Below are 53,971 nucleotides of genomic sequence, written 5' to 3' on the forward strand. Positions count from 1 at the left end.
CAGTGCGAACCAGTCCCAGCTTGGTGAAGATCAGCGCAACCACGGCGGTGGCGAACACCTCGAAGAATCCCTCCACCCACAGGTGGACCAACCACCAGCGCCAGTACTCGACCATCGAATAATGCGTGTTCTGGCCCCAGGTCAGCGACGTTGCATAGAAGCCGCCTATGCAGGTGGCCGACAGGAACACCATGGCGATCAGGCCGCGGGTTTCCGAAGGTTTCTTCAGCGCCGGCCAGAGGGCGCGGCCGAGGAGCAACACCCAGAACAGCAGGCCCACGAACAGCAGGATTTGCCAGACACGGCCCATGCTGGTGAATTCCAGCCCCTGGTTGCCGATCCAGAAACTGAAGTCCACGCCGCGGTGCTGCAGCGTGCCCAGCCAGCCTGTCACGGTGGAACCGACCACGATGGCAATCAGCGCCCAGAACAGAACGTCGACGCCGAGCTTTTGCAGCTTGGGTTCCTGCCCGGACAGCAGGGGGGCGATGTAGAGGCCGGTGGCCAGCCACGCGGTGGCGATCCAGAAGATGCCAACCTGGGTGTGCACCGTGCGGCTCACCACATAAGGCAACACCTCGGCCAGCGGCAGACCGAAGAAGGACTGGCCTTCGACGGCGTAGTGCGCCGTGACCACACCCATGGCGATCTGCAGCAGCATGAGACCGACCACGGCAAAGAAGTACTTGCGTGTGGCCTTCATCGAAGGCGTGGCGACCGCGCCCAGCAAAGGGTCGGTCTTGGGCGGCAGGGCCTCGGGCTCATGGCGCTGGCTGCCGTGCAGCCACAACATGGCGGCGATGGCACCGAGCAGCAGGACGATGCTGACCATTGACCAGATCGCGGCCGAGTCGGTCATCTTGTTGCCCACCAGGGGCTCATGCGGCCAGTTGCTGGTGTAAGACAGGTTTTCCTCACCTGGCCGGTCAGTGGTCGCGGCCCAGGACGTCCAGAAGAAGAAGGCTGCGAGGGCCTGGCGATCCGCCGCATCCGGCAGCAGGTTGCCCGTCATCGCGTACTGGTCACGCAGCTTGTCCAGCTGCACATCGCTGCCGAACAGGGCGCTGTAGTGACTCGCCACTTCGCGGATCGCCTGTGCACGGTCGCGTGACACCGTGACAGTTTCGCTGGTGGGGTCATAGGTGTTGCGCCGCATTTCCTCCTTCAGCGCAGCATCGACCGCGCCGCGGTCGGATGCTGTAATGGCCGAGGGATCCTTGCGCAACGCCTGCGTATGGATGGTCTGGAGCGCCGTTGCTTCCCGGTGCAGCCAGTCGGCCGACCAGTCCGGCGCCAGATAGGCGCCATGGCCCCAGACGCTGCCTTGCTGCTGGCCACCGCTGGCCAGCCAGACCTGCTGGCCTTTCTGCACCTGCTCGCCGGTGAAAAGAACCTCACCCGACGTGGTGACGACGGCCTTGGGGATGGGAGGGGCTGTCAGGTAGATCTGCACGCCGAGGTAACCCAGTGCTCCGAACGACAGGACAAAGATGAAGCCGAGCCAGCGCCACAGCATGTTGTTGTTTTTCATCGCATATTCCTTCTGGTTTCTTTAAAGGGGATCAGGCGCCGCCGCAAGAGCCGCAGCATTGGCCGTCGCTGTGCGCAGGCGCCAGCCGGGTGATGGCCACGCGCCAGGTGGCAGGCCCCTGTTCCAGGTAGGACCAGCTGAACTTGCCTGGCCATTCGGCCTGGAACTGGTGATGCAGCGGCTGGGGGTCATGGTCGTTGATCAGTTCCATGGCCTGGCCGGCGCTGAGCTGGCTGAAGGTCGAGAAGATCAGGGGATGGCGCTCGCGGGGGGCGAGGGTGCGGATGTCGAGCGCGGCAGGGGCAGAGGTATGGCTCATGGAGACTCCATTCAATAACAAGAAAAGACAATGACGATTTATAAGGTGCATAGATAATACATCTATAAGAACGACCCATGGCAATTCCCTTATTGATTCAGGTCAAATGAACGGCTGGTGAACTCACCCCTTGCCTGGCGACAGGCTTTGTCCGGACGTGCGGCGCTGCTTCCCGCCTTCAGAGCCTTGAGCCCGTTTCTTGACGGGGATCAGAAAGTATCTGGAAGGATCGGCGTATGGTCGTGCGCTGTGACGGCTCCGTTCGGGGCCCGACGTCCGAACGCCACCCGCATGACCACCTCTACACCTCTTGCCGAACCTGCCCTGTACCCTTTAGCCCCTCCGGAACTGGTCTGCCCCGCCGGCAGCCTGCCGGCCCTGAAGGCCGCAGTGGACAACGGCGCCAGTTGTGTCTATCTCGGCCTGCGCGACGCGACCAATGCGCGCAATTTCGCCGGCCTCAATTTCGACGAGGCCGCCATTGCCGCGGGCATCCGGTATGCCCACGAGCGCGGCTGCAAGGTCTTCATGGCGCTCAACACCTATCCGCAGGCAGCCAACCCCGGCCCCTGGCGCGCGGCGCTGGACCAGGCCGTGGATCTGGGGGTGGATGCGGTGATCCTCGCCGACCCCGGGCTCATGCAATATGCCGCCTCGCGTTATCCGGCGCTGCGCCTGCACCTGTCGGTGCAGGGTTCGGCCACAAATTACGAGGCCATCAACTTTTACCGCGAGCAGTTCGGCGTCGTTCGCGCGGTGTTGCCCCGCGTGTTGTCGCTGGAGCAGGTGCGGCAGGTCATTGACAAGACACCGGTGGAAATCGAGGTATTTGGTTTTGGCAGCCTGTGTGTGATGGTGGAGGGGCGCTGCGCGCTGTCGTCCTATGTGACGGGCGAGTCGCCCAACACGCACGGCGTATGTTCGCCGGCCAGGTCCGTACGCTGGCAGGAAACGCCACAGGGCCTGGAGTCGCGTCTGGGCGGTGTGCTGATCGACCGTTATGCCAGTGGTGAGAATGCCGGTTATCCCACACTGTGCAAGGGACGCTTCGACGTGGGTGATGACGAGAGTTATTACGCCATCGAGGAGCCCGCCAGCCTGAACACGCTCGAACTGCTGCCCCAGCTCATGAAGATGGGCGTGCGCGCCATCAAGATCGAAGGCCGCCAGCGCAGCCTTGCTTATGTGGCGCAGGTGACGCGGGTCTGGCGCGAGGCCATCGACCATTGCGTTGCCAACCCGCATCGCTATGCACCGAAAACCAGCTGGATGGCGAGCCTCGACCAGGTCGCCGAAGGGCAGCAACACACGCTGGGTGCTTACCACCGGCCCTGGAAATAATGAAAGCCGCCACCATGAAAATCTCCCTGGGCCCGTTGCTGTATTACTGGCAGCGGGAGGCTGTCTTCAATTTCTACGACGCCATCGCTGGGACACCGGTGGATGTGGTCTACCTCGGTGAAACTGTGTGTTCGCGGCGCCATGAGTTGCGCCTGGCCGACTGGCTGGACATCGCGGCCCGCCTGCGCGCTGCCGGCAAGGAGGTGGTGCTCTCGACCCAGGTGCTGCTGGAGTCGGGCAGCGATGTGAGCACCATGCACAGGATCACGGCCAATGGCGATTTCCGGGTCGAGGCCAATGACATGGGCGCCGTCCACCGCTTGGACGGCAAGCTGCCGTTTGTGGCCGGCCCGCACCTCAACCTGTACAACCAGGCTTCGCTGCAATGGATGGCGTCGCTGGGGGCCAGCCGCTGGGTCATGCCGCTGGAGATGAAACAGGGTGATCTTGTGCTGCTGCAGCAGGACCGCCCGTCCGGTCTGGAAACCGAGGTGTTTGCCTATGGCCGCATGCCGCTGGCCTACTCGGCGCGCTGCTTTACCGCGCGGCAGCGCAACCTGCCCAAGGACGACTGCCGCTTCAGTTGCCTCGACCACCCGGACGGCCTGATGCTCAGGACCCGCGAGAGCGAGGAGTTCCTGGTGCTCAATGGCACGCAGACCCAGTCGGCCCGCGTCTACAACCTGGTCGATGCGCTGGAGGACATGCGGGCCGCCGGCGTGGATGTGATCCGCCTGAGTCCGCAGGCGCAGCACACGGCAGAGGTGATTGCCCTGTTCGATGCAGCACGCAAGCAGGTGCTGACGCCGCAGGAGGCGCTGGCGCGCATGCAGCCCCTCATGCCGGAAAAGGGCTGCAATGGCTACTGGCACGGCCGACCCGGCCTGGAGCAAGTGGCCTCCGCGGCAGCTGCCTGAGGGCTGACAACGATGTACCACGGTGAACGTTTCAACAGCATCAGCCACCTCGTCGGCGCCGGGCTGGCGGTCGCGGGTTCGGCCGCACTGATCGTGCCCGCCGGCTTCGTTGGTGATCCCTGGAAAATTGTGAGCTTCAGCATCTACGGTGCCATGCTCGTCGCGCTGTACGTTTTTTCCACGCTCTATCACAGCGTACGCGGCCGTGCCAAAAACGTACTGCGCAAGTTTGACCACTGTTCGATTTACCTGCTGATCGCAGGCAGCTACACGCCGTTCGCGCTGGTGTCCCTGCGCGGCGCCTGGGGCTGGTCCTTGCTGGGCGTGGTGTGGAGCCTGGCGCTGCTGGGCATCGTGCAGGAAATCTGGCTGGCCAAAGGGGCGCGAGTGCTGTCACTGGTCATTTATGTGCTGATGGGCTGGTTGGCGCTGGTGGCGGTGTCGCCCTTGTGGACTGCCCTGACGCCCCCGGGCTTTGCCTGGCTGGCCGCGGGCGGCGCCTGCTACACCATAGGCATTGGTTTTTACGCCACCGACCACAAGCTGCGCCACGGCCACGGCTGGTGGCACCTGTTTGTGCTGGGCGGCAGCATCTGTCACTTCATCACCGTGCTGCTATATGTGGCCTGATTCTGCGGACCACCATGAAACCCCTTTCCTCATCTCCTCCCCTTGCATTGCCGCCGGCCCTCGGGTCGCTGCTGGAGCGCCTGCCGGCTTACCCTGGTTCGGTGCTGCTGGTGAGCGCGCTCAACCTGGGTCTGGCGCACCAGCTGCCGGCCGACGTGGGCCGCCTGTTGTTACACAAAAAGCTGCGCATCCACGTGCGTGACGCGCGCCTGACCTTTGACTTTTCCTGGATGGGGCAACGCTTCGCCGCCTGCCCCCGGCAGCAGGCCACCGACCTGGCCATCAGTGCCAGCGCCCACGATTTCATGCGCCTGGCGCAGCGCCAGGAAGATCCGGACACGCTCTTTTTCAGCCGCCGCCTCGCCATGGAGGGCGACACCGAACTGGGCCTGGTCGTCAAGAACGCGCTCGATGCCCTGGAGTTGCCGGTGCTCGACCTGCAGCAGTGGGCGCCGCTTCAGTTGCTGGCGCGCCTAGGTCCACGGCAGCGGTCGGCCGGTGTCGGCCCGCGTCAGCATGCAGGTAACCGCCATGACTGAGGATAGGCGCATTTTGCCGCTGGTGTATTCCTGTTCAGGATGCTCCAGCGCCGCGCAGCTGGCCAACCAGGTGGCGCTGCAGCTGGACCGGCGCGGCGTCGCCGAGATGTCATGTATCGCGGGGGTGGGCGGCGACGTGCCGCACCTGATGAAAATCGTGCGCTCCGGGCGGCCCGTCATCGCGCTCGACGGCTGCCCGCTGGCCTGCGTGAAAAGCGTGCTGGCGCGCCATGGCATCACGGCAGACCGGCATTACCCGCTCCAGCAATACGGCGTCAAAAAGCGGACGCATGAGGATTTCGATCCCGCGCAGGCGGCGCTGGTGCTCGAGCGTGTGACGGCCGACCTACTGGCGGTGCCGCTGCGTGCGTCCACTCCCGGTGGAGGGGTTGCCACCAGAGGAGCGGACGAACATGCTCCCCAGTGACAGCGCGCCACCCCGGCGCATCATTGTTGCGATCTCCGGGGCCAGCGGCGCGGTGTACGGCACACGCCTGTTGCAGGTGCTTCATGGCATGGCCGGGATCGAGACCCACCTGGTGGTGTCCGACGCGGGTTGGCGCAACCTCGGCCAGGAACAGGGCATGAGCCGCGCCGGCGTCGAAGCCCTGGCCGACCAGGTGCACGATGCGCACGATGTGGGCGCCTCCATTGCCAGCGGCTCATTTTTATGCAGTGCCATGGTGGTGGCGCCCTGTTCCATGCGTACGCTGGCCGCCGTGGCGCACGGGCTGGCGGACAAGCTCATCACGCGCGCTGCGGACGTGATGCTCAAGGAGCGCAGGCGACTGGTGCTGATGGTGCGCGAGTCGCCGCTGCACCTGGGTCACCTGCGCAACATGGTCAGCGCGACCGAAATGGGCGCCATCATCTGCCCGCCCATGCCGGCCTTCTATCAGCGCCCGCAGTCGGTGGCCGAGCTGGTGGACGGCAGCGTGGCGCGTGTGCTTGATCTGCTGGACCTGCCGCACGACCTGGCCCCGCGCTGGGACGGGCGGGCTCCCGCCACGGCCGGGGCCTGAGCCATGCGTTACCGCGACCTGCGCGATTTCATGGCTCAGCTCGAGCTGACCGGCGACCTGCGCCGCGTGGCCGAGCCGGTGTCGCCGCATCTGGAAATGACGGCGCTGTGTGATCGCGTGCTGCGTGCCGGTGGCCCGGCCCTCTTGTTCGAACACCCTACAGGACACAGCATGCCGGTGCTGGCCAACTTGTTCGGCACACCGGCACGTGTGGCGCGCGCGATGGGGGTGGCCGACCTGCGTGCGCTGCGTTCCTTTGGCGAGGTGCTTGCCGCCCTCAAGGAGCCTGAAGCGCCCAAGGGACTGAAAGACATGCTGGGTCTGGGCGGGCTGCTCAAAACCCTGTGGCACATGGCGCCGCGTGAATTGCGTTCGGCGCCCTGCCAGGAGGTGGTCTGGGAAGGAGCGGATGTCGATCTGGCGCGCCTGCCGGTGCAACACTGCTGGCCCGGCGACGTCGCGCCCCTGGTTACCTGGGGCCTGGTCATCACCCAGGGGCCGCACAAGCAACGGCAAAACCTGGGCATTTACCGCCAGCAGGTGCTCTCACGCAACCAGCTCATCATGCGCTGGCTGGCGCACCGCGGCGGCGCGCTCGATTTTCGCGACCATGCTGCGGCGAATCCGGGCCAACCCTATCCCGTGGCCGTCGCGCTGGGAGCCGATCCGGCCACCATCCTCGGCGCGGTCACGCCGGTGCCCGACAGCCTGTCCGAGTACCAGTTCGCCGGCCTGCTGCGTGGCGCGCGTACCGACGTCGTGCGCGCGCTGGGCAGCGGCCTGCGCGTGCCGGCCACCGCAGAGATCGTGCTCGAAGGCCACATTTATCCGGATGCCGGCCACCCCAGCGGTTACCAGCACGCGCTCGAAGGACCCTTCGGCGACCACACGGGGTATTACAACGAGCAGGCCTCGTTTCCGGTGTTCACGGTGGACCGCATCACCTTGCGGCGCGACCCGATTTACCACTCCACCTACACCGGCAAACCCCCGGACGAGCCTGCCGTGCTCGGCATGGCCCTGAACGAGCTGTTCATTCCCCTGTTGCAAAGGCAGTTTCCCGAGATCACCGACTTCTACCTGCCGCCGGAAGGCTGCAGCTACCGCATGGCCCTGGTGCGCATCAAGAAGGCCTACCCTGGTCACGCACGGCGCGTGATGATGGGCGTGTGGAGCCACCTGCGCCAGTTCATGTACACCAAGTTTGTGGTCGTGGTGGATGACGATGTGGACGTGCGCGACTGGCACGAGGTGATCTGGGCCCTGACCACCCGCATGGACCCGGCGCGCGACACCCTGCTGATCGAAAACACACCTATCGACTACCTGGACTTCGCCTCGCCGGTGAGCGGCCTGGGCAGCAAGATGGGACTGGATGCGACGAACAAATGGCCCGGCGAAACCCAGCGCGAATGGGGCCATCCCATCGTCATGGATGCGGCGGTGCAGGCGCGCATGGACGGCATCTTTCAGTCTCTGGGGCTGTGAAGGGCGCGGTGTCGCCTGCGTTCTGACAGCGTCTGGCCCGAATCGCACAATGCCTCATGGACTTCAATCACTCTCCCAGGGCGATGGCGCTGCGCCGGCAGCTCGAAGCCTTCATGCAGCAGTACCTGCTGCCCTACAACGCGGCCTGGCACCGTTCGGTGCAGGAGGGAATTTATCCGCCGCCTTTTCTCGAAGACCTCAAGACTCTGGCACGCGAGGCAGGCTTGTGGAATCTGTTTCTGCCCGCCCTGCAGGAGGACGAACCCGGCACGCGCCTGGGCCACCTTGACTACGCGTCGCTGGCCGAAACCATGGGCCGGCTGCCCTGGGCCGCGGAAGTGTTCAATTGCAGCGCCCCCGACACCGGCAACATGGAACTGCTGCACCGCTTTGCCACGCCCGATCAGCGCGTGTTGTGGCTGAGGCCCCTGCTGGAAGGCCGCATCCGGTCTGCCTTTGCGATGTCCGAGCCCGACGTGGCCTCGTCCGACCCGACCAACCTGCAAACCACCGTGCGGCGCGAGGGCGGGCAACTGGTGCTCAATGGCCGCAAGTGGTTCATCACGGGGGCGGCGCACCCGGCCTGCCGGCTGCTGATCGTGATGTGCCGCAATGACGAGGTGCCAGGCGAGGCTGACCCGGCCGGGGCGCACCACCGGCACAGCATGGTGCTGGTGCCCATGGCCACGCCGGGGCTGCAGGTGGTGCGCAATATTTCCGTGGTGCACCACCATGCGCCCGAAGGGCATTGCGAAATCCTGCTGCGCGACGTGCGCGTGCCACCGGACCACCTGCTGGGCGGCTGGGGCGAGGGTTTTGCCATGGCGCAGGCACGGCTCGGGCCGGGCCGGGTGCACCACTGCATGCGCACCATCGGCCAGTGCGAGCTGGCCCTGGAACTGGCCACGGAACGCACGCTGGAGCGCCAGGCCTTCGGCAAATACCTCTCGGATTTTTCCAATGTGCAGGAATGGATTGCCGAATCGCGCATCGAGATCGACCAGGCGCGTCTGCTGATTCTTCATGCCGCCTGGGCGCTTGACGAAGGCAAGGATGATGCGGCGCAACTGCGCGCGCGCGTGGCCGCCATCAAGGTGGTGGCTGCCCGGCTGCAGACGCGGGTGGTGGACCGTGCCATGCAGGCCTTCGGTGCCATGGGCCTGTCACCCGATACCCCTCTGGCGTATTTCTGGACCTGGGGCCGGGCCTTGCACCTGATGGACGGCCCCGACGAGGTGCATTTGCGCACCGTGGCGCGGCACGAACTGGCGCAGGCGAAGGCGCGCGCGGGCAGCACCGCCGCCTACTTCACCACGCCCGAACAAATGCAGGCGCCGCCGCGCATCCGTTAATCCAGCGGCTGTGCCTCTACGTGCGGCAAGTTGTCCTGGCTAGCAAGTACGCGGTAGAAGTAAGTCGTGTCGCACGGCTCGCCATTGGGGAGAAGCGCGTAACCCGGAATCACCCCGCAGCGTTGCCAGCCCAGCCGGGTATAAAGCCGCTCGGCATTGTCGCTGGCCGTGTCCAGCACCAGCAGGGTTTTTCCGCATTCGCGCGCGAGCTGCTCGGCGGCCTGCATCAGCGCCTCGCCCAGGCCCCGGCGCCGCGCCCGGCGATGCACCAGCATCTTCGCCACGTCGGCGCGGTGCGGCTGATTCTCGGGCTGGTCCAGCACCACCTGCACGGTACCCACGATGCCCGCGGCATCTTCGGCCACCAGCAGCGCCCGCTCACCCCGGGCTGCGCTGTCCGCCACTCCGCGCCAGAAGGCCAGTGCCCTGGCGGCGGACAGGGGATGCATGAAACTCACGGAAGCACCGCCTTCCACACAATCGATCAGCAGCCCGGCCAGCGACTGTAACTGGCTGTCGGTGACGACCTCCAGACGGCGAATGGTGTGGGCAGAGGATTCGGCGGGCATGGTTTCTCCCGAAAAAGGATTTGGAATAAATTATTACGCCACCAGCGGCGCTTCCTGCATGGCTTCCGTCTGTTCTTCCAGCATGTCGACCTGGCCTTTCCAGTAGTCGCTGGAGCCGAACCAGGGGAAGTTGATCGGGAAGATCGGGTCGTGCCAGCGCTGGGCCAGCCAGGCACTGTAATGCACCAGGCGCAGGGTGCGCAGCGGCTCGATCAGCGCCAGCTCGCGGCGATCGAACTCGCGGAACTCCTCGTAGCCGTCCACCAAGGCGCCGAGTTGCTGCAGACACTGCGCCCGCTCCCCGGACAGCAGCATCCAGAGGTCCTGCACCGCCGGGCCGCTGCGTGCGTCGTCGAGGTCGACAAAGTGCGGGCCGGCGCCTTCCAGGCCCTCAGGCGTCCACAGGATGTTGCCGGGGTGGCAGTCGCCGTGCAGGCGCAGCGTTCGGATGTCTCCCACACTTTCAAAAACCGCTTGCGCCACGTTCATGGCTTCTTCAAAGGCCTTGAGCCAGCGCGATTCCATGTCCAGCGGCAGGTGGTTGCCCGCCAGCAGCACGTCGCGGCTGGCCGAACCAAAGGTTTGCAGGGTCAGCGCGGGCCGGTGCTTGAAGGGCTTGGCGCTGCCGACCGTGTGGATGCGCGCGAGAAAGCGGCCAATCCATTCGAGCACGCTGAAATCCTCCAGCTCGGGCCGCCGGCCGCCACGGCGCGGCGAGACGCTGAAGCTGAAACCGTTGAAGTGATGCAGGGTGCTTCCGCCCAGCGCCAGGGCGCCCACGACGGGAATTTCCGCCGCCATCAGTTCGGCGGCAAATTCATGTTCTTCGAGAATCTGCGGGTCGCTCCAGCGGCCGGGGCGGTAGAACTTGACGACCACGATGTCACCCGCCGCAGAGCCCGCGCCCGCCGGCGCTTCCAGGTGGACCTGGTAGACGCGGTTTTCATAGCTGGACAGCGCCATCAGGCGGCCGTCGCCATACAGGCCCACGCTGACCAGCGCGTCCAGCACCACGTCGGGCGTGAGTTTTTCGTAGGCGTGGACGGCCTCCGGTGTCGGCGCGGCCAGGGGTTGTTCGGTCATGCCCTCATTGTCGTTGCAATCGGGATCTGCCCTGGAAGTTCAAGTAAAAAGTGGCTCCAGCCCTTGATGGTTAAGCGGGAGTAGCTATTAAAATAATAGCTATCCATCGTCGCCACCAACCGCGTCAGAGCGTCAGGATATGCCCGATGCGAGGATTGCCCTGGCCGGCCAGCACCTGCTGGTAGGCCGTGGCGACGGCGTCGGCACCCTGGTGGTGCTGCGTGACCAGCCAGGGTGAGGGCGCTTGTGTCACGCGCTGGCTGAACGTCTGCCACGCCTGCACCAGGCGCTGGCCCAAACCCTCCGCGCTCCAGTCGGCGCTGCGCTTCTTGATCTGCGCCGGCGCAAAAAACAGCGTGGCGCGCGGACCTGGCAGATCCCGGGCTCCGCCGAGCTCGGCCACATGGGTGCCGCCTATGGAGCAGCTGTACTTGAGGTTTACAAAGCGGCTGTGGATGGCAAGGCGCAGCCCGGCGTTGCCGGCAAAGTCCACATAAATGCACGCCGCATCGGCAGAAATCTGGTCGAGCTGCTCATACGTCAGCACCCGGCTGTAGCAACCCAGGCTTTCGCAAAAGGCGACATTGCCCGGCGAGGTCAGGCCGATCACCTCGATGCCCGGGCGCCGCGCCAGCTGGAAGGCTGTGCCGTAAGCGGTCTTGCTCGAGGCGCTGGACAGCAGCATCACCCGGGCGCCGAAGAAATCGTTGTCGGCCAGGAAGTCGTCGATCAGGAAGGAAGTGACAAACAGCGGCCGAAGCAAGGCCTGGATGTCTTCGGTGGCGGGTGTGTAAAACGGGTCGGCACTGCAGCGCAGGTACTGGTTGTAGACAGGGTGCAGTTCGCGCCGGCGCGCTGCGCCGTCGGAAAACCCCGAGGTGTTCAGGCGTGCAGGCGTGAGCACGGTGGCCGACGCCATGGGGTAATAGCCGTATAGCCGCTCGCCCGCCGCCACACCCGGATGCAGCGACTGCACCACACTGCCAAAGCCCCACACCGGTATGGTGCCCCAGCCCTCCTCGACCGTGGGGAAGAACTGCCAGTAGTTCATCGCATCGCCAAAGGCGGCATAGGTGATGTTGTTGGAGGTCAGTGCAAAGGATTCGACCCGCACACGCACCTGGCCATCGGCCAGTGGCGTGTCCTGTGCCGTTGCCAGCCGCGTGTCGGCCAGATCGTTTTTGCGAACAAGAAAGGTGGTGGTGCTCATGCCGGCAACTTAAGCGAAAAAGCCCGCCGGTTCAAGACCGGCGGGCCGCTTTGGCGACACCGCCATCCGTTTAGGATGTCGAGATGCCCAGCTTGCCATCCAATGCGTCCTATGAAGAGCTTTCGCTTGGTGCTCTTGATCCTGGTCGGGTAGAAGCATTCTGGCGCTATCGGGCTCACGTGCGAACAAGCCAAGTCCTGCTCCCCGATGGCCGCATGGATCTTGTCGCGCATTGCAGCTTGCGCCCGGACGGATCCATTGCTGCGTCGTGGCTGGCCTTGTGTGGGCCTGCCGACGTGCCCGGGACAGTGGACGCTCGTCCGGACACGGTCAGTCTGGGGGTGCGCTTCCGAGTCGGCTGGGGTGGTGCCTGTCTGGGGCTGAGCCCGTCTGTCATGCGCAATGTCGTCGTTGTCGGCGGGCATGCTGCGCAGCTTATAGGTGAACCGGCACAGCAGCTGCTTCGCGCGAAGTCTCTTGAGGAAATGCGTAGCGCCATCGAGAGCGTCGTTTTGGCAAAGACGTCGCAGGCGGTTTTCAGCGCTGGGCAGAACCGCGCATTAAAAGCAATCGAGCTGATTCGCGCGGGCAGCTCAGAAACCCTGGACGATCTGCTGGCCTCCAACAGCAGGGCGCGGCGGACTTTGCGCCGTGATGTGGTGGCTGCTGCGGGCCTGCCTCTGCGCACCTTGGGGGCCATCTTCCGTTTTCAGCGTGCGATGGCCATGTTGAAGTCGCAGCGACATACCTCGCTGACCGATCTGGCTGACGCGGTTGGCTACACGGATCAGTCACATATGACGCGTGAGTTTCGACGCTTCAGTGGCTCCACGCCCGCGCGGCCGACGGCTGCACCAATCGTCGAGCGTGAGTTTTCGATGGCACATGGCCGAAACGTTCAAGACAGGAACACATGGGCGCTGGACAATTGACTTTTTTTGAATCGGCCAGCGCATGCACATCCAGCCCATTTTTTCGATAGACAAGTGTGGCGAACTGCACGAACTCATTCGTGCTTACCCGCTCGCCACGATCTTCACAGCCACCGGAGAAGATGCGAATCTGCTGCCGCTAGCTCTGCTTGAGGATGGCGCAAATGGACGCCTGTCAGGTCACGTGGCAAAAGACCACTCGCTGCTGCGCACAAGCCCGGACGGAAGTGGCGTGACGCTTGTTTTCCAAAGTCCGAATGCTTACATTTCCCCGCGCTGGTACATCAACGGTCAGCGCAGTGGCCGCTTGGCGCCCAGTTGGAACTACGTCGCGGTGCAAGTTCGTGGAAACATACGGTTTGTGTGGGATGGCCCATGGATGATTTCTCATCTCGCAAGATTGACCGCCTCTCAGGAGGCTGGGCGTGAGAACGCGTGGTCGATCGACGAGATGTCGTCAGAGTTTCTTCAACATGCCTCAGAACGCCTTGTGGGGTTTGAGATCGATATCGTGGAGATGACCGGGAAGCGCTTTCTCTCGCAGCAACGCACCGAGGCTGATCGACGCAACCTCATTCGGACCCTTGCGCTGGAAGAATCCCAATCGGCCAAGGCGGTAGCGGCCCTGATCCAGGCTTGGTCGGGGCCATCCCAATGAAAATGCACCCCCGAGGGGCGCATTTGGGCGAGCATGGTGAGATCTGATTACTTCAGCGTGATGGTCACGTCGATGTTGCCGCGGGTGGCGTTCGAGTAAGGGCACACCTGGTGGGCGGCGTCGACCAGCGCTTGGGCAGCGGCCCGGTCCATGCCCGGCAGGCTGATGTCCAGACGGACGGCGATGCCGTAACCGGCGGGGATCTTGCCCAGGTCCACGCTGGCGTCAATGCTGAGGTCGTCCGGCAGGGTGACCTTTTTCATGCCGGCCACGGCCTTCATCGCGCCGATGAAGCAGGCGGAGTAACCGGCCGCAAACAGCTGCTCGGGGTTGGTGCCGGTGCCGGCGGTGCCAGGCGAGCTCAGCGTGACGTCCAGGCGGCCGTCGTCGGTTTTGGACTTGCCGTCACGGCCGCCGGTGGTGTGGGCGTGAGCGGTGTAAAGGACTTTTTCGAGTTGGGTTGTCATGGTGATTTCCTTGAAAAGATGCTTCAGGGGTGAAGCGGGTTGAAAAATGAAGGGTTTATGCCACCAGTCGCTGGCGCAGGGCCTGCACCTGCTGGGTCAGTGCCACCAGTTCGGGAATCGAGCACTGGGTGGCGCTCAGGATGCAGCCCGGAATGCCGGCAGCCCGGCTCTTGAGCTTGCGGCCCGCAGCGGTCAGGGTGATGTGCACGCGGCGCTCGTCTTGCACATCGCGCAGGCGAGACACGAGTCCGGACGCTTCCAGTCGCTTGAGCAGGGGGGTCAGCGTGCCTGAATCCAGGAACAGGCGCTCGCCCAGCTCGCGCACCGTGAGGCCGTCCTTTTCCCAGAGCACCAGCATGGCCAGGTACTGCGGGTAGGTCAGCCCCAGTTCGTCGAGCAGCGGCTTGTACAGCTTGGTCATGGCCAGCGAGGTTGAATACAGCGCAAAACAGAGCTGGTTGTCCAGCCGCAGCATGGCGTCGGCAGAGATGGTTTTGCTTGTCATATCTATATTATAGCGAGCAATTAAATTGCGTGCAATCTAAAATGAAGAGCGGGTGCCGCAGGGGTTTTGCTGCGGTTCCGCCAGCGCAGCGTGCCGGCTACTAAACTGGGGCCATGCAACATTCCCGTTCCGCCGGCTCCGCCGGTTCCGGCAAGCCCGCCCGCGTGGCACCCCCCGCCAAAACCGCACAGGTGATCGAAGAGCTCCGGCCCGGCCAGTCCATCGAGCTGCTCAAGGAGCTGCACATCCTCACGCGCGAGGGCAAGCTCAACCAGGACACGCGGCGCAAGCTCAAGCAGGTCTACCACCTGTACCAGTTCATCGCGCCGCTGCTGGAAGAGGTCTCGCCCGGGGGACGGCCTTTCACCCTGGCCGACCACGGGGCCGGCAAGTCCTACCTCGGCTTCATCCTTTACGATCTGTTTTTCAATGTGGCGCACCCGGGTGAGAAAACCGGCGGGCATATTTACGGCATCGAAACCCGCGCCGAGCTGGTCGACAAATCGCGTGCGCTGGCGCAGCGCCTGGGTTTTGAGCGCATGACCTTTCTCAATCTGTCGGTGCAGCAGGCCACCACCTCGGACAAGTTGCCGGCCCAGGTGGACATCGTCACCGCCCTGCATGCCTGCGACACCGCAACCGACGACGCCATTGCCTTCGGCCTGCACAAGCAGGCGCGCCACATGGTGCTGGTGCCCTGCTGCCAGGCCGAGGTGGCCAGCGTGCTGCGCAAGAACAAGGCGCTGAGTCTGTCAAAAAACCCGCTGGCCGAACTCTGGCGCCACCCGCTGCACACGCGTGAATTCGGCAGCCAGATCACCAATGTGCTGCGCTGCCTGCAGCTCGAAGCCCATGGCTACGACGTCACGGTGACCGAGCTCGTGGGCTGGGAGCATTCGATGAAAAACGAGCTCATCGTTGCCAGCCGGCCGCAGACGGCCCATCCCGCCAAGACCCGCCAGGCGCAGGCGCGGCTGCAGAAGGTGTTGGCAGAACTGAACCTTGGCGAGCTGACGGCGCGTTTCTCTTCGCCCGCTTGAAGCGACAGGCCGGACTGGGGCGCAGCGCTCAGTCGCGGGCAGATGCGGGTGACTTCCTGAGCCCTGGTCCGGCGCGGTAAATAGTGTTTATTTAAGGTTGTCGTAGGCATTATTTAGCGATGACCCGAGACCTTCCTTCCTAGACTTTCTGTCTGGCTTTTCTGATGGCTGACGCGCGGTGCGTCAGGCCGCTCAAGCTGTAAGCAGGCTTTGCCTGGGAAAGAAGACACCATGAATATCAACCCTCACGAGATGACACAGCTCGCCGCTGCACAACCGGTTTCCCGCCTGGATATGTATGCCGGCATCCACAAGGCGCTGCGTGCGCTGATGGCAGATACGCTGCTGGCCGTCGGCCGAATGGACACCGGCGACGATCTGGAACTGGCCACAACCACGCAGCGTGTGTGCGAACTGCTTGATCTTTGCGCCTCGCATCTGGCGCATGAAAACCGCTTCGTCCATACGGCCCTGGAAGCGCGGGCCCCCGGTTCCAGCGACGTGATGGCCCACGAGCACGAGGAGCACGCGCAGCACATTGCCAGCCTGGGTGGACTCGCTGGCACATTGCTGAAGTCGCCGCTGCCGGAGCGCGCAGGCCTGGCAATGGAGCTGTATCGGCAACTGGCGCTTTTCATCGCCGGCAATTTCCAGCACATGCATGTGGAGGAAACGGCGCATAACGCGGTGCTGTGGTCGCGTTATACCGATGCAGAACTGGCGGACATTCACGGCGCACTGGTCGCTTCGATTCCACCGCAAGAGCTGATGTACACCTTGCGCTGGATGGTTCCCTTCATGAATCCGGCTGAGCGTCAGGCCATGATGGGCGAAATGCAGGCCCACGCCCCGGCCCCGGCCTTTGCTGCGGCCATGGACACGGTGCGCCCCCATCTGAGCGACGCGGAGTGGGCCAAGCTCACGCGCGGCCTGGGGCTGGCGGCTGCGCCTGGCCTGGTCGAGGCTTGACCCGGCGACAAACTCAGTTCTGCACTTCCAGCAGGATAAGCGGCCGCATCACCTGCAACCGGAACCGGCCGCGCCCGGTCTTTTCGATGCGAATGTGCGGGCCGTGGTCAACGAGCCTGCGCTGCAACAGCAGCAGCCGGGCTTCCAGGTTGTCGGTCACGTCGGGCAGCCGAATGGCAGGATCCAGCCGCAACTCCCGGTTTGAAAACTCGGTGCGTCCATGCACGGTGTGGTCGCTGGCCAGCTTCCAGAAAATGGCGCCGGCGACGCCTTTGATCAGATAACTCTCGTTGACGAACACGCTGTTGTTGGTCTTGAACCGCTTCAGCTTCAGGGCCTTGCCGGTGGCGGGCTGAACGGGCGGCGCAGCAGGCAGGGGGAAGGGCGCGTCCAGCGTGTCAGGCCGGGCCTGCATCAGATCGATGGCGGCGCCCAGATGCCCTGCAAGGGTGACCAGTGCATCCTCGTCCTCGAAGCCGAAACGCAGGTCCTCCGGGCTCTCCGCGAACAGCACGCCCAGCAGCCTGCCGGCCGATTCAATGGGCACCGCCAGCTGGCTGTGTGGCTCGGTCAGCCCGGGGTAGGGAATGTCGGTGTCCAGCAGCAGGCTGGGCGCATGATCGCGCAGGCTGCTGCGAATGGCGTGGCTGTAGAGGTAGGCACTGGTCATGTGCATGATTCGGACCGGCGTGCGTTCGCGCGCTGCCACACCAATCACGCCATGGCCCATTTCGATTTCAGAGCCCACGCCCGAAACGGCATAACCGCAGCTGGCAACGGTGTAAAGCCGCTGGGTGCCGGGGTCCAGCAGCAGAACCATGGCATGGCGGATGTCCAGAAAGTCGGCCAGGGTGGCGAGGGCTGTATTGAGCAATTCATCAAGCCCGGTGCAGCGCGCCAATTGCTCGCTGCCACGGCGCAGCGCGGTGAGCACGTGAGAACGCGATGGCAAGGCCGCCAGCGGCTCACCGGCAACAGGCTCGATCTCCTGCACTTCATAAATGTCCGAGCCGCGCAACTTGAAGACAGCCGCCATGCCACTGTGCGAGGCGATGCCGGCGAGCTGCGCTTTCATGCCTTCAAACACCGGGCCCTGCGTCTCCGTGCGCAGGTAGCGGATGTGCAGGCGAAAGAAAGCCGCGGTGACGGGGTGCAACACCAGCACGTTGGCATACGGGTTGGCCAGAATGTTTTGCCGGGTCTTGTTGAAAAACTGGAAAGACAGGGCGACCTGCCGCTCGTCTGCGTAAAACACCTGCGAGATGTACGCGACGTTGGGCGTGCCATCGGGCGCGCAGGTTGCCATGACCGCCGGGATCGCGCCTTCCAGGCAAGGACGTATATCGGCGAGGGTGGGGCGGATCACGTTGCGTCCGTCCGTGTAAAGCGCAGAGGCGCCCCTGCCCTGGGGCCTGGCGTCTGGTCAAAAGCCTGCTGAGGCTCGAAACTGATGGCCACCACGTCCTCCAGCCGGTTGGCCAGCATGGCCTGCGTGAATGCAGGGCCGTACCCGACCCGTCCGATTTCCTGCTCCATTGACGCCAGGTAGCGCGCCAACACGGCTTCATCGGAGGGCTCTGCACAGCGGATGCGGGCCCCACTGGCCTTGAGCTGTACCGTGCGGTGTGTTGCCGGCTCCGAAAAAACGACGGCGATGCGGCCGGTGCTTGCAACATCCTGGATCAGCTGGCGGGACTGGGGTCGCGCCACGTAGACCGTCACCGTCTGGCAACCGGCCGTGAGTGCGCTACCTACAGCCCGCACGATGCTCGGCCTAAGATCGAGGCTGCACGAACTCACGTTGACCGACACGCCCTTGTCCATCATGGCGATCAGCTCGGGCGACAGCAGCGAGGCGGGCGTGGGGTCGTTCATTCCGCCAAAGTATAAAAGCGTTGGACCGGGCGCGCAGCTGTTTTCAGCTCTTGAAGCGGTTGCGCGTCAGGGCCAGCGCCACCCAGAAACCCGCCACGGTGTAAGCCACCAGCACCAACCCGTGGCGCCAGGGCGAAGCCGGCCACTGGTCCATGAACATGGGGCGGATGATCTCCACCGCATTGGTCAGCGGCAGCCAGTCGGAGATGGCGCGCACCAGCGGCGGCAACTGCTCGCGCGGGAAAAAGATGCCGCTCAGGAACATCATGGGCGTCAGCACCAGCGTGAAGTAGTAGGTGAAGAAGTCGTAACCCTTGGCCAGCGCATTGAAGATCAGCGCAATGCATGAAAACATGATGCCGACCAGCAGCAGGATCGGCCAGGCCAGCAGCAGCTTGGGGCTGTGGCTGATGCCCAGGGCCAGCATCACGCCGAGGATCGCTGTCACGGTGAACAGCGCCTTGAAGGCGGCCCACAACATTTCGGCCAGCAGCACGCTGTCCAGGCTGATCGGGGCATTCATGATGCCGTCCCAGGTTTTCTGCACATGCATGCGCGAAAACGCCGAGTACAGCGCCTCGAAGCTGGCGGCGTTCATCGCGCTCATGCAGATCGAGCCGCTGGCCAGGAACAGGATGTAGGGGACTTTGGCCGCGCCGTCGCCGCCCACGCTGACTTCGCCGACCAGTGCGCCCATGCCGTAACCAAAAGCCACCAGCCACATCAGCGGCTCGGCTATGTTGCCGACCAGGCTGGGAATGGCCAACTTGCGCCAGACCAGCAGGTTGCGCATGAAGACGGGCCACCAGCGCGCCGACAGGTCAGGTGCTCTCCAGAGTGATACGGCCCCCACGTTCGTCACTTCGTGTACTTCACTGCCCCCCGAGGGGGCGCTGCGCCTGCGGCCCGGCAAAGCCGGTTCCGCGGCCCCGGCTGCGGGGGAGGGAGCCGCCGGCGGCCCCGCGCTGCGTTCGCTGCCTTCGTTGGACTTGTCCATCACGCATCCTCCCGTATCTGGCGGCCAGTCAGTTTGAGGAACAGGTCTTCCAGGTTGGCGGGTCGGTGCAGGGTGCGTAAACTGCCGTAGGCCGCCAGACGGTCCAGCAGCGGGCGCGCATCCTGCGTATAGAAAAACACGGTTTCGCCGCTGACTTCCACCCGTGCGGCCAGCGCGCGTAGCCCGGCATGTCCAGGCGACTCGGCCAGCTCCAGCGCGCCGACCCCATACACCTCGACCACGTCGGGTTCCAGATGCTGTGCGATCAGCTCGCGCGGCTTGCCTTCGGCGATCTTTTTTCCGTGGTCCAGCACCAGCAGGCGCGAGCACAGGCGCTCGGCCTCGTCCATGAAGTGGGTGGTCAGCAGGATCGACTTGCCTTGCTGCAGCAACAGTTGCAGCCGCTCCCACATCAGGTGGCGCGCCTGCGGGTCCAGCCCGGTGGTGGGTTCGTCGAGTAGCAGCAGGCTCGGGTCGTTGACGAGGGCCCGCGCCAGGCTCAAGCGCCGCTTCATGCCGCCCGACAGTTCGCCGGGTTTGCTGGTTGCCTTGTGTGACAGCGAGGCAAATTCCAGCAGCGCCGGCACACGGGCGCGCACCTGCGCCGCTTTCATGCCGAAATAGCGGCCATAGACCTGCAGGTTTTCGGCGCAGCTGAAGTCCGGGTCGAGCGTGTCGAACTGGCTGACCACGCCCAGCCTGGCCTTGATGGCCAGCGCGTCGCCGGGCATGCGCAAACCGCGGTCCTGGGCGCCCGCAAAATAGGTGATGTCACCGCTGTCCGGCGCTGTCAGGCCCAGACACATGCGGAGGGTGGTGGTTTTTCCGGCGCCGTTGGGCCCGATCACGCCCAGACATTCACCGGGCGCAATCTCGAAGGACAGGTCATTGACCACCACGGCGCTGCCATAGTGTTTGGTCAGGCCCCGGATCTGGAGCAGGGGAGAATTCATGCGGCTATTGTTGCCTATCGACGGCGGGCTTCTGCCGCTACGCGCCAGCCTGGGGGGGGCTGGACTCAGGCGTCGTCGCCGTAGTCGTGGTCGGGGTGGTTGACCACGTCCAGTTTCCAGTAACCCCGGCCCACGATCTGGCTGCGGTCCACGCCCAGCTGCGTGATCAGCAGCTGGCGAATGCGACGCATCGCAGCGGCCTCGCATGCCAGGTAAACACGGGTGCCGGGGCCTATCGGCGCCAGCGCACGCAGCGCCTGCTCCAGGGCCCGGCCAGCCGCGCGGTGGTCGGTGCCACGCGCCAGCCATGCCACGTCCAGCTGCGCGGCGCTGAGCAGCGGCCGCTGCTCGGCATCACTGATGACTTCCAGCAGCACTTGTGCGCGGGCGCTGGCGGGAAGGGCGGCCAGAATCGTCTCGACCGCCGGTAGCGCGCTGTCATCGGCGATCAGCAGGTGCTGCGTGGCGGCGCTGTCCACGGCATAACCGGGGCCGGGCCCCATCAGGAACAACACCTGGCCGAGAGTGGCCTGCGCCGCCCAGGTCGACGCCGGGCCTTCGCCGTGCAGCACAAAATCGACATCAACTTCCAGCGCCTCCGGCCGCACCGCCAGCGGTGTGTAGGTGCGCATGGACACGGCGCGCGGGCCGTCCGGCAGGGGTCGGGTCGGCTCGGTTTGCCCCGGCTCCGGGAAGATGAGCTTGATATAGCTGGCGGGTCCGGCCGGGGCGAAGCCCTCGAGCTCTGCGCCATTGAGCGTGATGCGGCGCATGGCCGGGCTCAGGACGGTGATGCGGCTGACCTCCACGCGGCGCGGCGGACGGCGTTTGCGAACAGGTGCAGGGCTGGACGCTTCCTGTGCGCGTGTGAGAGGCGAAATGGGGTTGGTCAAGAAAGGCTTTCTGAAGAAAGGGGGCGTCAATGAGAACGATTTTCATCCAGAACCCGCTCGTCCGTATTTCGTAGGGCCATCTGCCGAGGCGGGCCGTGCGCCGTGGCAGTGCGTTTTTCCGGGTGAAGTAAAGTGTTGGTTACGGCGCTTCGCTCCCCGGCTCGTCTGTAGGGCGACCTGGCCTCCTACCCCTCTACCTTCTGCACATCCCATGACCACCTTCGGTACCCCCCTGTCCCCCCACGCAACCAAAGTCATGCTGTTAGGCTCTGGCGAGCTTGGCAAGGAGGTGCTGATCGCGCTGCAGCGCCTGGGCGTGGAGACCATCGCCACCGACCGGTATGACAACGCCCCGGGCCAGCAGGTCGCGCACCATGCTCGCACCATCACCATGAGCGACCCGGCCCAGCTCAAGGCACTGATAGAAAAGGAAAGGCCGCACCTGGTGGTTCCTGAAATCGAGGCGATTGCCACCCCCATGCTGGAAGAACTCGAAGCCGCCGGCGTGGTGCGTGTGGTGCCGACCGCGCGCGCCGCCCGGCTGACCATGGACCGCGAGGGCATTCGTCGGCTCGCCGCTGAAACCCTGGGCCTGCCGACCAGCCCGTACGTGTTTTGCGATTCACTGGCCGAGTTGCAGGCGGCCATCGACTCCAAAATCGGTTACCCCTGCGTTGTCAAGCCGGTGATGAGTTCCTCCGGCAAGGGCCAGAGCAAAATTGCCGGCCCGGACGACGTCAACAAGGCCTGGGACCACGCCATGGCCGGCGGCCGCGTCAGCCATGGCCGGGTGATTGTCGAAGGCTTTATCGACTTCGACTACGAAATCACCCAGCTCACGGTGCGTGCGATGGGCGCGAATGGAAACATCGAAACCCATTTCTGCGAGCCCATCGGCCATGTGCAGGTCAGCGGCGACTATGTGGAAAGCTGGCAGCCGCAGCCCATGGCCTCCCTGGCCCTGCAGAAAAGCCGCGACATCTGCAAGGCGGTGACCGACAACCTGGGGCTGGGCCATGACGGCAAGCCGGGCGGTCTGGGCCTGTTTGGCGTCGAGCTGTTTGTCAAGGGCGACGAGGTCTGGTTCAGCGAGGTCAGCCCGCGGCCGCACGACACCGGCATGGTGACGATGTGCACGCAGTGGCAAAACGAGTTCGAACTGCACGCCCGCGCCATCCTTGGCCTGCCGGTCAACACGGCGCTCAAAACCCCGGGTGCCAGTGCCGTGATCTACGGCGGTGTGGATGCGCAGGGCATCGTGTTTGACGGTGTGGCCGAGGCACTGGGTATACCCAACACCGACATCCGGCTGTTCGGCAAGCCGGAGAGTTTTGTCAAGCGCCGCATGGGCGTCGCTCTGGCCTTTGATGAGGATGTGGACACAGCGCGGGCTCATGCCAGGCTGGCCGCTTCGCGGGTCAAACCCCGCATGGCTTGACGGGATCTTTCATGAAATACCCGGAGCTGACGGAAATGCTGGCCTGGGCGGACGATTCGTCGCTGCGGCTTCTTCTGGTGGCCGGCATTGCGGTGGTGCTGGCCCTGCTGGTGCACCGTGTGGGCCTGGCCGTGCTGCTGCGATTGACACGTTCCATGCCGGTCGCTGCGGAGGTGGTCCGTCACTGCAGGGCGCCGGCTCAACTGCTGCTGCCGCTGGTTGCCCTGCAGGCTGTCTGGCAGGGCGCGCCCGAGGACCTTGCGCTGATGGGCGGCGTGCGCCACGCCAATGCCCTGCTGCTGCTCACTGCCTTGACCTGGCTGGGCCTGCGTGCCGTTCGCGGTGTGGCGCACGGTGTCACCAGCCTGCACCCGGTCGATGTCGAAGACAACCTGCACGCGCGCCGCATTCACACCCAGACCCGCATGCTGGCCCGAACCGCGATGTTCATCATCCTGCTGGCCGGGCTGGCCCTGATGCTGATGACCTTTCCGGGGGCACGGCAGTTCGGTACCAGTCTGCTGGCGTCGGCGGGCGTGGTGGGCCTGGTGGTCGGGATTGCCGCGCGGCCGATCTTCAGCAACCTGATGGCCGGGCTGCAGATCGCGCTGGCGCAGCCTATCCGGCTTGACGACGTCCTGATCGTGGAGGGCGAGTGGGGCCGCGTCGAGGAAATCACCGGGACCTATGTGGTGCTCAAGATCTGGGACGAGCGCCGGCTCATCGTTCCCCTGCAGTGGTTCATCGAGCACCCTTTCCAGAACTGGACCCGCCAGAGTGCCGACATCATCGGCACGGTTTTCCTGTGGGTGGACTACCGCATGCCGATGCAGCCCCTGCGCGCCGAAGCGCAGCGTCTGTGCGAAGCGTCACCCGACTGGGACCGGCGCCTGTGCAAGCTGCAGGTGACCGAAGCGGGGGAGGGGGCCATGCAACTGCGCCTGCTGGTGACCTCGGCCAGTTCCGGCCGCAACTGGGACCTGCGCTGCCATGTTCGCGAAGGGCTGGTCGATTTCATGCAGCGTGAGTATCCGCAACACCTGCCGCTGATGCGTGCCGAACTGGGAAGCGCGGAAAAAACAAAGCCATTTGAGCCTTCGTCCCTTTAACGGCGTGCGTAAACAGCTATCAGGTTGATAGCATCTGGCGGATGACCGGTGATCTACTGAAACGCTACCTCTGAAAAGCTGCGCAGCTTGCGGCTGTGCAACTGGCTGCTGCCCTGCTCGCGCAGCAGCTCGATGGCGCGCATGCCGATGCGCAGGTGCTGGTCGACCCGCTCGCGGTAGAAATGATTGGCCATGCCTGGCAGCTTGATCTCGCCATGCAGCGGCTTGTCGCTGACACACAGCAAGGTGCCGTAGGGCACGCGGAAGCGAAAGCCGTTGGCGGCGATGGTGGCGCTTTCCATGTCCAGCGCGACCGCGCGGCTCTGGCTGAAGCGGCGTTGCGGCTGGTTGCCGGGCAGCAGTTCCCAGTTGCGGTTGTCGGTGGACGCCACCGTGCCGGTGCGCATGATGCGCTTGAGGTCCGGCCCTTCCAGCCGGGTCACGTCCTTGACCGCCCGCTCCAGCGCCACCTGGATTTCGGCCAGCGCCGGGATCGGTACCCACAGCGGCAGCTCTTCGTCCAGCACATGGTCCTCGCGCACATAGCCGTGCGCCAGCACGTAGTCGCCGAGCTGCTGGCTGTTGCGCAGGCCGGCGCAGTGGCCCAGCATGATCCAGGCATGCGGGCGCAGCACCGCAATATGGTCCGTGATGTTCTTGGCATTGGCCGGGCCGACGCCGATGTTGACCATGGTGATGCCGCTGCGGTCGGCGCGCATCAGGTGGTAGGCCGGCATCTGCGGCAGGCGCGGCGGCGCCATGCCCAGCTCGTCGCCGGCAAAGGGCGGCAGTCCGGTGCGCCGGGTCACGACGTTGCCCGGCTCGACGAAGGCGATGTACTCACTGTCGGGTTTTGCCATCTCCGCGTGGCCCAGGCGCACGAACTCGTCGATGTAGAACTGGTAGTTGGTGTAGAGCACGAAGTTCTGGAACCAGTCGGGCGAAGTCCCGGTGTAGTGGCGCAGCCGCTGCAGCGAGTAGTCGACACGCGCCGCGGTGAACAATGCCAGCGGCTGCGGCTCGCCCGGCCGGGGTTCGTAGGTGCCGTTGGCGATGCCGTCGTCCATGGCAGCGAGGTCCGGCAGGTCGAACACGTCGCGCATCAGCATGCGCCGGTCGGCGCTCAGGTTGCCTTCGATGTGGTCGTGTTCGGCAAACGAGAAGTGCACCGGAATGGGCTGGGTGCTGGTGCCCACCTCGATTTCCACCGAATGGTTCTGCATCAGCAGGCGGAACTGTTCCAGGAAGTAGCTGCCATAGAGGTCGGGGCGAGTCAGCGTGGTTTCAAAACGACCTGGTCCGGCGACAAACCCATAACTGAGCTGGGAGATATCGGGGGTCTCCAGAATCGCGCGGGCCACGGTTTCGGTGTGCACCCGAACAAAGGGGTAGCAGGCCCGCACATGGCCGGGCAGGGTTTCGCCGGCCACGTAGCGGTGCATGGCGTCCCGCAGGTGAGCGATCTGCTGGTCATAAATCAGGCGAACCTGGGCCAGTGCGGCCGCGGGGTCGGTGTAACGGGTGGGCGCAATGAAGGCGGGCAGGTAAGGCATGGGCTTATTGTGCCCCGCTCCCCGAAACGCGGTTTTTGGCGGCTGCTGACACGAAACCGACACATTGCGACCCTAGATTCAATGGCAACACCACCTGGAGAGACCATGGACGCTGCCATCCGGATCAACACCCTGAGCAAGACATTTGGCAACGGCCGCAAGGCCCTGCAACAGATCGACCTGAGCATTGCGCCCGGCGAAATGGTTGCGCTGATCGGGGCTTCCGGCTCCGGCAAGTCCACCTTGCTGCGGCACATGGCCGGGCTGATGGCCGGCGATGCATCCGGGGAAGGGTCCATCGTGATCCACGGCAGGACTGTGCAGCGCAACGGGAAAATCGCGTCGAACATCCGTTCCGTGCGTTCGGGCATTGGTTTTGTCTTCCAGCAGTTCAACCTGGTCGGCCGGTTGCCGGTGATTGTCAACGTGCTGGCCGGCACCCTGCACAAGGTGCCGATGTGGCGCAGCCTGATCCGCTGGTTCACGCCTGAAGAGAAGGCCAGGGGCATCGAAGCCCTGCGCCGCGTCGGTATTGCCGAATGTTGTGCGCAGCGTGCCTCCACGCTGTCGGGCGGCCAGCAGCAGCGTGCCGCGATTGCGCGGGCCATGGTGCAGGGCGCCAAAGTGGTGCTGGCCGACGAGCCGATTGCCTCGCTGGACCCGGAATCCTCACGCAAGGTCATGGACATCCTGGCCCGCGTGAACCGCGAAGACCAGTGCACCGTGGTGGTGTCGTTGCACCAGGTCAATGTGGCCATGAAATACTGCGCCCGCACCATCGCCCTGCACCAGGGCAAGGTGGTGTACGACGGCCCTTCGGTCGGACTGACGCCCGCTGTGCTGCGCGACCTCTACGGCGCCGAAGCCGACGACATCCTGTCCCTGGGCGATGCCATTTCCAGCCTCGAAGACAAGGTCAAACCCGTTCCCCACCTCGCCTGGCCAACACCTATGGCGCAGGCTGCCTGAAGTCATCCTCTTCACCCACCCTCTCAAGGAAATCACCATGATCAAAAAACTGTTGACCGGACTGGCCGCCACGGCGCTGGTCGCCCTGGCGCCTGTCCATGCGCAGGACCTGAAGGAAATCAATTTCGGCATCATTTCGACCGAGTCGTCGCAGAACCTGAAGTCGGACTGGCAGCCGCTGCTGGAAGACATGGCGAAAAAGACCGGCTATAAGGTCAACGCCTTCTTCGCGCCCGACTATGCCGGCATCATTGAAGGCATGCGCTTTGGCAAGGTCCATGTGGCCTGGTTCGGCAACAAGTCAGCCATGGAAGCGGTGGACCGCGCTGGTGGTGAGATTTTTGCCCAGATGGTCAACGCCGACGGGACCCAGGGCTATTACTCTCACCTGATCGTCCACAAGGACAGCCCGCTCAAGTCGCTGGACGATGTGCTCAAGAATGCGAAGAACCTGTCGTTCGGCAACGGTGACCCCAATTCGACCTCCGGCTTCCTGGTGCCCAGCTACTATGTTTTTGCGCAGAACAAGATCGACGCAAAGACCGCCTTCAAGGTGTCCCGCGGCGCCAACCATGAGAGCAACGCACTGGCCGTCGCCAACAAACAGGTCGATGTGGCCACCAACAACAGCGAGAACCTGGACAAGATCAAGGACCGCCTGCCTGAAAAGTTCAAGGACATCCGTGTCGTCTGGACCTCGCCGCTGATCCCGCTGGACCCCCTGGTCATGCGCAAGGACCTGCCGGAGGCCTCGAAGCAGAAGCTCAAGGACTTTTTCTACGGTTACGGCAAAGGTGGTCAGCAGGAAAAAGATGTCCTGATGAAGATCTCCAAGCTGTCGGCCTTCAAGCCCTCCACCAATGCCCAGCTGATTCCCATCCGCCAGCTGGAGCTGTTCAAGGAGCGCAACAAGTTCGAGGCCGATGCAAGCTTGCCCGCCGCCGACAAACAGGCCAAGGTCGCCGAAATCGACCGCAAGCTCGCCGAGCTGAGCCGCAACTGAGGCCGCCCGTGACTACCCATGTCCGTCTTTCCGTGCAGGCGCCTCCTGCGCCGCTGCAGGTGCCGCGCGCCAGCTTGCTGGGCCTGATGGCCTGGGGCGTCCTGCTCGCACTGCTGGCCTTGTCGTGGAAGGGCGCGGACATGCGACCCCTGGACCTGCTGCGCGATTCCGGCAACATGGCCGAGTACGCGGCCAGTTTCTTTCCGCCCAACTTCAAGCAGTGGTCCTACTACCTGGAGGAGATGGTGGTGACGGTGCAAATCGCACTGTGGGGTACGGCCCTGGCCGTGGTCTGCGCGGTGCCGCTGGCCCTGTTGTCTTCGGCCAACATTGCTCCGCTCTGGGTGCGCCAGCCGATCCGGCGTCTGATGGACGCGGCGCGTGCCATCAACGAGATGGTGTTTGCCATGTTGTTCATCGTGGCCGTGGGTCTGGGTCCGTTTGCCGGCGTGCTGGCACTGTGGATTCACACCACCGGCATTCTGGCCAAGCTGTTTTCCGAAGCGGTGGAGTCGATTGACCCGCAACCCGTGGAAGGCATACGCGCCACGGGCGCCCATGCGCTGGAGGAGATCTTCTTCGGTGTGATTCCGCAGGTGCTGCCGCTCTGGATTTCCTATACGCTGTACCGCTTCGAGTCCAACGTGCGTTCCGCTTCGGTGGTGGGCATGGTGGGCGCCGGCGGCATTGGTGTCGTGTTGTGGGAGATCATCCGCGGCTTTCAGTATGCCGAGACCTGCGCCGTGATGATCATCATCGTGGTCACCGTCAGTGTGATCGACCTGATCTCGGCGCGTATTCGTAAAGCGCTGGTTTAGTTAACTGTGCGCACTTCCGTCAATGAAGTGAACAGACCCTGGGACCCGCCATGGCATTGAAAGTTGAAGAGATCACCGCGCTGTTTCAGACGCGGGGCGCCGCGCAGTACGGCGGCGAGGCGATCAGCCAGTTGCAGCATGGGCTGCAATGTGCCCATCTGGCCGAACGGTCGGGCGCATCCCCCGAACTGGTGGCGGCCGCGCTGCTGCACGACCTCGGTCATTTGCTTGTCCAGCGGGAACCGGCGAAGCAGACAGGCGTTGATGACCTGCATCAGTTCATGGCGCTGCCGTTTTTGCGTGGTGTCTTTACGGACGCGGTGCTCGAACCCATTCGCATGCATGTGGACGCCAAGCGGTATCTTTGTCAGGCGGACAGCGCTTACCACGCCAGCCTGTCACCGGCGTCGCAGCGCAGCCTCGCGCTGCAGGGCGGCCCGTTTTCCCGGGAGGAAGCAGCCATCTTCATGGCACAGGCCTTTGCCGCCGATGCGGTCGCGCTGCGGCGCTGGGATGACCACGCCAAGGACCCTGCGGCGACACCGCCCGGCTGGGATCACTACGTTGGTGTTCTGGAACAGGCTTCATCTGCCGGTATGGCTGAGGCGGTCAGGTAGTCCGCCAGGCGTCGACCGGCCATCTGCAACTCGCCATCGTTGACGATCACGCAGTCGGCTGGCATGGCGGAAAAAGCAGCGTTGCGCGCCAGTCGCTCGGCAATGGCCGCGTCGCTGTCGCGCGCCCGCTGCGCCAGGCGCGTGGCCAGGCGGTCCGGGTCGGTGCTGATCCGGACCACCCGCAGATCAGGTGAACGCGGCAAGCTGTTGACATGTGCACGCGAGCCGTTGACCACCACGAGGCGTCCGGCCCTGACTGCATCGGCGTAAGGGCTGGCAATGCCATAGCAGAATCCGTGGGCCTGCCAGTGCCAGCAAAGACCGCCCGACTGCAGAAGTTGCGCAAACCCCGGCGCCGTGACCGGGTCGTGGTCGGAGCCCGGCTGCACGGGGCGCGTCACCATGCGGCGTGCAAACACGATGTCGGGCAACCCGCTCAGTGACTGACGGGCAAAGTCCATCACGCTGTCCTTGCCGGAGCCCGAAGGCCCGCAGACAAACACCCAGAGGCCGCTCATGACCCCAGCCTGACATCCATGACACGCTGAAACGGCGCGCCCGGGCGTCGTTCGACAAACAGGCAGAGCCGGTCCAGCACCAGGGGGGCCTGGGTGTTGAGGCGGTCCACGTCTGCGGCGACCGCCTGGCAGACCTGCCGGGCAAGGGGCGCATCGACGGGCCCGGTCAATGTCAGATGCAGGCGAAATCTGTCCATCACGTAGGGGTAGCCATACAGGTCCAGCAGCTCGGTCTCGCGGGCATCCAGCGGGGCGGCGCGCCGGCGGGCCAGCTCTGCCGCTTCGGGCGGGGCGCGCAAGTCGTCGAGTCCGGTCACGCAGGCCGCGGCCAGCGCTTGTAGGCCCGCGGGTTCCGTTGTCGGAACGAGGGCCACGAAGTTGCCCAGTACTGCGACATGCAGCGAGCCCAGCGCCACAGGGGCCAGTGTCTGTGCCAGCCTGCCGAGGCGCGCCACCAGATCGGATTCGTCGTGTGCGGCTGACAGCCGGAAAGGCGCTTTCAGGGTGGCGTGAAACCCGTAACGCCGCGGCTCTGCGGTGATGCCGGCAAACTCTGCGGGTGACAGTCCTTCCGGCAAGGGCTGGGCCAGCGCCGTGTTGTCGTGTTCGTTGCGGCCCAGCCAGTGCGCGCCAAACACCCACCATGGCGAGTGCCGGTCCGGGGCGAAATAAATGGCGTAACGCGCGCTCATGCGAACGCTCCCGTTTCATTTCCTGCATTGATCACCAGCTGGACCCGGTCGCCGGAGAACACGGTTTCCCCGTACTTGATCGGTACGCCGGCCATGTCGACGTCCAGGCATTCGACACACAGCACCGGCCGCGTCAGCGCTTGTTTCAGCAGCCGTGCGGTTTCAGCAGACGGCATCTGGGTGGTGACGCGGCTTTCGGCGCGTACGTAGTCTTCGACACCGAAGTGCCGCAGGATGTCGGTGGTGCAGGTGCCGCGCCCCAGCATGTCGAGCAGCCCCGCGAATCGCCCGGCGGGATAGTAGGCTGTGGCCAGCGCGATCGGCTGCTCATTGGCCTCGTCGAGCATCTCCACCATCAGCACCTTGCCGCCCTTGTCCAGCCGGAGTTCCTTCGCTGCACGTTCGGGTGCGGGCATTTCCCGGGCGGTAAGCAGCTGTTTGCTCGGTAACAGCCCCTGGCGCTGAAGGTTTTCACTGAAGCGTGTACGGCGCGACAACACGTAGTCGAGCAGCTCGTGCTGGACAAAGGTGCCGCGGCCCGGTTCGATCCGCACCAGACCATCGACCTGCAGCGCCGCGACTGCCTGACGCAGCGTGTGGCGGTTCACGCCGAAACGTGTGGAGAGTTCGTTTTCACTGGGCAGACGCCCGGTCGCCGTGAATGCGCGGTCACGGATTTCGGTGCCCAGTGTGTCGGCAATCTGCTTCCACACAGCCACACCGCTGCGCCGGCCGGGCGCGCTGGAAAGAGGGCGTTCGCTTGTCATCATTTGGTCATGTTGTCCGGTTGAACTAGGGTCCTGCTGCAGCCCTTGTGGTTGTTTTTACTGACATACCCAACTCTAGTGACTGATTTAGACATCTGTATGACAAACGAGTCGATCAACCCGAACCGCGAACCCCGCAGGCGCTGGCTGGCCGTGCTGGCACGCGCCACCCGGCCTGAACTTGAAAAGGCAGGGGTTCTCCTCGGCGCCCTGCCGCCGCTGGAGCATGTTCGCCCTGCCGAATCCGGCATGGTCATGTTGCGCGGCCGGGTCGGGGGCACCGGCGATGCCTTCAACCTCGGGGAGGCCAGTGTGACGCGTTGTGCCCTGCGCGTTGGCCCCGGAGCACTGGGCGTGGGTTACGCCCTGGGGCGCGACCGCCGCAAGGCTGAACTGATTGCCGTGCTGGACGCACTGCTGCAAGACCCCATGCGTCACCCGGCCCTGATGCGCGAGGTGGTTGAGCCGCTGGCCAGGCAACAGGCCGCGCAGCAGGATGCGACGAGCCGCGCCGCGGCGGCATCAAAAGTTGAATTTTTCACCTTTGTTCGGGGCCAGGCATGAAGCAAAACCATCTGATGAGTGCCGGTTTCGCTGATCCGGTGCATGACGCACAAACCGCCTTTCGCCGCGTGCTCGATGCGCTGTCACGGCCGGGCCGGCGCTTCGTTCTTGGCGCCCCGGTTCCGGGTCTGGCCCTGGGCCCGTCCATGGGGCATCTGCTGCTTGCGTTGACCGATGACGACACCCCGGTATGGTGGCAACGCGATGAGGGCGCCGCCCCGGATTGGCTGCGGTTTCACACCGGGGCGGGTCGGGCGGCCGCACCGCAGGAGGCCGCCTTTGCCGTGCTTGTGGATGCAGGGGTCATGCCGCCGCTGGACAGCTTCGCGCCAGGCTCGGCGCAGGCGCCTGAACGCTCGGCCACCTTGCTGGTCGAAGTACCTTCGCTGGACGACGGCCCGGCCGTCGAGTGGCGCGGTCCGGGCATCCAGGACATGCAGACGGTGCGTATCGCCGGACTGCCCGAGCACTTCTGGACGCAGTGGCAAGCCAACCATGCCGCGTTTCCGCAAGGGGTGGACATCGTTTTCACCTGTGCCGACCTGGCACTGGGGCTGCCGCGCACGACCCGCGTACGCCGTCTGGAAGGAGTCACATGAATCCCCACGCTCACATTTTTTCGCTGCCCCACGAGGGGGCGCAGGCCGCCCTTGAGGCAGCTCGGCAGGAGGCCCGCCCATGTATGTAGCCGTCAAGGGCGGTACCGCCGCCATCGAGAACTCCTGGCAGCTGCTGGCCGCGCAGCGCCGCGGTGATCTCTCGTTACCGGAACTGTCGGTGGCGCAGATCCGCACGCAGCTGTCGCTGGCAGTGGATCGCGTCATGTCCGAAGGCTCCCTGTACGACCCCGAACTGGCCGCCCTGGCGATCAAGCAGGCCAGTGGCGACCTGATCGAGGCGATTTTTCTCCTGCGTGCCTACCGCACCACACTGCCGCGTTTCGGCTACAGCTTGCCGCTGGACACGGCACAGATGAAGCTGACGCGTCGCGTGTCGGCCACGTTCAAGGATGTGCCCGGGGGCCAGGTGCTGGGCGCCACCTACGACTACACCCAGCGCCTGCTTGACTTCGCCTTGCTGGCCGAAGGTGACAGCGCGCAGGGCACGGCCGCGCCGCATGCCGTGCCGCAGCCCTTGCCGGCCAGCATGCCGCGTGTCAATGAGCTGATGGCGCGTGAAGGCCTGATGGAGACGCCGCGACCCGTCGCAGACAGCGAACCGGGTGACCTGACGCGTGAGCCCCTGATGTTTCCGGCCGACCGGCCGCTGCGTCTGCAGGCCCTGGCGCGCGGCGACGAAGGCTGGCTGCTGGGCCTGGGGTATTCCACCCAGCGCGGGTATGCCAACGCCCATCCCTTTGCCGGTGAGATCCGGCGCGGTACGGTGTCGGTGGAAATTCTGGCCGACGAGCTGGGCTTCGCGATAGATATTGGTGAGGTGGAAGTCACCGAGTGCCAGATGATCAACCAGTTTGCCGGCAACCGCGAGGTGCCGCCGCAGTTCACCCAGGGTTATGGGCTGGCTTTTGGCGGGGCTGAGCGCAAAAGCATGGCCATGGCGCTGGTCGATCGCGCACTGCGTGCCCGCGAACTGGGCGAGCTCGCCTTGGCGCCGGCGCAGGACGAAGAGTTCGTGTTGTCCCATGCCGACAGCCTGGAGGCCTCCGGCTTTGTGCAGCATCTGAAGCTCCCGCATTACGTGGACTTCCAGTCCGAGCTGGAACTGGTGCGCCGGCTGCGGGCTGTCCACGCGCAGCAGGGGCAGGATGAAAAAAACGCGGACCCGGGCCATCGAGCCCCGGCCCCTCCCTCCGAACCGGCGATACAGAAAGCAGCATGATGGACGAGCATTACAACTTCGGATTTCTTGACGAGCGCACCAAAAAAATGATCCGTCGCGCCATGCTCAAGGCGGTGGCCATTCCGGGCTACCAGGTGCCTTTCGGCTCGCGTGAAATGCCGTTCGCCTACGGTTGGGGCACAGGCGGCGTTCAGGTCACGGCCAGCATCATTGGCCGCGACGATGTGCTCAAGGTGATTGACCAGGGGGCGGACGACACCACCAATGCGGTCAACATCCGCCGCTTTTTTGCGCGCACCACCGGCGTGCCGACCACGGAGAAAACCGCCGAGGCCACCATCATCCAGACGCGGCACCGCATTCCGGAAGCCGCCCTGACCGAAGCGCAGACCATTGTTTACCAGGTGCCCATGCCGGAACCGTTGTTCCGGCTGGAGCCGCGCCGCCTCGAAACCATCACCATGCACTCGCTGGGCGAATACGGGCTGATGAACGTCAAGCTTTACGAAGACATCGCCCAGCTCGGCGCGATCTCCAAGACCTACGATTACCCGGTGCTGGTCAACGAGCGCTACCTGACCTCGCCTTCGCCGATACCGAAGTTCGACAACCCCAAGATGCACATGAACCCGGCGCTGCAGCTGTTCGGCGCAGGGCGGGAAAAACGCATTTACGCCATCCCTCCCTACACCGCGGTGCGCAGCCTCGATTTTGAAGACCACCCGTTTGAGGTGCAGCGCTGGGAGCACGCCTGCGCCCTGTGTGGCGCGGCGGAGAGTTTTCTCGACGAAATGATTGTGGATGACGAAGGAAGCCGCCTGTTTGTCTGTTCGGACAGTGACTTCTGCAGCGGACGCCGCGAGGCCGGGCATGTGGGCACGCAGCAGGCCGTACAGATGCCGGACGCGCTGGCGCGCACGGCAGTGGGAGGGGCGCAATGAGCGACGATCTCCTTCTGTCCGTGCGCGGCGCCGGCAAGCAGTTCATGCAGGGTCAGCGCCTGCGCTGGGCTTGCCGCAGTGTGAGTTTTGACCTCTACCCCGGCGAGGTGCTGGCCGTCGTCGGAGAGTCCGGATCCGGCAAGTCCACGCTGCTGCGTTTGCTGGCGTCCCGCCTGGCTTGTGACGAAGGTTCGGTCCATTACGACCTGCGGGAGGAGGCTGGCAGCGGCGTCGCCGCAGCACGCGGTGCGTCCGGGCTCGTGGATCTGGCCGGGCTGTCCGAGGCGCGGCTGCGCTGGCTGGCCCGCACCGACTGGGGTTTTGTAGAGCAGCATGCGCGCGACGGCCTGCGCATGAATGTTTCGGGCGGCGCCAACATCGGCGAACGCATGATGGCCCTGGGGGCACGCCATTACGGCAAGCTGCGCGGCCAGGCCCTCAGCTGGATGGAGCGGGTCGAACTCGACGTGGACCGCATCGACGACCTCCCGGGCACCTACTCGGGCGGCATGCAGCAGCGCCTGCAGATTGCACGCAACCTGGTGACCCATCCGCGGCTGGTCTTCATGGACGAGCCGACCACCGGGCTGGATGTCTCGGTGCAGGCGCGGCTGCTCGATCTGCTGCGCGAACTGGTGGACCAGCTCCATCTGGCGGCCGTGATTGTCACGCATGACCTCGCGGTGGCGCGCCTGCTGGCGCACCGCATGCTGGTCATGAAAGACGGCTGCGTGGTCGAGCAGGGCCTGACCGACCGCGTGCTCGACGACCCCCAGCATCCCTACACCCAGCTGCTGGTGTCTTCCGTTCTCACCCCCTGATTCGCCACCCGAACATCACCATGACTTCTGTCCTAGAAACCAGCGATCTCTCCAAGACCTTCACCCTGCACGCGCGAGGCGGCCTCGCGCTGCCTGTTTTTTCCGGCATCAGCCTGAGCGTCGCCCCCGGTGAGTGCCTGGCCTTGACCGGCCATTCCGGCAGCGGAAAAAGTTCGCTGCTGCGCTGCCTGTACGGCAACTACAGTGCCAGCAGCGGGGAGGTGCGCATCCGCCACCAGGCGCAGTGGATCAGCCTGTCTGCGGCACTGCCGCGGGAGGTGCTGGATGTGCGGCGCCGCACGCTCGGTTATGTGTCGCAATTTCTGCGCGTGATTCCCCGGGTCTCGACGCTGGACATCGTGGCCGAGCCGCTGCGCCGCCTCGGCGTGGCCGCAGACGATGCGCGCGGCCAGGCCGCACAGTGGCTGACGCGCCTGAACCTGCACGAGCGTCTGTGGCACCTGCCGCCCGCGACCTTTTCCGGCGGTGAGCAGCAGCGTGTGAACATCGCGCATGGCCTGATCGCCAACCACCCCGTTCTGCTGCTCGACGAACCAACCGCCTCGTTGGACGCCGACAACCGCCGCGTCGTGGTGGAGCTGATTCATGCGGCGCGTGCGCGTGGGGCCGCTGTGGTCGGAATCTTTCACGACGACGAAGTGCGCGAAGCGGTGGCCAGCCGCTGCCTGGATGTTGAACACTATCGAAAATCAAACTGAACCGGAAGATCTCCATGAAGCAGAAAATCATCAAAAACGCAAGAATTGTCACGGCCGGCGAGGAGTTCACCGGCTGTCTGGTGGTTGAAGGTGGCCTCATCCGATCCGTCGAGCGCGGTGACACCTCGGTGACCGGGGCGGAAGACTGGGCCGGCGACTGGTTGCTGCCCGGCCTGGTCGAGTTGCACACCGACAACCTCGAAAAACACCTGGTGCCGCGGCCCGGCGTGTTGTGGAACGCCCACTCCGCCACAGTCATGCACGACGCACTGTGCGCGGCTGCCGGCATCATCACAGTGCTCGATTCGGTCGTGATCGGGGACATGGACCAGGGCGGCACACGCAGCCAGACCCAGCATGTGTCGATCGAGGCCCTGCACGAGTGCCGCGCCGAAGGCCTGCTGCGCGTCGAGCACCTGCTGCACCTGCGCTGCGAGGTCTCGGCCCCCGACATCGTGGAGGTGTTCGAGCACTATGCCGACGACTCCCTGCTCGAACTGGTCAGCGTGATGGACCACACGCCGGGCCAGCGCCAATGGCGCGATCTCAGCAAGTACCGGCGCTATGCCGAGCGTTACGGCAGCTTCAACGACGCGGAATATGAAACCCTGATCCAGGAGCGCCGGGCGCACCAGGAGCGTTTTGCCATTCCCAACCGTGCGGCCGTCATTGCCGGCAGCCGCGCCAGGGACCTGCCGGTGGCGAGCCACGATGACACGGAAGTGGCGCATGTCGAGCAGGCCAGCCAGGAAGGCATCGCCATCTCGGAATTTCCGACCACCGTGGCGGCCGCGCGCGCGGCCCGCGCGGCGGGCATGGGCATCGTCATGGGCGGCCCCAACCTGGTCAAGGGCGGCTCGCATTCGGGCAATGTGTCGGCGGCCGAACTGGCGCAGCTCGATCTGCTCGATATTTTTTCGTCGGACTACGTGCCCGCCAGCCTGCTGCAGTCAGCCTTTCTGCTGCGTGATACGGCCGGCTGGAGCCTGCCCAAGGCCGTCAACACCGTCACACGCAACCCGGCCCGCTCGATCGGCCTGACGGACCGCGGAGAACTGGCCCCCGGCCTGCGCGCGGACCTTATCCGGGTCCGCATGAGCGGTGACATGCCCATTGTGCGGGCGGCCTGGCATCAGGGCATGCGCGCGTTCTGAGCCTGCCGGCGGGAACGCGGCACCGCGTGCTGGCCGGCTTGCTCAGGGCCCGCGCGCCGGCTCTTTCACCGGCTCGCGCATCGTGACGAACTCCTCCGCCGCCGTCGGGTGGATGCCGACGGTACTGTCGAAAACGGCCTTGGTGGCTCCGGCCTTCATGGCCACGGCAAAACCCTGAACCACCTCACCCGCGTCGGCGCCCACCATGTGCAGGCCGACCACGCGGTCGGTCGCGTCGTCCACCACCAGTTTCATCAGCGTGCGCTCGGCGCTGCCGCTCAGGGTGTGTTTGAGCGCCTTGAACTCGCTGCGGTAGATGCTGACCTTGCCGAATTCCTTGCGTGCATCGGCTTCGGTATACCCCACGGTGCCAATGTTCGGGTGGGTGAACACGGCGGTCGGGATGAAGTCGTAGCTCATGCGCCGCGGCTTCTTGCCGGCGGCGGCGCCGAACAGGTGATCGACCACCACCATGGCCTCGCCCAGCGCCACCGGCGTCAGCTGGATGCGTGCGGTCACGTCGCCCAGTGCGTAAATTGACGGCACCGCCGTCTGGTAGTGGGCATTGACTTCAATCGCCCCCTGCGGGGTGAGGGGGACGCCCGCGTTTTCCAGGCCCAGGCCGGCCACATTGGGCAGGCGGCCCGTCGCGTACAGCACCGCGTCCACTGTGGTGCTGCTGCCATCCTGCAGTTGCACATGCAGACCGTCCGCCGCCCGGCTGATAGCTGCCACGTCGGCGTGCAGCCGCAAGTCCACGCCGGTCTTGACCATTTCCGCGGCCACGAAGGCACGCACTTCCGCGTCGAAGCCGCGCAGCACCTGGGCGCCGCGGTACAGCTGGGTGACTTTCGCCCCCAGGCCGTTGAAGATGGAGGCAAATTCGCAGGCGATGTAGCCGCCGCCCACCACCAGCAGGCGGGTCGGGAAAGGAGCGATATCGAAAATCTGGTCCGAGGTGATGACCAGCTCGCGGCCTTTCACCTCGGGCAGGCTGGGCCGGCCGCCGGTGGCGACCAGGATGTGTTTCGCACTGTAGCGACGGCCCTCCACTTCCACCGTGTGGGCGTCGGCCAGTGTGGCCCAGCCCTCGATGATCTGGACGCCCGAGCCCTGGAGCAGCTGAATGTAGACGCCGTTCAGGCGCGAGATTTCCAGCGCGCGGTTGGTCTTGAGCCGCTCCCAGTCGAACACCGGCGCCTCGCCGGTCCAGCCGAAGCCGCGCGACTCTTCAAAGGCGTCGGCAAAGTGCGCGGCGTAGCTGTAGAGCTTTTTTGGGATGCAGCCCACGTTGACGCAGGTGCCGCCCATGGCCGCCACCTCGGCCAGTGCGACGCGCGCACCGCGCTGTGCAGCCATGCGCGCAGCACGCACGCCGCCGCTGCCGCCGCCTATGACAAACAGGTCAAAGTCGAAATTTTTCATGGATTGCCATCATTGGAAAGGGTTGGCGCCGACCTTACCACCGGTCCGCTGCCAACGCCCGGCGGGGGTCATCGTCCCGGATGCAGCTGAGGCGGGGCAGCATGATTGAGCTGCAACAGTTCGGCCTTGATCCACTCAATGAAAATCCGCGTGCGCGCCGGCAGAAGGCGCGAATGGGGATAAACCACGCTGACCGGACGCAGCGGCGGCTCAAAACTGTCGAGCACCACGGTGAGCCTTTTCTGCTGCACATAAGGGGCGACCTGGTACGAGATGAACATGCCAAAACCCATCCCTGCGACACAGGCCTCGACCGCAGGCGAAGCGTTGTTGAATTCGAGATTGCCAGTGACTGGTACCGTGAAGGTTTTCCCCTTTTCATGAAAAGTCCACCACGGGCCCGTCGGCGCGGTAAATCGAACGCAGTTGGCAGACCGCAGGTCGCGCGGATGTGCCGGCACACCGTGTTTGCGCAGGTAGTCCGGGCTGGCGACCACCAGGCGACGTATGCCGAAGACTTTCTGCGCTATCAGTGAAGAGTCTTCCAGCTCGCCGATGCGGATGCCCACATCGATTCCCTCTTCCAGGAGATTGAGCACCCGGTCGTGCAGCATCACCCGGCAGCTCACCTCGCTGTAGCGTTGCACAAATCGGGTGACTGCAGGCGCCACATACATCTGTCCGAACAACACCGGCGCGGTGATGACGAGCTGGCCGCGTGGCTCCCCCATCTGGGGGCTTACCGATGCCTCGGCCTCCTGCACCGTTGCGAGTACCTGCTCACAAAAAATCAGGTAGCGGCGCCCCTCGTCTGTGAGCGCGATGCGCCGGGTCGTGCGGTTGAAAAGTCGCACACCCAGGTGGCTCTCCAGACTGGCAAGGGTGCGCACCATGGCGGGCAAAGACGATTCCATGACCCGCGCCGCGGCGGTCAGGCTGCCTTCTTCCGCGATGTGGATAAACGCCTGCATGGCCTTGAATTTGTCCATGGGCCGATGCTAAATGAATTACTCCGAATTGTGGATGAGTTAAATCCTGTTTCGAGTATTTATTCATATTAATGGATCAAACAGAATACCCGCACCTGAACTCATTTTCGAAGGACATGCATGAGCACACACAATACGGTCGCCCCCGCGCAGCCCATCAAACTCTACCGCGTCGCCATTTCCGGGCACTCTCACCGGGTCGAACTTTTCCTGTCCCTGCTCAAGCTGCCTTTTGAGTTGATCGAGATCGACCTGATGGCCAAAGGGCACAAAGCGCCGGCGTTTCTGGCCATGAATGCATTTGGTCAGGTGCCGGTGATTCAGGACGGCGACGTCACCCTGGCGGACTCCAATGCCATCCTGGTGTACCTGGCGGGTCGGTATGCTGCTGGGGCCGATCATCCGTGGTTGCCACGTGACCCGCTGGGTGCCGCCAGGGTTCAGCGCTGGTTGTCGGTCGCCGCTGGGCAACTCGCTTTCGGCCCGGCGGCGGCACGCGTCAACCAGTTGTTCAAACGGCCGGAAAATGTCGAAGCAGTGGCACGTGCCCATGCCCTGTTCGAGGTGATGGAGCAGGGCTTGGCCCACGCCCCCTTTCTGGTCGGCAGCGCGCCGACGCTGGCCGACATCGCCAACTACAGCTATGTGGCGCATGCGCCTGAAGGCAATGTGTCGCTGGAACCCTATCCAGCGCTCCGCGCCTGGCTGGCCCGCATCGAGGCACTGCCTGGTTTTGTGCCGATGGTGAAGACCCCCATTGGGCTGGCAGCATGAAACGAAGGATTGTTTCCGGGGTGATTACCACAGAGGTGAGGTCATGACCCCGCCCGCGTTTCACGAAGGCGAACGTGCGGTGCAGGCGCGAGTGGGCGTGCAGGAGCGCCTGGCGCAGATCGGCCCGCAGGTGATCCGCCACTTCATGCCGGACCAGCATCGGGATTTTTTTGAACAACTGCCATGGGTCATCGTCGGGACCCTGGACGCCGACGCCCAGCCCTGGGCCTCGGTGCTGGTGCAGGCACCGGGATTTATCCGTTCCCCGGATCCGCAGCATCTGGTTCTCCAGGCGCAGCCGCTGGCGGGTGATCCGCTGGCAGCCAACCTGGCGGAAGGTGCGCCCATCGGCCTGCTCGGCATCACGCCGCATACGCGCCGGCGCAATCGCATGAACGGCGTGTTGCACGGGGTGGGTGCTGCGGGGTTCACGGTGGAGGTCAGCCAGAGTTTCGGCAACTGCCCCAAATACATTCAGGCGCGCGAGCCGGTGCATCCGGGCGACCGAAGTGGTGCCGCGCCAGTGGTGCACGAGCTGTTGCAACTCAACGCTTCGGCGCGCCGGATCATCGCCGGCGCCGACACTTTTTTTATCGCCACGGCCTACGCCGGCGACAGCGTGCAGGCAGGCCGCGCCGGGGGCGTGGACGTGTCGCACCGCGGCGGCAAGCCCGGCTTTGTACGTCTGGACGGGGACGACGTGTTGACGGTGCCGGACTTCGCCGGCAACTACTTTTTCAACACGCTGGGCAACCTGGTGGTGAATCCGCGCGCCGGCCTGCTGTTCATTGATTTCGCCAGTGGCGACCTGCTGTACCTGGCGGTCACGGCCGACATCATCTGGGACGGCCCTGAGTTGGCATCCTTTGCCGGTGCTCAGCGATTGATGCGTTTCAGGGTGCAATCGATGCGCCTGGTGGAGTCCTCTTTGCCCCTGCGCTGGGGCGAGGCGGGGCTGTCGCCGGCGCTCCAAGGTACCGGCGCCTGGACCCAGGAGCCTGTTCCAGGCCCTGGCTGAATCGCCTCAGCCGATGGCTTCCTGTGCGAGTTCGCGCTCCAGCCAGGCGCGGAATTTTTGCACCGCCGGCCGTTCCCCGCCATGGGCTGACGTGACGATGTGGTAGCCCAAGCCCGCCACCGTCTGGCCGGGCAGGACCACCTTCAATTGGCCGCTGCCCAGCAGCGGCAGCACCAGCGGTGTGCGCCCGATGGCGACCCCGGCGCCCTGCACGGCAGCGGTCAGCACATGCTCGTACTGTGAAAAATACAGGCAAGGCTGTCGGGCCGACGGCGGCAGGCCAAGGCGCTCGTACCAGGCTGTCCAGGACATCCAGGAAAAACGCATGGCCGGGTCGTGGTACACCAGCAACGGGCTATCCAGGATGTCGGCGGCCGAGTGGATACGCGCCGCGACGGCGGGCGCCGCGACCAGCAGGGCTTGTTCCTGGAGCAAGGGTGGCGGGCCTTCGCCGGCCGGAACTACAGGCCTGAGCCGCACGGCCAGGTCCATGCCTTCGCGCTCCAGGTTCACCCGGGCTTCCGAGGCGGCGACACGCACGTCAATGGCAGGTTCGAGCCGCTGGAACTTCGCAAGTTTGGGCGCCAGCCACAGCGCGGCAAATGAAGGTGTGGTCGTGACCGCTACCGACGCCCGGTCGACCGCCAGCAGGCGGTCCACGGCCGCGGCCAGTTGCGCCAGCGCCGCGCGGGCCGCCTCATAAAGCTCGCGGCCCTGCGGCGTCAGGCTCAAACCCTTGCCGCCGCGCAAAAAGAGCGCTGTGCCCAGCGCGTCTTCCAGGATTTTGATCTGCTTGCTGACCGCCGACTGCGTGATGCACAGCTCCTCGGCCGCCGCCGTAAAGCTCAGGTGCCGTGCCGCCGATTCAAAGCCGCGTATCGCGTCCAGCGACATGGCACGCAGTGCATGGGAAGAAGAAGGGCTCAGCATGGCATGAATGGCAGGAATACCCCGGATGACAAACCTTCCGGCCACGCGGGCCGGGACGAGGGAAGAATCAAACCACACTTTCCAAGGAGACTGCCATGTTTGTTGCCCAACCCCCGTTGACGCTCGGGTCCATCCCGAAACCCCTGCGCCTGCGCCGCGGCCAGATCCTGACCTGCACCGGGGGTTGCCTCTGGATCACCAGTGATGCGCTGGCCGGGCGCCGGGACAGCGACGTCGTGCTCGAAAGCGGCGAGTCCTTTGTCACGCCGCAGGCCGCGACCTACTTTGTGGGCGCCCCGCGCGGCTGGGGCGTCCTGTCATTTTTATCCCAGCCCACCCCTGCCCGAAACCTGCTGGAAACAACATGCTGATAGAAACCGGACGCCATGGCCAACAGGTGGTGCTCACCCTCAACCGCCCCGACAAACTCAATGCGCTGAATTATGAACTGATCGATGAACTCATGGACAGGCTCAACGCACTGGAGCGCGACGACAGCGTGCGCTGCCTGGTGCTGACAGGGCAGGGCGATAAAGCCTTCAGTGCAGGTGCCGACATCGCGGGCTTTGCGCCCGACATGGCCGCATCGCCCGAGGCGGCCTGGCGCAACTTCGTCACGCGTGGGCAGGCCTTGACGCGACGCCTCGAGAACTACCCCAAGCCCGTCATCGCGGCCGTCAACGGCATCGCCTTCGGCGGCGGTTGCGAAATCATGGAGGCCTGCAGCCTGGCGATCGCGGCGGAACATGCGCGCTTTGCCAAACCCGAAATCCGGCTCGGTTTTCCGCCCCCCTTTGGCGGCACGCAGCGCCTGCCCCGCCACATCGGCCGCAAGCGCGCCAACGAGATGATCCTGACCGGCGACGCCATCAGCGCCGAGGAAGCCCTGTTGCTCGGCCTGGTCAACCATGTGGTGCCTGCCCATGAACTGCTGCCGGCCTGCCTGCAGATGGCCGATCGCATCGCCGAAAACCCCGCCGTGGCCGTGACGGCCTCGCTGCGCGCCGTGACGCGCGGGCTCAATGTGTCCATCGACGAGGGCCTGGCCATCGAGGCAGCGCAGTTCATGATTGCGGTGGCTTCGCAGGATGCGCGGGAGGGCACGGCGGCTTTTGTTGAAAAGCGCCGGCCGGTGTTCTGTCATCACTGAAGCGATGTTTAAAGGCACACAGCCAGAGGTCGGGGGTGAATTCGCTGGGTCGCCCTATCCCAAGGCTGTGGCCCGGGTGCGGTCATAGTAGCGCGTCAACTCGATGCTGGCCACACAGACGGCCAGCCAGGCCGTGCCGGAGGCAAACCCGGCCAGCACATCGGTGGCGAAATGCACCTGGAGAAAAACCCGGCTGCAACCGACCGAAAATGCGAGGGCCGTGGCCAGCAGTACCAGCGGCAGACTCGCGTGCCGTGCCGTGGCCGGCGGCAGGCTGCGCAGCAGCACATAGGCCAGCATGCCGTAAAACACCACTGCGCCAGAGCTGTGCCCGCTCGGGAAACTCCAGCCACCGGCCTGCACCAGGGCACTGTCGTGCATGGGCCGGGTTCGTTCAAACAGCGCCTTGAGCGTGGTGTTGAGCAAGGCGTTGCCGCTGATGGCCAGTACCCAGCCCAGGGCCAGCCAGCGCCGGCCGCGCAGCAGCAGCACCAGCGCCACGGCGAAGCCCAGCACACTCAGGCTCGCCGTGTCGCCGAGCCGCGTGACCCAGGCGAAGACCTGTAAGGCCGCCGCTGGGGTGCTGTCGCGCACGGCGTCTGAAAACAGCTGGTCCAGCTCCCCCACGCGTTTGCCGTCCCCCAGTTCCTCGGCAATTTCCGCAAAAACCGCCGCTGCACCCACCAGGACCGCAAACCCCGCGACAAGGCGGATCGAGAGATACCTGCCTGCAGGCAGTGCGCTCGTTTCGGCGCTAATGGCGTAGCGCTGCGCCAGCCACCACAGCGCTGTAGCGATTGGCAGCAGCAGCACCAGCAGTGCCAGGAAGAGCAACAAACCATGGCTGCCGAGTGTGAACACGGCTACGGCGGAAAAATCATCAGAAGACATGGTGTGGATCAAAGCGAAGGAAAGCTCGGAAAATGCGTTCCCACAAGCTTACGCTGTGCGGGCCGTCTGCGGCCCCTGTCGGTGCTATCGGTGCTGGCTGGCCCCGAAATGCTATCAATACAGTAGCTAATGGCGCACATTGGGTAAGGGCTGAAGCCTGTTTTCATTCATGTCCTGGTCGCCTGGGGCGAAGGCCCCGCCTGCGCCTGCGAGGGGCTCTCAAGGTGCGCCGGGGGGCTGGAAAAGCCCCAGCGCCGATAATCAGGGGATGACTTCTTCCCCTTCGACTTCCAGCGCAGCGAGCACCGACTTCAGCACGCTGCCGCTGAACCCTGCGATGCAGGCCAATCTGAAAACCCTGGGTTACCTGGCCATGACACCGATCCAGGCGGCCAGCCTGCCGCTGGCGCTGGCCGGCAAGGACCTGATTGCGCAGGCCAAAACCGGCAGCGGCAAGACCGCCGCCTTCGCGATCCCCCTTCTGGCCAACCTCAATGCGCGGCGTTTTGCGGTGCAGGCCATGGTGCTGTGTCCGACTCGCGAGCTGGCCGACCAGGTCGCCACCGAAATCCGCCGCCTCGCGCGCGCCGAGGAAAACGTCAAGGTGGTGGTGCTCTGCGGCGGTGTGCCGCTGCGCAACCAGACCGCGAGCCTGGAAAACGGCGCCCACATCGTGGTCGGCACGCCGGGCCGCATCATGGACCACCTGGCGCGCGGCCACCTGACCCTGGAAGCCATGAACACGCTGGTGCTCGACGAAGCCGACCGTATGCTGGACATGGGCTTTTTCGAGGACATCGTGACGGTTGCCAAACAGTGCCCGAAAGAGCGCCAGACTCTGCTGTTCTCGGCCACCTACCCGGAAGGCATCGCGAAAATCAGCCAGCAGTTCATGAAGACGCCGCACACCATCACGGTCCAGGCGCAGCATGAAAAAACCAAGATCCAGCAGCGTTGGTACCAGGTGCCCGACAGCGACCACGACGAAGCCCGCCTGGGCGCCGTCGCGCAGGTGCTGCGTCACTTCCGACCGGCCAGCACGCTGGCGTTTTGCAACACCAAGTCCCAGTGCCGCGCATTGGTGGCCTATCTGAAAGACCAGGGCTTCAGCGCGCTGGCCTTGTTTGGCGAGCTCGAGCAGCGCGAGCGCGATCAGGTGCTGGTGCAGTTTTCCAACCGCAGCTGTTCGGTGCTGGTGGCCACCGATGTGGCGGCGCGCGGCCTGGACATCTCCCAGCTCGAAATGGTCATCAATGTCGACGTCACGCCGGACGCCGAAGTGCACATCCACCGCATTGGCCGCACCGGCCGCGCTGATGAAGAGGGCTGGGCCATCAGCCTGGCGAGCATGGACGAGATGGGTTACGTCGGGAAAATCGAGGTGCTGCAAAAAGCAGAGTCCGAGTGGCACAAACTCAGCGAACTGCTGCCCGCCAGCAACGAGCCTCTGCTGCCGCCCATGGTGACGCTGCAGATCGTCGGCGGCCGCAAGGAAAAAATCCGCGCCGGCGACGTGCTGGGCGCACTGACCGGCGATGCCGGCCATGTGCCGCCGTTCATGCGCGAGCAGGTCGGCAAGATCAACGTCAATGAGTTCTCCACCTATGTCGCTGTGGACCGCGCGATTGCCAGCCAGGCGCAGCAAAAGCTGGCCAACGGCGGCGTCAAGGGCAAAAGTGTCAAGGTGCGTTTCATGGACGAGGCCTGAGTGGTACCCCTGTGAGCGAATGCCGACCCGGGCTGGCGGTGGTGGTGGGCGCCAGCGGTGCCTTGGGCGCGGCCCTGCAGACGCAACTGCAGCAGCAGGGAGACTACGGACGCGTGCTGGGCCTGGGGCGCGCGGGCGAGATCCGTATCGACTATGCGGATGAGGCCGGCATCGCTGCTGCGGCGCAGGCTGTCGCCAGGATCTGTGCCGAGTCCGGGTTGGCGCTGCGCCTGCTGCTGGTCGCGACCGGTTTTCTGCATGGTCCGCAAGGCCAGCCGGAACGCGGCTGGCGCCACCTTGATGCCGGCTACCTGCAACAGGTCTTCCTGGTCAACACCCTGGGCCCGGCGCTGTTGATCAAACATTTCTTTCCTCTGCTGCCCCGACAGGGACGCTGCGTGGCCGGCTTTGTCTCGGCCAGGGTCGGCAGCATAGGCGACAACGCGCTGGGTGGCTGGTATGGCTACCGGGCTTCGAAGGCGGCGCTCAACCAGCTGGTCAAGACTGCGGCCATCGAGTTGACGCGCAGCAACGGGGAAAGCATTTGCGTGGCGCTGCACCCGGGTACGGTGGATTCGCCACTGAGCCAGCCCTTTGCCAAAACCGGGCTCACGGTGCGCCCGCCGCAGGAAGCTGCCAGTGATCTGCTGGCTGTACTTGCTGGTCTGGCGCCGACCCATACCGGGGCCCTGCTGGACTACCGCGGACAGCTTCTGCCCTTCTGAGATTTTACGTAAAAAAGGCCTGTATCCCTTATCCGTAATGCGCGGGTAGCTATAAAAACAGAAGCAAATCGGGTTTCAACCGGACGCTCGCCTAGCGTTTGTTGCGGCACCCGCGTGTGTCTGTAGGTGGCCGCACCGGGTGCGCGTCAGACCTTGCGCCTTTCGCAGATGCGCCTACATCGCCAGCATCATGGCCGTTCGGCCCCTTGCAGTCCGCTGCCGGCTTTTGCGCGCCACAATCGATGTAACGCGGCGATGCCAGCGGTCTTCCGTTGTCACGCCACCCCGCCATTTCTCCGCGAACGCAGCCTGTGTGAAGCAGGCGGGGCTGCCGCATCACTTCAGGAAGACACTGTATGGTCAGGCTTAAATTTTCGATTGAACTGGGTTACCAGGTCGCCGATGCAGGATGCGATTTCATCTTCAACATCCATGCGGCCCACACGCGCGAGCAGGTGGTGGTCAGCGAGACCCTCGGCATCAGCCAGGTGCTGCAGCCCGAGTTTTATACCGACGCAGTCAGCCGCAATCGTTACCTCAAGTTCAGGGCCATGCCCGGCCCGCTGAGGGTCAGTTACGACGCGACGGTGGACATACGCCACCATGTGGCGCAACCCGATCAGGTCGCTGAAGTCGGCGTGCTGCAGCTGCCAGGCGCGGTGCTGCCTTACCTCTACCCCAGCCGCTATTGCCAGTCCGACCGCCTGCACCGGCTGGCCGTCAAGGAGTTTGGCCAGCTTCGCCAGGGTTACAGCCGGGTCCAGGCCATCCGCGACTGGGTCAACCAGCGCGTGACCTTCACGTCCAACAGCTCCACGGGCAACACCACGGCCATCGACACGCTGATCGACGAGGCCGGTGTCTGCCGCGACTTTGCGCACCTGATGATCGCGTTGTGCCGCGCGGTCAACATTCCGGCGCGGTTTGTCAGCGGCATTGATTACGGCGCCGATCCGGCCCTCGGGCCGACCGATTTTCATGCCTATGTTGAGGTCTATGTCGGCCACCGCTGGTACATGTTCGATCCCTCGGGCACCGCGATTCCGATGGGTTTTGTGCGCCTGGCCACCGGACGCGACGCGGCAGATGCCGCGTTTGCAACCATGTTCGGCGGGGTCAGCTCCTCGGCGCCGGTGATCAGCATCGAGGCCTTGCCCGATGACCAGGGCCAGTTGGTGGTGCCCCAGCATGTCGCGGAGGCCTTGTCGACCGACGCAGCAGCAGGCCCCGGCGCAGACGCAGCCGCAGACAACTAGGCCAGGGTGACCGGGCGGGTCTGCCGGACACGTGCGCGGCTTACGCGTCGGGCGCCGCCGCAGCGCGCCGGCGCCGCTCCAGGTAGGCCTGCAACTCGCCGACCACACCCTTGCGGAAGGCCAGCACGCAGAGCACAAAAATCACGCCGATGATCACGGTGACCCACGAGCCCACCTTGTCGGCCAGCATGTTCTGCAGCGAGATCACGATGCCGGCGCCGAACACCGGGCCGAAGAAGGTGCCTACACCGCCGAGCAGCGTCATCAAAATCACTTCGCCCGACATCGACCAGTGCGCGTCGGACAGGGTGGCGAAACCCATCACCAGGGTCTTGAGCGATCCGGCCAGGCCGGCCAGCGCGGCCGACAGTACAAAGGCCAGCAGCTTGTAACGGTCCACCTGGTAGCCCAGCGAAATCGCGCGCGGCTCGTTTTCACGGATCATCTTGAGCACCTGGCCGAAAGGCGAACGCACGATGCGTGAAATGGCCAGAAAACAGCCGACAAACACCGCCACCACCAGGTAATACAAGGCAATGTCCGATTCCAGCGAGAACAGGCCGAACAGCGCGCCGCGCGGCACGCCCTGCAGGCCGTCCTCACCACCGGTAAAAGGTGCCTGCAGGCAGACGAAGTACACCATCTGCGCAATCGCCAGCGTGATCATGGCGAAATAAATGCCCTGGCGCCGGATAGCGACCAGGCCGACCACCAGGCCGATCAGGCCCGAGGCCACCACACCGGCCAGGAGGCCCAGCTCGGGCGTCCAGCCCTGCGACTTGACGACCCAGCCAGTGGCATAGGCGGCCGAACCGAAAAATGCTGCGTGGCCGAACGACAGCAGGCCGGTGAAACCCAGCAACAGGTTGAAGGCACAGGCAAAAATGGCGAAGCACAGCAGCTTCATGACAAACACCGGGTAGAGCCCGAGCATGGGTGCCACCAGCGCCAGGATCAGCAGCGCGATATAGGTGATGCGGATCAATTTTTTTGCGTTATTCATTCAAATATCCACCGAGCCGCCAAGGGAGAAAAAGTTGTAGTCCAAGCAGGGGCCGCGGAACCGGCTTTGCCGGGCCGCAGGCGCAGCGCCCCCTCGGGGGGCAGCGCATTACGCGAAGCGAAAAGCGTGGGGGCCAACATCCTAGGCCTCCTTGCCGAACAGGCCGGCGGGCCGGAACATCAGCACGATGACCATGATGACAAACACCACGATGTTGGACGCTTCGGGGTAGAACACCCGGGTCAGCCCTTCGACGATGCCCAGGCCGAGACCGGTCAGGATGGAGCCCATGATGGAGCCCATGCCGCCGATCACGACCACGGCAAACACCACGATGATCAGGTTGGAGCCCATCAGCGGGTTGACCTGGATGATGGGCGCGGCCAGCACACCGGCCAGCGCGGCCAGCGCGGCGCCGGCGCCGTAGGTCAGCATCACCATCATGGGCACGTTGATGCCGAAAGCCTGCACCAGCGCGGCGTTTTCGGTGCCGGCGCGCAGGTAGGCGCCGAGCCGGGTGCGCTCGATCAGGTACCAGGTGCCCAGGCAGACCACCAGCGACACCAGCACCACCCAGGCGCGGTAGTTCGGCAGCACCATGAAGCCCAGGTTGGTCGCGCCCGAGAGCAGTTCAGGCACGTTGTAGGACTGGCCCGACGCGCCGTAGAGCTCGCGGAACACCCCCTCGAGAATCAGCGCCAGACCAAAGGTCAGCAGCAGGCCGTACAGCGGATCGAGCTTGTACAGGTGTTTGAGGAAAAGACGCTCGATGACCACGCCGAGCGCGCCCACCAGCAGCGGCGCCAGGATCAGCGCCCCCCAGTAATTGATGCCGAACTTGTCGAGCATGATCCAGGCGGCAAAGGCGCCCAGCATGTAGAGTGCGCCGTGCGCAAAATTGACCACGCCCAACAGGCCGAAGATCACCGCCAGCCCGAGGCTGAGCATGGCGTAAAACGCACCATTGACCAGGCCCAGCAGCAACTGGCCCAGAAAGGCTTGATGGGGAATACCGAAAATTTCCATGGAGACCCGTCAGTTCACGCTGTGAGAGTACAAACAATATCTAAGTAAAAAGTGGCCGACCGCGCTGCGACCGGCCACTAGTACCGCAACCCGGAAGTAGCGAAACAAAGTGAAAGTGATGACTTCGTGCCCGGGGCAAGGCGCAAGCCGCATCGAAGGCTGTTCGCCTTCGCAAGGACTGCAACGCCGCCCTGGGTGCGAAGGCGCGGTTTCATGTTTCGATATTTTCGGGTTGCGGTACTGAGAATCCGCTTACTTCTTGATCAGGGCGCACTTGGACTCGGCGACCGTGGTGAAGGCCTGGTCGCCAGGGATCTTGGCCACGGTTTTGTAGTAGTCCCATGGTGTGGTCGATTCCTTGGCCGACTTGACCTGGAACAGGTACATGTCGTGGATCATGCGGCCGTCGGCGCGGATCTGGCCCTTGTGGTAGAAGTCGTCGATCTTCATGCCCTTGAGCGTGGCCATGACCTTGTCGCCGTCCGTCGTGCCCGCAGCCTGAACGGCCTTCAGGTAATTCGTCGCGGCAGAGTAGTCGGCGGCCTGCAGGCTCGAAGGCATGCGCTTGTACTTGTCGAAGAAGCGTTTGGCAAACTTGCGCGACGCATCGTCCTGGTTCCAGTACCAGCTGTCGGCCAGCTGCAGGCCTTCGGTGTTGGCCAGACCCAGGCTGTGCACGTCGTTGATGAACACCAGCAGGCCGGCCACTTTCATGGTCTTGTTGATGCCGAATTCCTTGGCGGCTTTCATGGCGTTGGTGAAGTCGCCGCCGGCATTGGCCAGCGCCAGCACCTGGGCCTTGGACGATTGCGCCTGCAGCAGGAAGGATGAGAAGTCGGAGGCATTGAGCGGGTGGCGCACGGCGCCGGCCACGGTGCCGCCGTTGGCCTTGACCACGGTCGAGGCATCACCTTCGAGCGAGTAACCGAAAGCATAGTCAGCCGTCAGGAAGAACCAGTTCTTGGCACCGGACTTCACCAGCGCGCCGCCGGCCACCTTGGCCAGTGCCACGGTGTCGTAGGCGTAATGCACGGTGTAAGGCGAGCAGGCTTCATTGGTCAGGCGTGCCGAGCCGGGGCCGATGGCGATGAAGGGACGCTTTTTTTCCTCGGCGATCTTGGCCATGGCCAGTGCCGTGCCCGAATTGGTGCCGCCGATCAGCATGGACAGGCCATCCTTGTCCATCCACTCGCGCGCCTTGGAGCTCGCCACGTCTGCCTTGTTCTGGTGGTCGGCGGTCAGAACTTCGATGGGGCGGTTGAGCACCTTGCCGCCGAAATCCTGCGCGGCCCACTTGACCATTTCACCGCCGGCCGGGCCGTCGATGTCGGCATACAGGCTGGACATGTCGGTGATGAAGCCGATCTTGACGGGGCCGGTGTTCTGCGCGGAGGCGGCGGCGGCAAAGCCGATAGCCAGTGCGGCGACGAGGGTTTTGAGTTTCATGGAGTCTCCTTGGGTTGTGGTCGAAAGCGAAAAAAAAGGGAAAAGCGAAATAGGCCGGGCAGGACGACGCTCAGACGCCGAGATATTCCTGCAGCATGCCCATGTTCTGGGTCAGCTCGTTCTGCGCAAACTGTTTCACGATGGTGCCGTGCTCCATCACGTAAAAGCGGTCGGCCAGCGGCGCGGCGAAGCGGAAGTTCTGCTCGACCAGCACGATGGTGTAACCCTTGGCCTTGAGCGTGAGAATCATCTCGGCGAGCTTTTGCACGATGACGGGCGCCAGGCCTTCGGAGATTTCATCGAGCAGCAGCAGGCGCGCGCCGGTGCGCAGGATGCGTGCCACGGCCAGCATCTGCTGCTCGCCGCCCGACAGGCGCGTGCCGGGGCTGGACGCGCGCTCTTTCAGGTTGGGGAACATGGCGTAGATTTCCTCGATGCTCATGCCGCCCGGTGCCAGTGTGGGCGGCAGCATCAGGTTTTCCTCGGCCGTCAGGCTGGCGAAGATGCCGCGTTCTTCAGGGCAGTAACCCACGCCCATGTGCGCCACCTTGTGCGGCGCCAGTTTGATGGTTTCTTCACCATTGATGCGGATCGAGCCCTTGCGCGAACCGGTCAGGCCGACAATGGCGCGCATCGTCGTGGTGCGACCGGCGCCGTTGCGGCCCAGCAGCGTCACCACCTCGCCCTCGTGCACGGTCAGGTTCACGCCATGCAGAATGTGCGACTCGCCATACCAGGCGTGCAGGTTCTCGATTTTCAGGAGTTCCTTGGACATCAGTGGGCTCCCTGCAGTTCGGTATTGGCGGTGCCCATGTAGGCCTCGATCACCAGCGGGTTTTTCGACACTTCGTCGTACGGGCCGTCGGCAATGATGGCGCCGCGCTGCAGCACCGTGATGCGGTCGGCAATCGAAGACACCACGTTCATGTTGTGCTCCACCATCAGGATGGTGCGGCCGGCGGAGACCTTCTTGATCAGCTGGGTCACGCGGTCCACGTCTTCGTGGCCCATGCCCTGTGTCGGTTCGTCCAGCAGCATCAGCTCGGGCTCGAGCGCCAGCGTGGTGGCCAGTTCCAGCGCGCGTTTGCGGCCGTAAGGCAGGTTGACGGTCAGCTCGTCGGCGAAATCCTGCAGGTCCACCTCGGCCAGCAACTGGCGGGCGCGTTCATGCAGGGGAAACAGCGTGCTCTCGGCTTTCCAGAAATGAAACGAGGTGCCAAGATTGCGCTGCAGCGCCGCGCGCACGTTTTCCAGCACGGTCATGTGCGGAAACACCGCCGAGATCTGGAAGGAACGGACAATGCCGCGCCTTGCCGTCTGTGCCGGCTTTTCGGTCGTGATGTCCTTGCCGTTGAACAGGATGGTGCCGGTGGTCGGGTGCAGGAATTTGGTCAGCAGGTTGAAGAAAGTGGTTTTGCCCGCGCCATTGGGGCCGATCAGCGCGTGGATATGGCCGCGCTGGACTTTCAGGTCCACCTGGTTGACGGCCACGAATCCCTTGAATTCCTTGGTCAACCCACGCGTTTCAAGAATGAACTCCGCTGACAAATTGCTCTCCGGCTACAGACATTGAAATGGCGGGCGCACGGGCCCGTCACAGAGAACTGCATGCTAACGAGTCGCGTTGTGGCGCGTGAGCGGGTTAGGACTTAGGTAGTTTTACGTGCCGGCCTGCCGGAGGAAAAACACCCAGGGCAAGCCGCCTCGGGCCTGGGGCGAGCCCGCAGCTGTGTCAGGGTTTTGTCAGAAAAAGAGAACGCGGCGCGCCAACCGGTTTTCTGCAGAACGGGTGTCGGTTTTTCAGCGTGCGTGGGTCACGCCGCCGTCAACCACCAGTGTGGAGCCGACCACGTAGTCGCCGGCGCGCGAGGCCAGGTAGATGGCGGCGCCGGCCATGTCGGCGTCCTGCCCGACACGCCCGGCCGGGATTCGCGCGGCGACCGCTTCGCCATGGTCACGGGCGTCCTTGTTCATGTCCGAGGCGAAGGCGCCGGGGGCGATCGCGCTGACCACGATGTTGTCCTGGATCAGGCGCAAGGCCATGCGCCGGGTCAGCTGGATCAGGCCGGCCTTGCTCGCCGCATAGGAATAGGTTTCCATGGGGTTGACGGAAATGCCGTCGATGGAGGCAATGTTGATCACCTTGGCGGGACGCCGCTCGCCGGACTTGCGCAAGGCGCTGATCAGTGCCTGCGTCAGGAAAAAGGGCGTCTTGAGGTTCAGGTCCATCACCTTGTCCCAGCCGCTTTCCGGAAACTCGTCAAACGGGGCACCCCAGGCAGCGCCGGCGTTGTTGACCAGGATGTCGAGCTGCGGCTCGAGCGCACCGTACGCCGCGGCCAGGCCCCTGGCCCCTTCGAGTGTCGAGACATCGGCAGGCAGCGACACGCAGTGCCCCAGGCTGGCCAGTTCTTTGGCGGTCTGGTCGCAGGCCGCGGCCTTGCGAGCCGAGATGTAGACCCGCGCACCCTGGGCCAGGAAGCCGGCGGCAATCATGCGGCCGATGCCGCGTGAACCGCCGGTGATCAGCGCCGTGCGGCCCTGCAGGGAAAAAAGATCGTTCATGGTGGACTCCTGGCTGGGGGGATGGGGGAGGGAAAGGCTTGCCGGGCAGCTTATCGCCAGTGCGGCGGCGAAGGCGTCACCTGCGTGTCTGCGCTGCGCGGGGACAGGACACTTGGCGCTTGTTTTTCATGACAAAAACGGCCACAGCCCTTGATTGACAGGCGCCAACAGCTATCAAAAGAGGAGTATCTGAAGTCCCGGTCCGGGGCCTGGCATCCGTGCCGGACCGGCCCGGGCAGCGGGAGTCCGGGTAACAAGCAGGGACTTTCCTGCGGGCAGGCGCTGGCCGGGG

58 protein-coding genes (1 of these 58 running past the window's edge) are annotated in these 53,971 nt (G+C 64.5%); 32 read left to right on the forward strand and 26 right to left on the reverse strand.

Annotation, left to right across the window (positions count from 1 at the left end):
• Together PSV26_RS00580 and PSV26_RS00585 are read right to left on the reverse strand one after the other, a co-directional pair.
• Positions 1-1,531, reverse strand: partial view of a nitric-oxide reductase large subunit gene (locus tag PSV26_RS00580; RefSeq protein ID WP_300566454.1) — the 5' portion only. 746 nt of this gene lie to the left of the window's left edge; only the first 1,531 of its 2,277 coding nucleotides appear in the window; its start codon is at positions 1,529-1,531; its stop codon lies beyond the left edge, outside the window.
• A 31-nt stretch (positions 1,532-1,562) separates the two neighbouring features.
• The gene (locus PSV26_RS00585; protein WP_300517366.1) at positions 1,563-1,850 is read right to left on the reverse strand and encodes a DUF2249 domain-containing protein; all 288 of its coding nucleotides are present in this window, start codon (positions 1,848-1,850) and stop codon (positions 1,563-1,565) included.
• A gap of 291 nt (positions 1,851-2,141) precedes the next feature.
• Between PSV26_RS00585 and PSV26_RS00590 the strand changes: the two genes are divergently transcribed.
• From PSV26_RS00590 to PSV26_RS00625, 8 genes are read left to right on the forward strand one after another with little or no spacing between them, the layout of a single operon-like run.
• Positions 2,142-3,191 carry a peptidase U32 family protein gene (locus tag PSV26_RS00590; RefSeq protein WP_300566457.1) on the forward strand — a complete coding sequence of 350 codons (1,050 nt, stop codon included), beginning with the start codon at positions 2,142-2,144 and terminating at the stop codon, positions 3,189-3,191.
• A 14-nt stretch (positions 3,192-3,205) separates the two neighbouring features.
• A complete protein-coding gene (locus tag PSV26_RS00595) occupies positions 3,206-4,108 on the forward strand; it encodes a U32 family peptidase (protein WP_300566460.1) in 903 nt (300 codons plus the stop codon).
• A 12-nt stretch (positions 4,109-4,120) separates the two neighbouring features.
• The gene (locus PSV26_RS00600; RefSeq protein ID WP_300566463.1) at positions 4,121-4,738 is read left to right on the forward strand and encodes a hemolysin III family protein; all 618 of its coding nucleotides are present in this window, start codon (positions 4,121-4,123) and stop codon (positions 4,736-4,738) included.
• 14 nt (positions 4,739-4,752) lie between these two features.
• Complete coding sequence (locus tag PSV26_RS00605; RefSeq protein WP_300566466.1) at positions 4,753-5,277, forward strand: SCP2 sterol-binding domain-containing protein; 525 nt, start codon at positions 4,753-4,755, stop codon at positions 5,275-5,277.
• Positions 5,270-5,704 (forward strand): putative zinc-binding protein, encoded by a 435-nt coding sequence (locus PSV26_RS00610; RefSeq protein WP_300566469.1) that lies wholly within the window; start codon positions 5,270-5,272, stop codon positions 5,702-5,704. The genes PSV26_RS00605 and PSV26_RS00610 overlap by 8 nt, the downstream gene beginning before the upstream one ends.
• Positions 5,691-6,299: a UbiX family flavin prenyltransferase gene (locus tag PSV26_RS00615; protein WP_300566472.1), complete on the forward strand. Its 609-nt coding sequence runs from the start codon at positions 5,691-5,693 to the stop codon at positions 6,297-6,299. Before PSV26_RS00610 ends, PSV26_RS00615 begins: the two co-directional genes overlap by 14 nt.
• 3 nt (positions 6,300-6,302) lie before the next feature.
• Positions 6,303-7,787, forward strand: coding sequence for a 4-hydroxy-3-polyprenylbenzoate decarboxylase (ubiD, locus tag PSV26_RS00620; RefSeq protein ID WP_300566475.1), 1,485 nt, complete (start codon positions 6,303-6,305; stop codon positions 7,785-7,787).
• A gap of 56 nt (positions 7,788-7,843) precedes the next feature.
• On the forward strand, positions 7,844-9,139 hold the full coding sequence (locus PSV26_RS00625; RefSeq protein ID WP_300566478.1) for an acyl-CoA dehydrogenase family protein: 1,296 nt from the start codon (positions 7,844-7,846) through the stop codon (positions 9,137-9,139).
• Here the strand turns inward: PSV26_RS00625 and PSV26_RS00630 are convergent.
• From PSV26_RS00630 to PSV26_RS00640, 3 genes are all read right to left on the reverse strand, one after another.
• The gene (locus PSV26_RS00630) at positions 9,136-9,708 is read right to left on the reverse strand and encodes a GNAT family N-acetyltransferase (protein ID WP_300566481.1); all 573 of its coding nucleotides are present in this window, start codon (positions 9,706-9,708) and stop codon (positions 9,136-9,138) included. The genes PSV26_RS00625 and PSV26_RS00630 overlap by 4 nt on opposite strands.
• Positions 9,709-9,741: 33 nt before the next feature.
• Positions 9,742-10,791, reverse strand: a complete 1,050-nt coding sequence (locus PSV26_RS00635) for a serine/threonine protein kinase (RefSeq protein WP_300517396.1) — start codon at positions 10,789-10,791, stop codon at positions 9,742-9,744.
• A 124-nt stretch (positions 10,792-10,915) separates the two neighbouring features.
• A complete protein-coding gene (locus PSV26_RS00640) occupies positions 10,916-12,001 on the reverse strand; it encodes a DUF2855 family protein (RefSeq protein ID WP_300566484.1) in 1,086 nt (361 codons plus the stop codon).
• An 83-nt stretch (positions 12,002-12,084) separates the two neighbouring features.
• Here PSV26_RS00640 and PSV26_RS22620 point away from each other — a divergent pair, with 83 nt between their 5' ends.
• Together PSV26_RS22620 and PSV26_RS00650 are read left to right on the forward strand one after the other, a co-directional pair.
• Positions 12,085-12,933: a helix-turn-helix domain-containing protein gene (locus tag PSV26_RS22620; RefSeq protein WP_366945948.1), complete on the forward strand. Its 849-nt coding sequence runs from the start codon at positions 12,085-12,087 to the stop codon at positions 12,931-12,933.
• A 22-nt stretch (positions 12,934-12,955) separates the two neighbouring features.
• Positions 12,956-13,591: an FMN-binding negative transcriptional regulator gene (locus PSV26_RS00650; protein ID WP_300517405.1), complete on the forward strand. Its 636-nt coding sequence runs from the start codon at positions 12,956-12,958 to the stop codon at positions 13,589-13,591.
• 47 nt (positions 13,592-13,638) lie between these two features.
• Here the strand turns inward: PSV26_RS00650 and PSV26_RS00655 are convergent, their stop codons facing one another.
• Entirely contained in the window at positions 13,639-14,058 is a 420-nt protein-coding gene (locus PSV26_RS00655) for an organic hydroperoxide resistance protein (protein ID WP_300566490.1), read from the reverse strand.
• Positions 14,059-14,113: 55 nt separating this feature from the next.
• On the reverse strand, positions 14,114-14,563 hold the full coding sequence (locus tag PSV26_RS00660) for a MarR family transcriptional regulator (RefSeq protein WP_300517411.1): 450 nt from the start codon (positions 14,561-14,563) through the stop codon (positions 14,114-14,116).
• A gap of 113 nt (positions 14,564-14,676) precedes the next feature.
• On the opposite strand from PSV26_RS00660, the gene PSV26_RS00665 reads away from it, so the two are divergent.
• Both PSV26_RS00665 and PSV26_RS00670 read left to right on the forward strand, forming a co-directional pair.
• Entirely contained in the window at positions 14,677-15,603 is a 927-nt protein-coding gene (locus tag PSV26_RS00665; RefSeq protein ID WP_300517414.1) for an SAM-dependent methyltransferase, read from the forward strand.
• A gap of 231 nt (positions 15,604-15,834) precedes the next feature.
• On the forward strand, positions 15,835-16,572 hold the full coding sequence (locus PSV26_RS00670; protein ID WP_300566492.1) for a hemerythrin domain-containing protein: 738 nt from the start codon (positions 15,835-15,837) through the stop codon (positions 16,570-16,572).
• A 13-nt stretch (positions 16,573-16,585) separates the two neighbouring features.
• On the opposite strand, the gene PSV26_RS00675 is transcribed toward PSV26_RS00670, so the two are convergent.
• The 5 genes from PSV26_RS00675 to PSV26_RS00695 all read right to left on the reverse strand — a co-directional run bounded on the left by PSV26_RS00675 (position 16,586) and on the right by PSV26_RS00695 (position 21,290).
• Positions 16,586-17,935, reverse strand: a complete 1,350-nt coding sequence (locus PSV26_RS00675) for a GAF domain-containing protein (protein WP_300566985.1) — start codon at positions 17,933-17,935, stop codon at positions 16,586-16,588.
• On the reverse strand, positions 17,935-18,447 hold the full coding sequence (locus PSV26_RS00680) for a hypothetical protein (RefSeq protein ID WP_300566495.1): 513 nt from the start codon (positions 18,445-18,447) through the stop codon (positions 17,935-17,937). The genes PSV26_RS00675 and PSV26_RS00680 overlap by 1 nt, the downstream gene beginning before the upstream one ends.
• Positions 18,448-18,490: 43 nt before the next feature.
• Positions 18,491-19,240, reverse strand: a complete 750-nt coding sequence (locus PSV26_RS00685) for an ABC transporter permease (RefSeq protein WP_300566988.1) — start codon at positions 19,238-19,240, stop codon at positions 18,491-18,493.
• A 203-nt stretch (positions 19,241-19,443) separates the two neighbouring features.
• Positions 19,444-20,397 carry an ATP-binding cassette domain-containing protein gene (locus PSV26_RS00690; protein WP_300566498.1) on the reverse strand — a complete coding sequence of 318 codons (954 nt, stop codon included), beginning with the start codon at positions 20,395-20,397 and terminating at the stop codon, positions 19,444-19,446.
• A 65-nt stretch (positions 20,398-20,462) separates the two neighbouring features.
• Positions 20,463-21,290, reverse strand: coding sequence for a siderophore-interacting protein (locus tag PSV26_RS00695; protein ID WP_300517427.1), 828 nt, complete (start codon positions 21,288-21,290; stop codon positions 20,463-20,465).
• Positions 21,291-21,501: 211 nt separating this feature from the next.
• Between PSV26_RS00695 and purT the strand changes: the two genes are divergently transcribed.
• The gene (gene purT, locus PSV26_RS00700; protein WP_300517429.1) at positions 21,502-22,728 is read left to right on the forward strand and encodes a formate-dependent phosphoribosylglycinamide formyltransferase; all 1,227 of its coding nucleotides are present in this window, start codon (positions 21,502-21,504) and stop codon (positions 22,726-22,728) included.
• A 35-nt stretch (positions 22,729-22,763) separates the two neighbouring features.
• Positions 22,764-23,837 (forward strand): mechanosensitive ion channel domain-containing protein, encoded by a 1,074-nt coding sequence (locus PSV26_RS00705; protein WP_300566991.1) that lies wholly within the window; start codon positions 22,764-22,766, stop codon positions 23,835-23,837.
• Positions 23,838-23,890: 53 nt separating this feature from the next.
• Here PSV26_RS00705 and PSV26_RS00710 read toward each other — a convergent pair whose 3' ends face one another.
• Complete coding sequence (locus PSV26_RS00710; RefSeq protein ID WP_300566501.1) at positions 23,891-25,390, reverse strand: AMP nucleosidase; 1,500 nt, start codon at positions 25,388-25,390, stop codon at positions 23,891-23,893.
• Positions 25,391-25,495: 105 nt separating this feature from the next.
• On the opposite strand from PSV26_RS00710, the gene phnC reads away from it, so the two are divergent.
• From phnC to PSV26_RS00730, 4 genes are read left to right on the forward strand one after another with little or no spacing between them, the layout of a single operon-like run.
• Entirely contained in the window at positions 25,496-26,359 is an 864-nt protein-coding gene (gene phnC / locus PSV26_RS00715) for a phosphonate ABC transporter ATP-binding protein (protein WP_300517438.1), read from the forward strand.
• A gap of 37 nt (positions 26,360-26,396) precedes the next feature.
• Positions 26,397-27,362 (forward strand): phosphonate ABC transporter substrate-binding protein, encoded by a 966-nt coding sequence (gene phnD / locus PSV26_RS00720; protein WP_300517440.1) that lies wholly within the window; start codon positions 26,397-26,399, stop codon positions 27,360-27,362.
• 8 nt (positions 27,363-27,370) lie between these two features.
• A complete protein-coding gene (gene phnE / locus PSV26_RS00725; RefSeq protein ID WP_300517442.1) occupies positions 27,371-28,180 on the forward strand; it encodes a phosphonate ABC transporter, permease protein PhnE in 810 nt (269 codons plus the stop codon).
• Positions 28,181-28,230: 50 nt separating this feature from the next.
• On the forward strand, positions 28,231-28,797 hold the full coding sequence (locus PSV26_RS00730) for a phosphonate degradation HD-domain oxygenase (RefSeq protein WP_300517444.1): 567 nt from the start codon (positions 28,231-28,233) through the stop codon (positions 28,795-28,797).
• Here the strand turns inward: PSV26_RS00730 and phnN are convergent.
• The 3 genes from phnN to phnF are packed head-to-tail and all read right to left on the reverse strand — an operon-like array spanning position 28,740 to position 30,774.
• On the reverse strand, positions 28,740-29,315 hold the full coding sequence (gene phnN, locus PSV26_RS00735) for a phosphonate metabolism protein/1,5-bisphosphokinase (PRPP-forming) PhnN (protein WP_300517447.1): 576 nt from the start codon (positions 29,313-29,315) through the stop codon (positions 28,740-28,742). The two genes, PSV26_RS00730 and phnN, sit on opposite strands and share 58 nt — an antisense overlap.
• Positions 29,312-30,007, reverse strand: coding sequence for a DUF1045 domain-containing protein (locus PSV26_RS00740; RefSeq protein ID WP_300566504.1), 696 nt, complete (start codon positions 30,005-30,007; stop codon positions 29,312-29,314). The genes phnN and PSV26_RS00740 overlap by 4 nt, the downstream gene beginning before the upstream one ends.
• Positions 30,004-30,774, reverse strand: a complete 771-nt coding sequence (gene phnF, locus PSV26_RS00745) for a phosphonate metabolism transcriptional regulator PhnF (protein WP_300566507.1) — start codon at positions 30,772-30,774, stop codon at positions 30,004-30,006. Before phnF ends, PSV26_RS00740 begins: the two co-directional genes overlap by 4 nt.
• Positions 30,775-30,873: 99 nt before the next feature.
• Between phnF and phnG the strand changes: the two genes are divergently transcribed.
• The 7 genes from phnG to PSV26_RS00780 all read left to right on the forward strand — a co-directional run bounded on the left by phnG (position 30,874) and on the right by PSV26_RS00780 (position 36,773).
• Positions 30,874-31,338: a phosphonate C-P lyase system protein PhnG gene (gene phnG, locus PSV26_RS00750; RefSeq protein WP_300517456.1), complete on the forward strand. Its 465-nt coding sequence runs from the start codon at positions 30,874-30,876 to the stop codon at positions 31,336-31,338.
• Positions 31,335-31,937: a phosphonate C-P lyase system protein PhnH gene (gene phnH, locus PSV26_RS00755; protein ID WP_300566509.1), complete on the forward strand. Its 603-nt coding sequence runs from the start codon at positions 31,335-31,337 to the stop codon at positions 31,935-31,937. Before phnG ends, phnH begins: the two co-directional genes overlap by 4 nt.
• A gap of 79 nt (positions 31,938-32,016) precedes the next feature.
• Complete coding sequence (locus PSV26_RS00760; protein WP_300566511.1) at positions 32,017-33,177, forward strand: carbon-phosphorus lyase complex subunit PhnI; 1,161 nt, start codon at positions 32,017-32,019, stop codon at positions 33,175-33,177.
• The gene (locus PSV26_RS00765; protein WP_300517463.1) at positions 33,174-34,079 is read left to right on the forward strand and encodes an alpha-D-ribose 1-methylphosphonate 5-phosphate C-P-lyase PhnJ; all 906 of its coding nucleotides are present in this window, start codon (positions 33,174-33,176) and stop codon (positions 34,077-34,079) included. Before PSV26_RS00760 ends, PSV26_RS00765 begins: the two co-directional genes overlap by 4 nt.
• Positions 34,076-34,900, forward strand: a complete 825-nt coding sequence (gene phnK, locus PSV26_RS00770; RefSeq protein WP_300517465.1) for a phosphonate C-P lyase system protein PhnK — start codon at positions 34,076-34,078, stop codon at positions 34,898-34,900. The genes PSV26_RS00765 and phnK overlap by 4 nt, the downstream gene beginning before the upstream one ends.
• A 20-nt stretch (positions 34,901-34,920) precedes the next feature.
• Positions 34,921-35,619 carry a phosphonate C-P lyase system protein PhnL gene (gene phnL / locus PSV26_RS00775; protein WP_300517468.1) on the forward strand — a complete coding sequence of 233 codons (699 nt, stop codon included), beginning with the start codon at positions 34,921-34,923 and terminating at the stop codon, positions 35,617-35,619.
• A 14-nt stretch (positions 35,620-35,633) separates the two neighbouring features.
• On the forward strand, positions 35,634-36,773 hold the full coding sequence (locus PSV26_RS00780; protein WP_300517471.1) for an alpha-D-ribose 1-methylphosphonate 5-triphosphate diphosphatase: 1,140 nt from the start codon (positions 35,634-35,636) through the stop codon (positions 36,771-36,773).
• A 42-nt stretch (positions 36,774-36,815) separates the two neighbouring features.
• On the opposite strand, the gene gorA is transcribed toward PSV26_RS00780, so the two are convergent.
• Both gorA and PSV26_RS00790 read right to left on the reverse strand, forming a co-directional pair.
• Entirely contained in the window at positions 36,816-38,198 is a 1,383-nt protein-coding gene (gene gorA, locus PSV26_RS00785) for a glutathione-disulfide reductase (RefSeq protein WP_300517474.1), read from the reverse strand.
• 68 nt (positions 38,199-38,266) lie between these two features.
• Positions 38,267-39,187, reverse strand: coding sequence for a LysR family transcriptional regulator (locus tag PSV26_RS00790; RefSeq protein WP_300517477.1), 921 nt, complete (start codon positions 39,185-39,187; stop codon positions 38,267-38,269).
• A gap of 120 nt (positions 39,188-39,307) precedes the next feature.
• Here PSV26_RS00790 and PSV26_RS00795 point away from each other — a divergent pair, with 120 nt between their 5' ends.
• Together PSV26_RS00795 and PSV26_RS00800 are read left to right on the forward strand one after the other, a co-directional pair.
• Positions 39,308-39,961 (forward strand): glutathione S-transferase family protein, encoded by a 654-nt coding sequence (locus tag PSV26_RS00795; RefSeq protein ID WP_300566514.1) that lies wholly within the window; start codon positions 39,308-39,310, stop codon positions 39,959-39,961.
• 43 nt (positions 39,962-40,004) lie between these two features.
• Positions 40,005-40,979 (forward strand): pyridoxamine 5'-phosphate oxidase family protein, encoded by a 975-nt coding sequence (locus PSV26_RS00800; protein WP_300517483.1) that lies wholly within the window; start codon positions 40,005-40,007, stop codon positions 40,977-40,979.
• 6 nt (positions 40,980-40,985) lie between these two features.
• Here the strand turns inward: PSV26_RS00800 and PSV26_RS00805 are convergent, their stop codons facing one another.
• Positions 40,986-41,909 carry a LysR substrate-binding domain-containing protein gene (locus tag PSV26_RS00805; RefSeq protein WP_300517486.1) on the reverse strand — a complete coding sequence of 308 codons (924 nt, stop codon included), beginning with the start codon at positions 41,907-41,909 and terminating at the stop codon, positions 40,986-40,988.
• A gap of 95 nt (positions 41,910-42,004) precedes the next feature.
• Here PSV26_RS00805 and PSV26_RS00810 point away from each other — a divergent pair, with 95 nt between their 5' ends.
• Together PSV26_RS00810 and PSV26_RS00815 are read left to right on the forward strand one after the other, a co-directional pair.
• Positions 42,005-42,280, forward strand: coding sequence for a DUF2917 domain-containing protein (locus PSV26_RS00810; RefSeq protein ID WP_300566517.1), 276 nt, complete (start codon positions 42,005-42,007; stop codon positions 42,278-42,280).
• Positions 42,274-43,059, forward strand: a complete 786-nt coding sequence (locus PSV26_RS00815) for a crotonase/enoyl-CoA hydratase family protein (RefSeq protein WP_300566520.1) — start codon at positions 42,274-42,276, stop codon at positions 43,057-43,059. Before PSV26_RS00810 ends, PSV26_RS00815 begins: the two co-directional genes overlap by 7 nt.
• 54 nt (positions 43,060-43,113) lie before the next feature.
• Here the strand turns inward: PSV26_RS00815 and PSV26_RS00820 are convergent, their stop codons facing one another.
• On the reverse strand, positions 43,114-43,950 hold the full coding sequence (locus PSV26_RS00820; protein WP_300566522.1) for a phosphatase PAP2 family protein: 837 nt from the start codon (positions 43,948-43,950) through the stop codon (positions 43,114-43,116).
• A 268-nt stretch (positions 43,951-44,218) separates the two neighbouring features.
• On the opposite strand from PSV26_RS00820, the gene dbpA reads away from it, so the two are divergent.
• The 3 genes from dbpA (at position 44,219) to PSV26_RS00835 (ending at position 47,639) form a co-directional block, all read left to right on the forward strand.
• Positions 44,219-45,658: an ATP-dependent RNA helicase DbpA gene (dbpA, locus tag PSV26_RS00825; protein ID WP_300517495.1), complete on the forward strand. Its 1,440-nt coding sequence runs from the start codon at positions 44,219-44,221 to the stop codon at positions 45,656-45,658.
• An 11-nt stretch (positions 45,659-45,669) separates the two neighbouring features.
• Positions 45,670-46,383, forward strand: a complete 714-nt coding sequence (locus PSV26_RS00830; RefSeq protein WP_300566523.1) for an SDR family NAD(P)-dependent oxidoreductase — start codon at positions 45,670-45,672, stop codon at positions 46,381-46,383.
• A 356-nt stretch (positions 46,384-46,739) separates the two neighbouring features.
• Positions 46,740-47,639, forward strand: coding sequence for a transglutaminase family protein (locus PSV26_RS00835; protein WP_300566524.1), 900 nt, complete (start codon positions 46,740-46,742; stop codon positions 47,637-47,639).
• 40 nt (positions 47,640-47,679) lie between these two features.
• Here PSV26_RS00835 and PSV26_RS00840 read toward each other — a convergent pair whose 3' ends face one another.
• The 6 genes from PSV26_RS00840 to PSV26_RS00865 form a co-directional block, all read right to left on the reverse strand.
• The gene (locus PSV26_RS00840; RefSeq protein ID WP_300517502.1) at positions 47,680-48,642 is read right to left on the reverse strand and encodes a branched-chain amino acid ABC transporter permease; all 963 of its coding nucleotides are present in this window, start codon (positions 48,640-48,642) and stop codon (positions 47,680-47,682) included.
• A gap of 141 nt (positions 48,643-48,783) precedes the next feature.
• Positions 48,784-49,668, reverse strand: coding sequence for a branched-chain amino acid ABC transporter permease (locus tag PSV26_RS00845; protein WP_300517504.1), 885 nt, complete (start codon positions 49,666-49,668; stop codon positions 48,784-48,786).
• Positions 49,669-49,920: 252 nt separating this feature from the next.
• Positions 49,921-51,114 carry an ABC transporter substrate-binding protein gene (locus tag PSV26_RS00850; protein ID WP_300517507.1) on the reverse strand — a complete coding sequence of 398 codons (1,194 nt, stop codon included), beginning with the start codon at positions 51,112-51,114 and terminating at the stop codon, positions 49,921-49,923.
• A 70-nt stretch (positions 51,115-51,184) separates the two neighbouring features.
• Complete coding sequence (locus tag PSV26_RS00855; protein ID WP_300517510.1) at positions 51,185-51,889, reverse strand: ABC transporter ATP-binding protein; 705 nt, start codon at positions 51,887-51,889, stop codon at positions 51,185-51,187.
• Positions 51,889-52,662 carry an ABC transporter ATP-binding protein gene (locus PSV26_RS00860; RefSeq protein ID WP_300566526.1) on the reverse strand — a complete coding sequence of 258 codons (774 nt, stop codon included), beginning with the start codon at positions 52,660-52,662 and terminating at the stop codon, positions 51,889-51,891. Before PSV26_RS00860 ends, PSV26_RS00855 begins: the two co-directional genes overlap by 1 nt.
• A 252-nt stretch (positions 52,663-52,914) precedes the next feature.
• The gene (locus PSV26_RS00865; protein ID WP_300517516.1) at positions 52,915-53,679 is read right to left on the reverse strand and encodes an SDR family oxidoreductase; all 765 of its coding nucleotides are present in this window, start codon (positions 53,677-53,679) and stop codon (positions 52,915-52,917) included.
• Between the last annotated feature and the right edge of the window lie 292 nt (positions 53,680-53,971).

Origin of the sequence: Polaromonas sp., assembly GCF_029945685.1 — a bacterium.
In the GTDB taxonomy this organism is placed as follows: Bacteria; Pseudomonadota; Gammaproteobacteria; order Burkholderiales; family Burkholderiaceae_C; genus Polaromonas.

Bases quoted from the DNA above. Each gene is read 5' to 3' on its own strand.
- PSV26_RS00655 (WP_300566490.1), bottom strand. From the start codon at position 14,058: ATGACAACCCAACTCGAAAAAGTCCTTTACACCGCTCACGCCCACACC.
- PSV26_RS00665 (WP_300517414.1), top strand. From the start codon at position 14,677: ATGCAACATTCCCGTTCCGCCGGCTCCGCCGGTTCCGGCAAGCCCGCC.
- PSV26_RS00840 (WP_300517502.1), bottom strand. From the start codon at position 48,642: ATGAATAACGCAAAAAAATTGATCCGCATCACCTATATCGCGCTGCTG.
- ubiD (WP_300566475.1), top strand. From the start codon at position 6,303: ATGCGTTACCGCGACCTGCGCGATTTCATGGCTCAGCTCGAGCTGACC.
- PSV26_RS00855 (WP_300517510.1), bottom strand. From the start codon at position 51,889: ATGTCCAAGGAACTCCTGAAAATCGAGAACCTGCACGCCTGGTATGGC.
- PSV26_RS00585 (WP_300517366.1), bottom strand. From the start codon at position 1,850: ATGAGCCATACCTCTGCCCCTGCCGCGCTCGACATCCGCACCCTCGCC.
- PSV26_RS00690 (WP_300566498.1), bottom strand. From the start codon at position 20,397: ATGAATTCTCCCCTGCTCCAGATCCGGGGCCTGACCAAACACTATGGC.
- PSV26_RS00600 (WP_300566463.1), top strand. From the start codon at position 4,121: ATGTACCACGGTGAACGTTTCAACAGCATCAGCCACCTCGTCGGCGCC.
- PSV26_RS00780 (WP_300517471.1), top strand. From the start codon at position 35,634: ATGAAGCAGAAAATCATCAAAAACGCAAGAATTGTCACGGCCGGCGAG.
- phnN (WP_300517447.1), bottom strand. From the start codon at position 29,315: ATGAGCGGCCTCTGGGTGTTTGTCTGCGGGCCTTCGGGCTCCGGCAAG.
- PSV26_RS00800 (WP_300517483.1), top strand. From the start codon at position 40,005: ATGACCCCGCCCGCGTTTCACGAAGGCGAACGTGCGGTGCAGGCGCGA.
- PSV26_RS00865 (WP_300517516.1), bottom strand. From the start codon at position 53,679: ATGAACGATCTTTTTTCCCTGCAGGGCCGCACGGCGCTGATCACCGGC.
- PSV26_RS00590 (WP_300566457.1), top strand. From the start codon at position 2,142: ATGACCACCTCTACACCTCTTGCCGAACCTGCCCTGTACCCTTTAGCC.
- PSV26_RS00805 (WP_300517486.1), bottom strand. From the start codon at position 41,909: ATGCTGAGCCCTTCTTCTTCCCATGCACTGCGTGCCATGTCGCTGGAC.
- phnH (WP_300566509.1), top strand. From the start codon at position 31,335: ATGAAGCAAAACCATCTGATGAGTGCCGGTTTCGCTGATCCGGTGCAT.
- PSV26_RS00595 (WP_300566460.1), top strand. From the start codon at position 3,206: ATGAAAATCTCCCTGGGCCCGTTGCTGTATTACTGGCAGCGGGAGGCT.
- gorA (WP_300517474.1), bottom strand. From the start codon at position 38,198: ATGAAAAATTTCGACTTTGACCTGTTTGTCATAGGCGGCGGCAGCGGC.
- PSV26_RS00810 (WP_300566517.1), top strand. From the start codon at position 42,005: ATGTTTGTTGCCCAACCCCCGTTGACGCTCGGGTCCATCCCGAAACCC.
- PSV26_RS00790 (WP_300517477.1), bottom strand. From the start codon at position 39,187: ATGGACAAATTCAAGGCCATGCAGGCGTTTATCCACATCGCGGAAGAA.
- PSV26_RS00795 (WP_300566514.1), top strand. From the start codon at position 39,308: ATGAGCACACACAATACGGTCGCCCCCGCGCAGCCCATCAAACTCTAC.
- PSV26_RS00625 (WP_300566478.1), top strand. From the start codon at position 7,844: ATGGACTTCAATCACTCTCCCAGGGCGATGGCGCTGCGCCGGCAGCTC.
- PSV26_RS00640 (WP_300566484.1), bottom strand. From the start codon at position 12,001: ATGAGCACCACCACCTTTCTTGTTCGCAAAAACGATCTGGCCGACACG.
- PSV26_RS00765 (WP_300517463.1), top strand. From the start codon at position 33,174: ATGATGGACGAGCATTACAACTTCGGATTTCTTGACGAGCGCACCAAA.
- PSV26_RS00615 (WP_300566472.1), top strand. From the start codon at position 5,691: ATGCTCCCCAGTGACAGCGCGCCACCCCGGCGCATCATTGTTGCGATC.
- PSV26_RS00705 (WP_300566991.1), top strand. From the start codon at position 22,764: ATGCTGGCCTGGGCGGACGATTCGTCGCTGCGGCTTCTTCTGGTGGCC.
- phnK (WP_300517465.1), top strand. From the start codon at position 34,076: ATGAGCGACGATCTCCTTCTGTCCGTGCGCGGCGCCGGCAAGCAGTTC.
- phnL (WP_300517468.1), top strand. From the start codon at position 34,921: ATGACTTCTGTCCTAGAAACCAGCGATCTCTCCAAGACCTTCACCCTG.
- PSV26_RS00850 (WP_300517507.1), bottom strand. From the start codon at position 51,114: ATGAAACTCAAAACCCTCGTCGCCGCACTGGCTATCGGCTTTGCCGCC.
- PSV26_RS00635 (WP_300517396.1), bottom strand. From the start codon at position 10,791: ATGACCGAACAACCCCTGGCCGCGCCGACACCGGAGGCCGTCCACGCC.
- PSV26_RS00680 (WP_300566495.1), bottom strand. From the start codon at position 18,447: ATGAACGACCCCACGCCCGCCTCGCTGCTGTCGCCCGAGCTGATCGCC.
- phnF (WP_300566507.1), bottom strand. From the start codon at position 30,774: ATGACAAGCGAACGCCCTCTTTCCAGCGCGCCCGGCCGGCGCAGCGGT.
- PSV26_RS00670 (WP_300566492.1), top strand. From the start codon at position 15,835: ATGAATATCAACCCTCACGAGATGACACAGCTCGCCGCTGCACAACCG.
- PSV26_RS00730 (WP_300517444.1), top strand. From the start codon at position 28,231: ATGGCATTGAAAGTTGAAGAGATCACCGCGCTGTTTCAGACGCGGGGC.
- PSV26_RS00820 (WP_300566522.1), bottom strand. From the start codon at position 43,950: ATGTCTTCTGATGATTTTTCCGCCGTAGCCGTGTTCACACTCGGCAGC.
- PSV26_RS00660 (WP_300517411.1), bottom strand. From the start codon at position 14,563: ATGACAAGCAAAACCATCTCTGCCGACGCCATGCTGCGGCTGGACAAC.
- PSV26_RS00685 (WP_300566988.1), bottom strand. From the start codon at position 19,240: ATGCGCAACCTGCTGGTCTGGCGCAAGTTGGCCATTCCCAGCCTGGTC.
- phnD (WP_300517440.1), top strand. From the start codon at position 26,397: ATGATCAAAAAACTGTTGACCGGACTGGCCGCCACGGCGCTGGTCGCC.
- PSV26_RS00610 (WP_300566469.1), top strand. From the start codon at position 5,270: ATGACTGAGGATAGGCGCATTTTGCCGCTGGTGTATTCCTGTTCAGGA.
- PSV26_RS00740 (WP_300566504.1), bottom strand. From the start codon at position 30,007: ATGAGCGCGCGTTACGCCATTTATTTCGCCCCGGACCGGCACTCGCCA.
- phnG (WP_300517456.1), top strand. From the start codon at position 30,874: ATGACAAACGAGTCGATCAACCCGAACCGCGAACCCCGCAGGCGCTGG.
- PSV26_RS00760 (WP_300566511.1), top strand. From the start codon at position 32,017: ATGTATGTAGCCGTCAAGGGCGGTACCGCCGCCATCGAGAACTCCTGG.
- PSV26_RS00630 (WP_300566481.1), bottom strand. From the start codon at position 9,708: ATGCCCGCCGAATCCTCTGCCCACACCATTCGCCGTCTGGAGGTCGTC.
- dbpA (WP_300517495.1), top strand. From the start codon at position 44,219: ATGACTTCTTCCCCTTCGACTTCCAGCGCAGCGAGCACCGACTTCAGC.
- PSV26_RS00710 (WP_300566501.1), bottom strand. From the start codon at position 25,390: ATGCCTTACCTGCCCGCCTTCATTGCGCCCACCCGTTACACCGACCCC.
- PSV26_RS00835 (WP_300566524.1), top strand. From the start codon at position 46,740: ATGGTCAGGCTTAAATTTTCGATTGAACTGGGTTACCAGGTCGCCGAT.
- purT (WP_300517429.1), top strand. From the start codon at position 21,502: ATGACCACCTTCGGTACCCCCCTGTCCCCCCACGCAACCAAAGTCATG.
- PSV26_RS00605 (WP_300566466.1), top strand. From the start codon at position 4,753: ATGAAACCCCTTTCCTCATCTCCTCCCCTTGCATTGCCGCCGGCCCTC.
- PSV26_RS00845 (WP_300517504.1), bottom strand. From the start codon at position 49,668: ATGGAAATTTTCGGTATTCCCCATCAAGCCTTTCTGGGCCAGTTGCTG.
- PSV26_RS22620 (WP_366945948.1), top strand. From the start codon at position 12,085: ATGCCCAGCTTGCCATCCAATGCGTCCTATGAAGAGCTTTCGCTTGGT.
- PSV26_RS00815 (WP_300566520.1), top strand. From the start codon at position 42,274: ATGCTGATAGAAACCGGACGCCATGGCCAACAGGTGGTGCTCACCCTC.
- PSV26_RS00650 (WP_300517405.1), top strand. From the start codon at position 12,956: ATGCACATCCAGCCCATTTTTTCGATAGACAAGTGTGGCGAACTGCAC.
- phnC (WP_300517438.1), top strand. From the start codon at position 25,496: ATGGACGCTGCCATCCGGATCAACACCCTGAGCAAGACATTTGGCAAC.